The sequence below is a fragment of the Maribacter sedimenticola genome (assembly GCF_900188415.1).
Classification (GTDB): domain Bacteria; phylum Bacteroidota; class Bacteroidia; order Flavobacteriales; family Flavobacteriaceae; genus Maribacter; species Maribacter sedimenticola.
The window spans coordinates 1-50793 of record NZ_FZNV01000012.1; the positions used below are offsets into that span (position 1 = coordinate 1).

37 protein-coding genes, 2 tRNA genes and 1 rRNA gene are annotated in these 50793 nt (G+C 37.4%); 23 read left to right on the forward strand and 17 right to left on the reverse strand.

Annotated elements, in window-relative coordinates; all coding sequences use genetic code 11:
- Window positions 1-158 precede the first annotated feature (158 nt).
- Window positions 159-270: ribosomal RNA gene (rrf, locus tag CHB68_RS18000) — 5S ribosomal RNA — on the forward strand.
- A gap of 104 nt (window positions 271-374) precedes the next feature.
- Here the strand turns inward: rrf and CHB68_RS18005 are convergent.
- From CHB68_RS18005 to CHB68_RS18035, 7 genes are all read right to left on the reverse strand, one after another.
- Entirely contained in the window at window positions 375-809 is a 435-nt protein-coding gene (locus tag CHB68_RS18005) for a hypothetical protein (protein WP_089263261.1), read from the reverse strand.
- A 7-nt stretch (window positions 810-816) separates the two neighbouring features.
- A complete protein-coding gene (locus CHB68_RS18010) occupies window positions 817-1767 on the reverse strand; it encodes a hypothetical protein (protein ID WP_089263263.1) in 951 nt (316 codons plus the stop codon).
- A 260-nt stretch (window positions 1768-2027) separates the two neighbouring features.
- Complete coding sequence (locus tag CHB68_RS18015; protein WP_089263265.1) at window positions 2028-6017, reverse strand: hybrid sensor histidine kinase/response regulator transcription factor; 3990 nt, start codon at window positions 6015-6017, stop codon at window positions 2028-2030.
- 486 nt (window positions 6018-6503) lie between these two features.
- Window positions 6504-8672 (reverse strand): Ig-like domain-containing protein, encoded by a 2169-nt coding sequence (locus CHB68_RS18020; RefSeq protein WP_089263267.1) that lies wholly within the window; start codon window positions 8670-8672, stop codon window positions 6504-6506.
- A 140-nt stretch (window positions 8673-8812) separates the two neighbouring features.
- The gene (locus CHB68_RS18025; protein ID WP_089263269.1) at window positions 8813-10279 is read right to left on the reverse strand and encodes a glutamate synthase subunit beta; all 1467 of its coding nucleotides are present in this window, start codon (window positions 10277-10279) and stop codon (window positions 8813-8815) included.
- A 9-nt stretch (window positions 10280-10288) separates the two neighbouring features.
- Complete coding sequence (gene gltB, locus CHB68_RS18030) at window positions 10289-14797, reverse strand: glutamate synthase large subunit (RefSeq protein WP_089263271.1); 4509 nt, start codon at window positions 14795-14797, stop codon at window positions 10289-10291.
- Between the two features lie 319 nt (window positions 14798-15116).
- Entirely contained in the window at window positions 15117-16256 is a 1140-nt protein-coding gene (locus CHB68_RS18035) for an acyl-CoA dehydrogenase (RefSeq protein WP_089263273.1), read from the reverse strand.
- A 339-nt stretch (window positions 16257-16595) separates the two neighbouring features.
- Here CHB68_RS18035 and nhaD point away from each other — a divergent pair, with 339 nt between their 5' ends.
- The 9 genes from nhaD (at window position 16596) to CHB68_RS18080 (ending at window position 27071) form a co-directional block, all read left to right on the forward strand.
- A complete protein-coding gene (nhaD, locus tag CHB68_RS18040; protein ID WP_089263275.1) occupies window positions 16596-17930 on the forward strand; it encodes a sodium:proton antiporter NhaD in 1335 nt (444 codons plus the stop codon).
- Between the two features lie 52 nt (window positions 17931-17982).
- The gene (locus CHB68_RS18045) at window positions 17983-18672 is read left to right on the forward strand and encodes a MotA/TolQ/ExbB proton channel family protein (protein WP_089263277.1); all 690 of its coding nucleotides are present in this window, start codon (window positions 17983-17985) and stop codon (window positions 18670-18672) included.
- A 9-nt stretch (window positions 18673-18681) separates the two neighbouring features.
- The gene (locus tag CHB68_RS18050) at window positions 18682-19068 is read left to right on the forward strand and encodes an ExbD/TolR family protein (protein WP_089263279.1); all 387 of its coding nucleotides are present in this window, start codon (window positions 18682-18684) and stop codon (window positions 19066-19068) included.
- On the forward strand, window positions 19069-20007 hold the full coding sequence (locus CHB68_RS18055; protein ID WP_089263281.1) for an energy transducer TonB: 939 nt from the start codon (window positions 19069-19071) through the stop codon (window positions 20005-20007).
- On the forward strand, window positions 20004-21215 hold the full coding sequence (locus CHB68_RS18060) for a bifunctional folylpolyglutamate synthase/dihydrofolate synthase (protein WP_089263283.1): 1212 nt from the start codon (window positions 20004-20006) through the stop codon (window positions 21213-21215). The genes CHB68_RS18055 and CHB68_RS18060 overlap by 4 nt, the downstream gene beginning before the upstream one ends.
- Before the next feature lie 59 nt (window positions 21216-21274).
- Window positions 21275-21349, forward strand: a tRNA-Val gene (locus CHB68_RS18065).
- Between the two features lie 92 nt (window positions 21350-21441).
- Window positions 21442-21516, forward strand: a tRNA-Val gene (locus CHB68_RS18070).
- Between the two features lie 183 nt (window positions 21517-21699).
- Window positions 21700-25359: an efflux RND transporter permease subunit gene (locus tag CHB68_RS18075; protein ID WP_394339893.1), complete on the forward strand. Its 3660-nt coding sequence runs from the start codon at window positions 21700-21702 to the stop codon at window positions 25357-25359.
- Window positions 25359-27071 carry an efflux RND transporter periplasmic adaptor subunit gene (locus CHB68_RS18080; protein ID WP_089263287.1) on the forward strand — a complete coding sequence of 571 codons (1713 nt, stop codon included), beginning with the start codon at window positions 25359-25361 and terminating at the stop codon, window positions 27069-27071. The genes CHB68_RS18075 and CHB68_RS18080 overlap by 1 nt, the downstream gene beginning before the upstream one ends.
- Before the next feature lie 3 nt (window positions 27072-27074).
- Here CHB68_RS18080 and CHB68_RS18085 read toward each other — a convergent pair whose 3' ends face one another.
- Complete coding sequence (locus CHB68_RS18085; protein ID WP_089263289.1) at window positions 27075-28352, reverse strand: UDP-N-acetylmuramoyl-tripeptide--D-alanyl-D-alanine ligase; 1278 nt, start codon at window positions 28350-28352, stop codon at window positions 27075-27077.
- 67 nt (window positions 28353-28419) lie between these two features.
- Window positions 28420-30087: a gliding motility lipoprotein GldJ gene (gene gldJ, locus CHB68_RS18090; protein WP_089263292.1), complete on the reverse strand. Its 1668-nt coding sequence runs from the start codon at window positions 30085-30087 to the stop codon at window positions 28420-28422.
- A gap of 441 nt (window positions 30088-30528) precedes the next feature.
- Between gldJ and porV the strand changes: the two genes are divergently transcribed.
- From porV to CHB68_RS18135, 9 genes are all read left to right on the forward strand, one after another.
- Window positions 30529-31677 (forward strand): type IX secretion system outer membrane channel protein PorV, encoded by a 1149-nt coding sequence (porV, locus tag CHB68_RS18095; RefSeq protein ID WP_089263294.1) that lies wholly within the window; start codon window positions 30529-30531, stop codon window positions 31675-31677.
- 117 nt (window positions 31678-31794) lie between these two features.
- Complete coding sequence (cdd, locus tag CHB68_RS18100) at window positions 31795-32280, forward strand: cytidine deaminase (protein ID WP_089263296.1); 486 nt, start codon at window positions 31795-31797, stop codon at window positions 32278-32280.
- 192 nt (window positions 32281-32472) lie between these two features.
- A complete protein-coding gene (gene pdhA / locus CHB68_RS18105) occupies window positions 32473-33471 on the forward strand; it encodes a pyruvate dehydrogenase (acetyl-transferring) E1 component subunit alpha (RefSeq protein ID WP_089263298.1) in 999 nt (332 codons plus the stop codon).
- Window positions 33472-33475: 4 nt separating this feature from the next.
- Window positions 33476-35128, forward strand: coding sequence for a pyruvate dehydrogenase complex dihydrolipoamide acetyltransferase (locus CHB68_RS18110; RefSeq protein WP_089263300.1), 1653 nt, complete (start codon window positions 33476-33478; stop codon window positions 35126-35128).
- A gap of 81 nt (window positions 35129-35209) precedes the next feature.
- The gene (locus CHB68_RS18115) at window positions 35210-36256 is read left to right on the forward strand and encodes a M28 family metallopeptidase (protein ID WP_089263302.1); all 1047 of its coding nucleotides are present in this window, start codon (window positions 35210-35212) and stop codon (window positions 36254-36256) included.
- Window positions 36256-36936 carry an SDR family oxidoreductase gene (locus CHB68_RS18120; protein ID WP_089263304.1) on the forward strand — a complete coding sequence of 227 codons (681 nt, stop codon included), beginning with the start codon at window positions 36256-36258 and terminating at the stop codon, window positions 36934-36936. Before CHB68_RS18115 ends, CHB68_RS18120 begins: the two co-directional genes overlap by 1 nt.
- A gap of 2 nt (window positions 36937-36938) precedes the next feature.
- Complete coding sequence (locus CHB68_RS18125; RefSeq protein WP_089263306.1) at window positions 36939-37541, forward strand: SprT-like domain-containing protein; 603 nt, start codon at window positions 36939-36941, stop codon at window positions 37539-37541.
- A gap of 1 nt (window position 37542) precedes the next feature.
- Entirely contained in the window at window positions 37543-38622 is a 1080-nt protein-coding gene (locus CHB68_RS18130) for a mannose-1-phosphate guanylyltransferase (protein ID WP_089263308.1), read from the forward strand.
- Window positions 38623-38624: 2 nt separating this feature from the next.
- A complete protein-coding gene (locus CHB68_RS18135) occupies window positions 38625-40094 on the forward strand; it encodes a DUF389 domain-containing protein (protein ID WP_089263310.1) in 1470 nt (489 codons plus the stop codon).
- Here the strand turns inward: CHB68_RS18135 and CHB68_RS18140 are convergent.
- Window positions 40091-40858: an ABC transporter ATP-binding protein gene (locus CHB68_RS18140; RefSeq protein ID WP_089263312.1), complete on the reverse strand. Its 768-nt coding sequence runs from the start codon at window positions 40856-40858 to the stop codon at window positions 40091-40093. The two genes, CHB68_RS18135 and CHB68_RS18140, sit on opposite strands and share 4 nt — an antisense overlap.
- Window positions 40858-41595 (reverse strand): MlaE family ABC transporter permease, encoded by a 738-nt coding sequence (locus tag CHB68_RS18145; protein WP_089263314.1) that lies wholly within the window; start codon window positions 41593-41595, stop codon window positions 40858-40860. The genes CHB68_RS18140 and CHB68_RS18145 overlap by 1 nt, the downstream gene beginning before the upstream one ends.
- A 111-nt stretch (window positions 41596-41706) precedes the next feature.
- On the opposite strand from CHB68_RS18145, the gene pafA reads away from it, so the two are divergent.
- The gene (gene pafA / locus CHB68_RS18150) at window positions 41707-43380 is read left to right on the forward strand and encodes an alkaline phosphatase PafA (RefSeq protein WP_089263316.1); all 1674 of its coding nucleotides are present in this window, start codon (window positions 41707-41709) and stop codon (window positions 43378-43380) included.
- Between the two features lies 1 nt (window position 43381).
- Window positions 43382-44170, forward strand: a complete 789-nt coding sequence (gene murI / locus CHB68_RS18155) for a glutamate racemase (RefSeq protein ID WP_089263318.1) — start codon at window positions 43382-43384, stop codon at window positions 44168-44170.
- On the opposite strand, the gene CHB68_RS18160 is transcribed toward murI, so the two are convergent.
- Entirely contained in the window at window positions 44167-44679 is a 513-nt protein-coding gene (locus CHB68_RS18160; protein ID WP_089263320.1) for a dihydrofolate reductase, read from the reverse strand. The genes murI and CHB68_RS18160 overlap by 4 nt on opposite strands.
- The gene (locus tag CHB68_RS18165) at window positions 44676-45062 is read right to left on the reverse strand and encodes a 2TM domain-containing protein (RefSeq protein WP_089263322.1); all 387 of its coding nucleotides are present in this window, start codon (window positions 45060-45062) and stop codon (window positions 44676-44678) included. The genes CHB68_RS18160 and CHB68_RS18165 overlap by 4 nt, the downstream gene beginning before the upstream one ends.
- 55 nt (window positions 45063-45117) lie before the next feature.
- Between CHB68_RS18165 and CHB68_RS18170 the strand changes: the two genes are divergently transcribed.
- Both CHB68_RS18170 and CHB68_RS18175 read left to right on the forward strand, forming a co-directional pair.
- Window positions 45118-46203 carry an aminotransferase class V-fold PLP-dependent enzyme gene (locus tag CHB68_RS18170; RefSeq protein WP_089263324.1) on the forward strand — a complete coding sequence of 362 codons (1086 nt, stop codon included), beginning with the start codon at window positions 45118-45120 and terminating at the stop codon, window positions 46201-46203.
- Window positions 46204-46352: 149 nt separating this feature from the next.
- On the forward strand, window positions 46353-46649 hold the full coding sequence (locus CHB68_RS18175) for an isoamylase early set domain-containing protein (protein WP_089263326.1): 297 nt from the start codon (window positions 46353-46355) through the stop codon (window positions 46647-46649).
- 292 nt (window positions 46650-46941) lie between these two features.
- Here the strand turns inward: CHB68_RS18175 and CHB68_RS18180 are convergent, their stop codons facing one another.
- The 4 genes from CHB68_RS18180 to CHB68_RS18195 form a co-directional block, all read right to left on the reverse strand.
- Entirely contained in the window at window positions 46942-47913 is a 972-nt protein-coding gene (locus tag CHB68_RS18180) for an L-histidine N(alpha)-methyltransferase (RefSeq protein WP_089263328.1), read from the reverse strand.
- A 16-nt stretch (window positions 47914-47929) separates the two neighbouring features.
- Window positions 47930-49090, reverse strand: coding sequence for an ergothioneine biosynthesis protein EgtB (egtB, locus tag CHB68_RS18185; protein ID WP_089263330.1), 1161 nt, complete (start codon window positions 49088-49090; stop codon window positions 47930-47932).
- Between the two features lie 72 nt (window positions 49091-49162).
- Window positions 49163-49987 carry a thymidylate synthase gene (locus CHB68_RS18190; RefSeq protein WP_089263332.1) on the reverse strand — a complete coding sequence of 275 codons (825 nt, stop codon included), beginning with the start codon at window positions 49985-49987 and terminating at the stop codon, window positions 49163-49165.
- A gap of 119 nt (window positions 49988-50106) precedes the next feature.
- A partial coding sequence (locus tag CHB68_RS18195; RefSeq protein ID WP_179213233.1) for a T9SS type A sorting domain-containing protein occupies window positions 50107-50793 on the reverse strand: 687 nt, incomplete at its 5' end.

The window sequence follows — 50793 nt, forward strand, 5'->3', positions numbered from 1 at the left end:
CGTTCCTTGGAACGGGGCGGACGAGGGTCTTTACTTCTTTCTTTTTATGACGAAACATACTTTTTGATATAAGTGCCTCTTTCCTTTATAGTATCCTGTTCCATTCATGTCAACGATATTGCGGCGGAGGCCGCGATCGGGAATGCCCGATCCAAAACTTAGGTGGCCATGGCGACGGGGCCCACCCCTTACCATTCCGAACAGGGAAGTTAAGACCGTTTGCGCCGATGGTACTGCTATACCAAGTGGGAGAGTAGGTAGCCGCCTTTTTCGAAAGCCCCTTACAACTATGTAAGGGGCTTTTTTTATGACCTAATGTTATATTATAAACAAATAGTAAGTGTTCTTGACCATTTGTATATAATGCCAATGTTTTATTCTAACCTTATCCATTTTTGGTAATTTCCTGCACCGCTATGGTTCACATCAACTCGTAAGGTATCGTCTTCTTGAAAGAACAAAATTGATGGATAATAATTAGAGTCACTACCTAATTCTTTATATTCAAAATTCATTTCAGAAACTGCTCTTATATCAAGCCATTTAATATCGTTTTTTTCAAAGCCAGACTCCACGGGATTAATAATTATACCCTGATTTTCCAATACTTCAATGGTCATGCCATTGTTAATAGGATTATTTCCTCCTACTCTAATCCAATTTCCTTGTAGTTCTTCTAAGGTATATTCTTCCTCCTGTTGAGTTTCTTCAATTGTTTCGTCCTCTACCAATTCACAAGATGAAAAAGCGAATAGTAGCATTAGCAATATCATTACCGGTTCAATAGTAAATAATGTTTTATGTGTCATAATTAATTTATTTTATTGAAAATTTATAATACAGTTTTTTATCATCCGCCACAGGCACTTCAGAAACGAGTATATAATTGCCAGGGGTAAGGTTTGCCTCGAAGTATCCGGTGGTGCCACTTGGTAGGTTGTTCATGCCACCCAAAAAAATAAATCCTTTTGGGGCTGGACTTCTTAGTCCCTTTGGGTTCATCCAATTCAACCATTCCAATAAATCGGGTAATTCGGCAGAATCGTCATAGCGCACCAGATTGATGTCGTGACCCAAAAAGTGTTCATATACCGTCTGGTCCTCAAATTGCACTTGAAAGATTTGCTTTCCCGAAGAAACACTGTCTTTCAGTACGATACCTTTTGTACTGGATATGTTGATTTGGGCAGTTGCTTTTGGAGGTTGTAGTAACGTTTTGTCTTCCGTTACAATAATTTGCTTGAACATACCATGGCTGGTATGCCAAGATCCGTCCATCATTTTTACATAGCATTCCATAATATAGAGGCCAGGTTCAAGATAGACGGTGCTTTTTGCCGTATTTTCAGGGGAAATAAGTCCCGTACCCCCCATGTACCTTACTTTTTGAAACCATTCTGGTAACTTGCCAAAAGCCAATATGGCATTGTCCATATCACCGTCCATGATACGTTTCATGCCTTCTTCAAAGGGGGGAAGGATATCGTTTTTGGTATCCACTGCGGATTTGCCAGCAGGATATAGATCCAGTAATATAAAATGGACTTCCGCGGATTCATTTTTATAGGTCAACGTGTTCCAGCCGGAGTTTAGGGTATCTTTTGAGATAAACTCCATACCACGAGTAAGTATGTTGACCATACCGGAAGTTTTATCAATGGTTGCCGATTCAAGTTTTGACTTTTCACTTTTCGGGTTTTCCCTACATCCTAATAACCCTAGAAATAGACCGCTCCAAAGGAATATATGTTTGTTTATAGATTTCATACAATAGGTTTTATCTTTTACAGATGTTGAATGTTTTTATCACTTTATTGTCCTCCAATATTTTCAATTTGTAGGTGCCTTTTTCCAAATGATCAATAGGAACATAGATGCTACATCGATCTGTTTTGAACAATTTTAAATGCATGTTTCAATTTTAGAACAGCATAAAAGTAGCCTAGGAATTTGTATAGGGATTGTAGATATGTTCCAAAGACTAGAACATATGTTACAACAAACATAACTTGCTTATAAACATAATGTTAGGCCTTAAACGCCGAAGGTGTTTTGCCAAAAAATTCTTTAAAACAGCGGTTAAAGTATGACGGGGTGGTAAAACCTACTTGATAGGCAACCTCAGAAACAGATGCATCTGTATTGCGCAATAAATCACTTGCCAGTTTTAATCTTTGTGAACGTATGAATTCTGTGGTAGACATTCCTACGATAGCCGTAAGCTTACGGTGTAACTGTGTCCTGCTCATACCCATTTGCCTGCAAAAAAATTCGCTATTGAAATCGGGGTCCGAAATATGGGTATCCAAAACCTTTTTAAGTTGACTAAGGAACCTACTTTCTGTTGAAGTAATTGCAATATCTGGTGTGATGCTCAAATATTGACTGAAATGCTTTTGTAATTTGAGGCGTAGATCTATTAGTTTTTGAACAGTAATCACCAATTTTTCACGATTAAAGGGTTTGTTGATGTAGGCATCGGCCCCGGTTCTTAGACCTTCAATCTCATGTTGCTCCCCGCTTTTGGCAGTTAAGAGAATAATGGGGATATGGCTGGTTCTAGTGTCAAATTTTAAAGTATTGCACATTTTGATACCATCCATAACCGGCATCATAACATCACTGATAATCAAATCAGGATTCAATTCAAACGATTTTTGTAAACCCTCTTCTCCATTTGTGGCTACTTCAATCCTGTAATTGGTTTTAAATATGGATTTGATGTATTGTCTAATATCTATGTCGTCTTCTACCAGTAAGAGCAATGGCTTTTGGCTGCTTCGCTCTAATTCAGTAGAATTATTCAATGCATAATTCAAATTTGAATCAATCTTTTTCACCTCTTTTGACCTAGCAATTTCATTTGTTGCGAAGTATGAGGCTTCTGTAGGTATGTTAACGGTAAACTGCACTCTATTTGCTTGGTCTAATTGGGCTATTACACTTCCGTGTAAACGAGTCGTTAACTCCTTAACCAGAGACAAACCTATTCCCGCTCCATTATTATTTTTATCTGTTTGATAAAACCTGTCAAATATTCTGGAGAGGTCTTCTTGTGCAAGCGAATGCGAATCATTTATGACACTTACGATCAAGTGATGCTCTTGTTGTTGTGCATTAAAAGTTATTTTTCCTTTGGACGAAGTGTATTTAATGGCATTGGAAAGTAAATTTGAAATTATTTTTTCTAAAGCATCGCGATCAAACCAGGCTAATTTTTGGACTTTAATCTGCTGCTCAAAATCAAGCCCTTTTACTTTTGCTTGAAATTCAAAGGAACTCAAAACTTCATTAAGAAATATTTTTAGATTATCCTTACTTACATTCAATTCCAACTTTCCAGATTCCAATTTGGAAAGGTCAAGCATTTGATTGACAAGGTTCAACAACCGGTCTGCACTTCTTTTGACTAAATTCAGTTCTTTTTTGTCCTGCTCATGTAGCCCTTTTTTTGCAAGTTGGTTTTCTACAGGTCCGGAAATAAGTGTCAACGGAGTCCTGATTTCGTGCGAAATATTAGTATAGAGGCGGTTTTTTAATTCATCCAGTTTTTGCAGACGCTCTTTTTCATCTTGCTCTTGGGCAAGTTCCATTTTCATTTGCCAACGCCATCTTAAATAATGATAGATGCCAAATAATAGGAGTAACAGAGCCAAGATATAACCGGCTTTGGCCAAATTGGTCCAATACCAGGGTTTTAAGATAGTAAATGAATAAGTGGTGGGTTCGTTGTTCCAAATGCCATCATAATTACTCGACAGTACCTGAAATTCGTATTTATTGGGAGGCAGGTTGGTATAATGTGCCACATTATTATTGCCGGCACTTATCCAATCAGCATCGTTATTTACTAAGCGGTATTTATATAGGTTCAATTCTGGTTGCGCAAACTGTAGGGAAGAAAATGTGAACGATAGGGTGTTTTCTTTGTGCCCTAGTTTTAATTCATTTGAAAAAGGAATTTCTTTATTGAATACTTCCAGTTTGGTCAATGTAGTTTTTGGAGGGACAGGATTTGTTTTGAGGTCCTTTGGGTTAAACCAATTGAGCCCTTTTATTCCTCCAAAATATAAAATGCCATTAAGATCTTTATGAAAGGCCCCGGCATTAAATTCGTACGACTGTAACCCAAAGTAATTGCTGTAATTTTCTATAGCTGAAATGGAATCATTTTCAATTTTGAGTTTAGTAATTCCTTTGTTGGAACTTAACCATAGATTTCCAGCAGCGTCAGGTAAAATGCCATAAATGATGTCATTGGGCAGACCTTCTTTTCTGGTGTAGGTTTTTATAGTATTTTCTTTAATGTTGTATGATTTCAGACCATTGCCATTAGTGCCAATCCAAAGCACGGGGTTATCGTAGTGCAATGAAAAAATTCTATCAGATATACCTTCAACTTCCAGAAATTTATTCGCCATTATGTCAAGACGGTAGAGTCCATCAAACTCCGTACCTACCCAAAGGGTGTTTGTATCACCTTGCGTAATAGTATTAATATCCTGTTCAAGAGTACTTATATAATAATTTGAGGCCAAACTTGAATTTTCCGAGGTAAATTGTTTTGTTATTCCTTTGTTTTCATCAAACTGCAAGAGACCATGATTGGTGCAAAGCCACATATTCCCCGAAATATCTTTAAAAATTTTTAAAATAGTAAATTGTGTTGTTTCCTTATATACAGTCATTTTACCATTGGCATCCATCTTTTGAAGTCCGTTATTCAAATGCCCAATCCATAAGCTCCCTTCATCATAAAATAAGCTAACTATTCTATTTCCCAAAAGATCCGAATTCGTAGTTGAATAGGTGTTGTAATTTTGGGCAACCAAGTCTATTTTGGTCAACCCTTGGTCTTCAGTGCCAACCCAAATGGTGTTTTCGTCACTGGTGGTGATGGCTCTTATACCGTCTATGTTAACATTTTGGGATACCTGATCATCCGTCAGTACATTGAATTTTTTTAAGTAAGCATCATAGTAACATACCCCATTTCCTTGCGTTCCTATCCAAATGACTCCGGCATTGTCTTCAAGCATAAAAAACAAAGAATTGGAACTAAGCGCATAGGGGTCGTTCTTTTTATAAATAAAGTTTTGGACGGTTTGTAAACTGAAATCCACCAAAAACAGACCAAGCCTTTCAGTAGTAATCCAGAGTCGATCATGTTTGTCGACCAAAAGGTCTTTAACGATTAAATTATCGGGAAGGGGATAATTGTCAAATCCTGTAAATGATTTAAAGCCAGTATCGTTTTTAGACTTTAAGTAGAGCCCTTTCTCATAGCTCCCTAGAAATACGGTGCCTGTCTTAGATTTTGCGAACCGACTGAATATAGTTTCAGGAGTAAGTTCAATAAACCGGTAGTCGTCATCTTTAATTTCAATTATACCATCATCTGTGGTTGCAAGAATGGTCTTGTAATCTGTCTCCAAAAAACTGCATACTGCAAAATGTTTATCTTTTGGTTTTAAGATTTGAATAGTATCCTTGGTTTGATGGTCTATTTTGAAAAGCCCTTCCCCATAAGTGCCAATGTAATAATTTTGGTTGGTATCTTGATCAACTGTGATTACCTGTTCAAATTTAGGAACTTCATGAAAGCTGTCAGTTTCATGCTGGTAATAATTTAATTTGCCTGAGTTGGCCACGACCCATAATATTCCGGCCCTATCAACAAACAATTCACCGGAAATATACTTTACTTCCCGTTTGGTCTCACCGGAGGGAACATTGTAATGGGTAAATTCCCTACCATCATATTTGTTAAGCCCATCTTCGGTATTAAACCATATAAAACCGATTGTATCTTGGGCAATACTCAAAACACTATTTTGGGAAAGCCCTTCGTTCACCGTTAAATTACTGAAGGAAAATTGCTTGCGTATTGAGGATTCTTTTTGGCTGTGTACCACAGGACAATTGATCAAAAAAGATATAATCAATATTAAAATGTATGATGTGACCGAACGGTTGTTGAAAATGAGCTTTTTTTTTCTAGAAATAATTCGCAGCATCTCACAGCATTTTAAACAAAGGCAGGGTGGAACATTTAATTAATTTCACTACCTAAAAGATAAGCATTTATTAAATGTCACATCATAAATACAATTTTACACCCTCGGCAGATCGCCGTTTCATTTTAATGGCAATGCTGAATTGTCTATTAAATACTTGTCTACCTTCTGAAATCGCCCAATCAAATAAGGGATTGACCTTTTTTGATTAACACCAGCAAATACACCTGCAACATTAGTTTTATAATTATTTTGAGATGCTTTAATATTTGTTCTATCATCTATTTCTTTGCCCAAATGGCTAACGACAGTATTTTCAGAGTCAGTAAAACCTAAAGCTAATAATGATAATTTTTAATTTTCATTATTTTTTAGTTCACGGAATTTCTTATAGTTGTATGACGGGATTTTAATTCATTTAACTTTCGTCAAGAATATTAATTTTAACACTACAACTAAGTAAAGGCTTGATTATTAATTTTTCTGTCAATTATGTTTAAATCCCCAGTTTCCAGATATACCGAATATGTTTCCATCAATAATATTATCTGTAATTTTAGAAGTCTCGTAATGTTCTTTGTATGGTTGTATCACTTTTTGAATGTATTCATCATATGTGCTAATATTATCAAAAGAACTTAAATCTGAATAATCTACTTCGAACAACTCATTCTCAAATGAATTATATATGCTTAAACTAGACATTACTTCAGGTAATTGTGGGATATATAAAGAATTAGATTTAGAACTGTCGTAGATAACATTAAAACTTTGGTAGCCTACAGTATTTCCAAATGTAAGATATAACCTTCCTACCGTATGTCCATCACCTGCATTTTTTAAAATAATCTCACTTTTGTTTTGGGTATATCCAATTAACCAATTTGGAATCGTGTATTCCAATAAAGGTTTCCCCTCTCGTATTGTGTTGTATTGATTCAATCTAAAATGATGTTTGTATTTACTGAATATATCAGGATAATAATAGGTGACTTGATTGCCGAATTGTTGTTCTTGCCTATTGAGATTTGTAAAAAGTTCGTGATAAATATCATTATCAAAATCATCTTCCGATTCGTATCCCCAAATTTCTAGCGCTGAATTTGTATTCCCTATGATATTATTGAGACTAATAGATTCTGTTTTAACCAAGGTATTATGAAAATCGTTTTTGTTAATATTGAAATCTGCGTCCCAGGGATTTTCAATTTTAATATAACTATAGGGCATGTCTTTGAATAAATCAGTACCAATTAAATAAGCATTCTCAGGAAACTGTTGTTTATAACCTTGATATTGAACTATATTCATTATTTGGTCATAATAGATTTGAAAATTTCGGCCTTTTGCACTAACATTATCAGCTTCTTCAAAATCGATTGTATTTACACTTTTTAATGAATAGTTGGAACCATAAGGAGGCGTAAAATGGATGAATTCAAAATTTTCACGTGTCAAGTTTTGAACAACTGTCATGTCTGTGTCTATCCAACTACCACGATTTTCATCTGCGATAAATGAAACCATGTACTCCTTATTTGGCGGAAATTCATCAGGAGCATGCATTACTACTTGTTTGTCACCAACCTCAGCAGAATAATAGGTTATTGGACTTCCGTCCATTTCTGACACTAGAACCCAAAAGGAACGCCATGTATTTTCTAAAAAACCTTCATCCATTTGTACAGTAAATAACCTTCGTAATATTTTTGTATTGATTTCAATGGTAGTAGTATTGTTAAGTTTATCTGTTGCTGTCAATATAAAAATAGCATCGCCCACAGCAAAATCATCAGGGTTAATCTCCAAAGGTTTTGGTTGGTCGGGGTATGCCTCCATTATTATAACATCATTTAAGGAAATTTTAAAATCAACAATTTCAGAAAAATCATCCGATAAACTTGGTTCAAGTAATAACAATGTATCTAATATTTTCCCTTCAGATATTGATTCCAATTTAATCTCTGGTCCTGTATTATCTGAAATAAAATTTACTTCATATACGGCTATGTTTTCAGCTTCATCTAAAGCTTCAATCTTGAATATATTTTCTCCATCTTCTAGTGCTAAAGTGTTTAAGGCAACGGTATAATTATCATCTTTAATATCACTCAATAGATTGTTGTTCACAAATGTTTTTATAGAAGACAAACCTTCATTATCATATACAGAGAAAACAACAGTATTATCTTCTCCGCTAATTATGGTTCCAGTTTTTAAAGTAACTTCATTAATCACAGGGAGCTCATTGTCTATATTTATAGTTTGTTCTTGAGAAGCTATATTACCGGAGTTATCGGTAGCGGTTATTTTTAATTTGTAGTTTTTAAGTTTATTTGTGGCACCAATTTTTGATGTAAAGGATGAAATGTCAATTATGATTTGATAGGGGGCTGTTATGTCTTCTCCGACTTTTTCATTATTTATAAAAGCTTCAGTTTTTGCAATACCTCCAACATCTTTTACATCTATGTTGACTTCAATTTTATTGCTCACTACAATTGTTTCGGTTGGTTTGGTCTGTTGAAAACCTGCAATAGTAAATTCGACTTTAGGAGCGATGATATCAAATTCTGATTTATGAGAATCTTCAGTGTCATTCGAACATGAGATAAAAATAAAAATGATTAGTACGTAGAGAAGGTGCTTAACCATATCAGGAGTTATATTGTATGTATAACGAAACTAAGATATTAAGAATATTTTAATTAAATTTTTCTTTCAAGCGTTGATTTACACAGATAAAAAACCACCCATTTGGGTGGCTTAGATTTTTTAATTCAGATTACAATAAATTAGACCCTCGGTAAATCGCCATCTCCTTTTAAAGGTAATGCTGATTCTCCCATCAAATACTTGTCTACATGATGTGCTGCTTGTCTTCCTTCTGAAATAGCCCAAACTATTAACGATTGTCCCCTACGTTGATCGCCGGCCGCAAAAATACCGGGGATGTTGGTTTGATAATTATCTTCGGAAGCTTTGATATTGGTCCTTTGATCTAATTCTACACCAAATTGCTCTGCCAAAGTTGTCTCAGACCCTGTAAAACCCATGGCTAGTAAAGCCAATTCACACTTCCATTCTTTTTCTGTACCTTCTACTTCCTTTAATTGCGGTCTTTGGCCAGGAGTTTTAATCCATTCCACTTCAGAAGTTATCAATCCTTTTAAATTTCCATTTTCATCTCCAATAAATCGCTTGGTAGAAATGCTAAAGAAACGTTCAGCACCTTCTTTATGAGAAGAGCTCGTTCTTAATCTCATTGGCCAAAATGGCCAAGGTTGGTCCTTAGGTCTTTCTGGTGTGGACATTGGCATAATTTCAAAGTTTGATACGGAATTGGCTCCATGTCTTATGGAAGTGCCAATACAATCTGAACCTGTATCACCACCACCAATTACAACAACATCTTTATCCGTAGCCTTAATTTCCTCACCTAAATCTTGTATACCGTCTACACGTTTATTGTTCTGACTTAAAAAATCCATGGCTTGAACAACTCCTTTTAGATCTGCACCTTCTATAGGTAAATTTCTTCTAACGGTAGCTCCACCAGAGAGTATTACTGCATCAAACTCTTGTTTTAATTCATTTGCCATGATATCCTTGCCGACATGGACATTACATTTAAATGTAATACCTTCTTCCTTTAGAACTTCTAGCCTTCTATCAATTACACTCTTTTCCATCTTAAAATCTGGAATACCGTATCTAAGAAGACCACCTGGTTTAGCATCCCTTTCAAAAACAGTGACCAAATGACCAGCACGGTTTAATTGTTGTGCAGCCGCAAGACCAGATGGTCCCGAGCCTATAACCGCAATTTTTTTATCCGTTCTGTTAAGTGGGGGTTTTGCGGAAATCCACCCCTTTTCAAAAGCAGTCTCTACTATATTCTTTTCGATATTTTCTATAGTGACCGGATCTTCATTTATTCCTAAAACACACGCTTCTTCACAAGGTGCAGGACAGAGCCTACCTGTAAATTCAGGAAAATTATTGGTTGAGTGCAAGATTTCACTCGCTTTTTCCCATTTGCCACGATAGACTGCATCATTAAAATCTGGTATTAGGTTACCCAAAGGGCAGCCACTATGACAAAATGGTATACCACAATCCATGCAACGTGCGCCTTGGTCCTTTAGTTCGCTTTCCGGCATTTTAACCGTAAACTCCTTGTAATTTTTTATACGTTGTTTTACAGGAGCATATGCTTCTACTTTTCTATCGAATTCCAAAAATCCTGTTGTCTTCCCCATGTTTCGATTTTATATGGTTTGTAAATTTTCTTTTTCTAAGCGCAAAAGGGCTTGTCTATATTCTTCTGGCAGAACCTTCACGAATTTTGGTAAATATGATTCCCAATTTTCCAATATTCTTTGTGCCAATGGACTTGATGTGGAATTATAATGACTTGTAATTAAATCTTTTAATTGTTTAATGTCATTGTCTTCCGTTACATCCAATAGGTTTAGACCTTCTGTACTACACTGTTTTCTAAATGTTTTTTTCTGATCAAGGACATAAGCTATACCACCGCTCATACCAGCACCAAAGTTTCTACCTACTTCACCCAGTATAACTGCAATACCCCCTGTCATATATTCGCAACCATGATCGCCAATTCCTTCAACAACGGCTTTTGCTCCCGAGTTACGAACACAAAAACGTTCCCCGGCTTTACCGTTTATATAAGCCCTACCTGCGGTAGCACCATATAGCGTAACATTGCCTGTGATTACATTATCTTCTGGGACTATAGTAGATTTTTCAGGTACTTTTATAACAAGTTTAGCCCCTGAAAGCCCTTTTCCTAAGTAATCATTGGTGTTACCATTAACGACCATAGTAAGGCCTCTGGTTGCAAAAGCACCAAAACTTTGTCCTGCTGAGCCCGTAAAATTAAGTCGTAAGGTATTTATAGGCAATCCTTCTGCACCGTAAGTCTTAGAAATTTCATTACTGATTATTGCGCCTACTGCGCGATCGGTATTGCAAATAGGATAATCCAATATTAATTTCTCCTTTCTGAACAATGATGGATTAGCTTTTGCTATAATATCAAATTCAATAGACTTATCAATATCGTGTTTTTGTTTTTCGGTATTATAGAATTTAGTGCCCATTGGTACATCTACCTGATGCAATATAGGTGTAAGGTCAATACCTGCGGCCTTATAGTGTTCTATAGCTTTTTTACGATCCAATTTTTGAACTTGGCCAACCATTTCATTAATGGTTCTAAAACCTAATTGCGCCATAATTTCCCGTAATTCTTGTGCTACGAAATACATGTAATTGACTACATGTTCCGGTTTACCTGCAAATTTTTTCCTCAATTCAGGATTTTGTGTTGCAATACCTACTGGACATGTATTTAGATGACAAACCCTCATCATAATACAACCAGAAGCTACTAGCGGAGCGGTTGCAAACCCAAATTCCTCAGCGCCTAATAAACATGCTATGGCAACATCCCTTCCGGTTTTCAATTGTCCATCACATTCAAGAACGATCCTATTCCTTAAATCATTTAATACTAGGGTTTGTTGTGCTTCTGCAATACCAAGTTCCCAAGGTAATCCGGCATGCTTTAGGGAAGTTAATGGGGAAGCACCTGTACCTCCATCAAAACCACTTACAAGTACAACATCTGCTTTGGCCTTTGCAACCCCTGCGGCAACTGTACCCACACCCACTTCAGAAACCAATTTTACATTGATCCTTGCTTTTCTGTTCGCTGATTTTAAATCATAAATTAATTGGGACAAATCCTCAATTGAATAAATATCATGATGTGGCGGTGGTGAAATTAGACCCACATATGGGGTGGAATTTCGGGTTTTAGCTATTTGTGGATTTACTTTTGGTCCAGGTAATTGGCCACCTTCACCAGGTTTGGCACCTTGGGCCATTTTTATTTGAATTTCCTTTGCATTGGTCAAATAATTGGATGTAACGCCAAATCTTCCGGACGCTACTTGCTTTATGGCACTATTTTTCCAATCTCCCGTTGCATTCTTATAAAAACGGTTCTGGTCCTCACCACCTTCTCCAGAATTACTTTTACCACCAATACGGTTCATGGCGATGGCCAAATTTTCATGCGCTTCTTGACTAATGGAACCGTAGGACATTGCCCCGGTCTTAAAACGCTTGACAATTTCTGTCCAAGGTTCAACTTCTTCTAGCGGAATTGGGTCATAGTTGGAAAATTCAAAAAGTCCCCTAATGGTCATCAGGTTTTTGGACTGTTCATTAACCATACTGGAATATTCCTTATACGTGTCCGGCTCGTTATTACGAACGGATTTTTGAAGTTTAGCAATTGTAAGCGGATTGAACATATGTTTTTCTCCATCTCTTCTCCATCTGTACTCGCCTCCAATCTCTAAATCCAAAGAAGCTGCAATTTCACTTTTATGAAATGTTTTTCTATGTCTTAAAGCAATTTCCTTTTCTATTTGATAAAGTCCAATACCTTGAATACGGGTTGGTGTATTGGGGAAATATTTATCAACAACTTTGGTGTTGATACCGATACATTCAAAGAGCTGAGATCCACGGTAAGAATTCAAAGTAGATATCCCTATTTTGTTCATTACCTTCAGGATTCCTTTACCAATGGCCTTATTGTAATTTTTAATGGCCTCGTCAAAAGTTATTTCGGTGATATCATGTTCTTCTATTTGTTCTGCTATGATTTCATTAACCAAGTAAGGATTTATAGCACTGGCCCCAAAACCGAATAGGAGTGCAAAATGATGTACTTCCCTAGGTTCCGCAGATTCTATAATGATACTTAACTTGGAACGTTTTCCTAATTTTTGCAATCCGCTATTTACGAACGAACAGGCCAATAGTGCAGGTATGGGGGCAAATTCCTCGCTAACGCTTCGGTCAGAAAGTATAATTATATTGGTGCCTTGGTCAACTGCTTTAGAGGCTTGGTTCAATACAGACTGCAACGCATCTTCCAAACCATTGTGTCCTTTATTGATATCATAAAGAATGGGTATTGAAACCACTTTGTAATCAGGACTAACATCATAATTTTTTATTTTGTCCAAATCTTCCTTGGATATCACAGGGTTTTGAATTTTCAATTTTCTGCAGTGAAGTTCTGAAAATTCAAAAATATTGTGGTCGCTACCAAGAGTTAAACTAATATCTGTAATCAATTCCTCCCTTATTCCATCTAAAGGTGGATTGGTAACTTGAGCGAACAATTGTTTGAAATAATTGTATATAAGCTGTGGACGTTGAGACAATACCGCAATAGGGGTATCTGAACCCATAGATCCTATTGGCTCCTTACCGGCTTTTGCCATTGGTAGGACTATTGTATTGATATCTTCCAAGGTATATCCAAAGACAGACTTCCTTTTTTCAAGGGATTCCTCGCCCAAGAACAATGGGCAATCATTATATGGTATATCCTTTAAGTGAACCAAGTTATCCTTTAACCATTTGCTATATGGTTGCTGTTTGGCAATTTTCTCCTTTATTTCCTCATCATTTACAATTCTGCCCTCTTCCATATTTACCAAGAACATTTTTCCTGGTTCTAGTCTTCCATGAAATTCAACATTTTCAGGAGTAATTTCCACGACGCCAGTTTCTGATGACATAACAACATAATCATCTTTGGTAACGGTATATCTAGAAGGCCTTAAACCATTTCTGTCCAAAACCGCACCAATAAAGTTGCCATCTGTAAAGGGTATTGATGCAGGTCCGTCCCAAGGTTCCATCATACAGGAATGATATTCATAAAAGGCTCTTTTTGCCTCTGACATTTCCGTATTTTTCTCCCAAGCTTCAGGAACAAGAATCATCATTACTTCAGGTAATGATCTACCGGTCATTAATAATAATTCTACCACCATATCCATTGTGGCAGAATCTGATTTTCCAGGTAATATGATCGGTAAAATATTCTTTATTTCATCACCGAACATTTCACTCTTTAAAAGCTCTTCCCTAGAGTACATTCTAGATACATTACCTCTAAGGGTGTTTATTTCTCCATTATGGCACATATACCTGAACGGTTGCGCCAAATCCCATGTAGGGAAAGTATTGGTAGAAAAACGTTGGTGTACCAAGGCTAATCTAGTAACCACGCGCGAATCCATCAAATCTGAATAATATAGACTAATGTCCAAAGGCATTAACAGTCCTTTAAATATGATGATTTTAGTGGAAAGGCTTGGAACGTAGAAAAATTTATTTTCGGATAATTTGGATTTTATAATAGTATGCTCCGTTATTTTTCTAGCGATGAACAGTTTTAGGTTGAATTCAAAATATTCCTGTTCAGGATTTTCTTTGGCAACGAATATTTGTTTTACGAACGGTTCCGTTTCAGAAGCAATTCTACCGGGTACGGAACGATTAACGGGAACATTACGCCAACCTAATAATTTTAGGCCTTGTTTTTTAATGTTTTCCTCAAATACTGAAATACAGAAATCTCTCTGGTTTTCTTTTCTTGGAAAGAATATATTACCAACGGCATAATCTCCTGCATCCGGTAGGTCAAAGTCACAAACTGCCTGAAAAAAATCGTGGGGTATGTCAATAAGGATACCGGCTCCATCTCCTGTCTTTCCATCGGCGCTAACGGCACCTCTATGTTCCAATCTTTCCAGTATTTCTAATGCCTTATGGATGATGTCATTAGATTTTTTTCCTTTTAGGCTGCAAATAAAGCCAGCTCCACAGTTGTCGTGTTCAAATTCTGGTAGGTATAACCCTTGCTTCTTCAATGTCATATTTGTGGTATTTCTTCAAAAATATCAATTTATTTGAATTATATTCAATGTTTCAAACTAATTCAAGTAATAAATTCAACGATTCTAATTAAACCATAAAAAATCGACAATTATCAATTTTTGATTGGTTCAATTTATCAGATTGATAAATTTAAGTTAAAGCGAGTGAATAATGGAAGAAAACTGGGGGGTAAAATTCGCGAAGTAGTAGTTTGTAACAATTTCACCCAAGCTTATGTGGTGATCAACAATTTTTATTTGGCAAAAATATAATTGCACCCCCTAATAATTTAGGGGGTGCAATTATAAAACCTATTTTTTATTGTAAAATACTACGGGAAATAACAATTTTCTGAATTTCCGAAGTGCCTTCATAAATCTGTGTTATTTTGGCATCACGCATAAGTCTTTCTACATGATAATCCTTTACAAAGCCATTACCTCCATGTATCTGAACTGCCTCAACTGTAGTTTCCATAGCCACTTTAGAGGCATATAGTTTTGCCATTGCTCCTGAAAGGTCGTAATTGTTTCCGTTATCCTTGTCTCTTGCTGCTTGGTATACCAATAATCGTGCAGCTTGTATTTCAGTATGCATATCCGCCAATTTAAAGGCAATAGCTTGGTGATTACTGATTTCTGTTCCAAAAGCTTTTCGTTCTTTTGAATATTTTAAGGCAAGTTCATAGGCTCCTGCAGCAATACCTAATGCTTGGGCGGCAATACCTATTCTGCCACCTGCCAAGGTTTTCATGGCAAATTTAAATCCAAAACCATCTTCACCTATTCTATTGCTTTTTGGGACCTTTACATCATTGAATATAAGAGAATGAGTGTCGCTTCCGCGTATCCCCAATTTATTTTCTTTAGGGCCAATTTCAAAGCCTTCAGCTCCTTTTTCAACGATCAAGGCATTAATGCCCCTGTGCTTTTTTTCTTTGTCTGTCTGTGCAATAACAATATAAACACTGGCTGAACTGCCATTGGTTATCCAGTTTTTTGTGCCATTTAATATATAATGGTCACCATGATCTATGGCCGTGGTTCTTTGGGACGTTGCATCACTGCCGGCTTCCGGTTCGGAAAGACAGAACGCACCCAGAACTTCGCCAGTTGCAATTTTGGTAAGGTATTTTTCTTTTTGTTCTTCTGTGCCAAATGCTTCCAATCCCCAGCACACCAAAGAATTGTTGACCGACATTATTACAGAAGTAGAGGCATCAATTTTTGAAAGTTCTTCCATGGCCAATACATATGATAAAGTGTCCAGGCCGCTTCCCCCATATTTAGGGTCTACCATCATTCCTAAAAAACCTAATTCGCCAAGTTTTTTAACCTCTTGTTCAGGAAATCGTTGGGCATCGTCTCTTTCGATTACTTCCGGTAATAGTTCGGTTTGCGCAAAATCCTTTGCAGCTTGTTGAATTAGTTTTTGTTCTTCGGTTAAAGAAAAATCCATGTATTAGAGGTTAAAAGTTATGTTCTCAAAGATAAAGATATACGAAGAGAAAATCTAGAGCAATCTTGATCAGTAATGGCTCGCCGCTACTTTGAATTTGTTAATAACATATTAAATTTCAGGTGGTCTATGCTCTATATTCGTTAAAACGATGTCAATAAAAACTCGTTAATATTTAATTAGTGGCATTTAAGTATTTGGATGTCAGATATCTTGGCTATTATTGTCAATTCATTAGGAATTCACGTACAATTTTAAATATCTTTAGATAATTTAATTTTTTGGAATTTGAACTTATATTTGACAACTTACTAGAAGACATTAAAAAAACCAACAAGTATGGAGACCATTATTATCATAGTTTTTTTAGCAGGATATCTTGCTATTACCTTAGAGCATAATTTAAAAATAGATAAGCTGATACCGGCCTTGGCCATGATGGCGATTTTATGGGCTATTATTGCTTTGAGCCATCTAGATGTTTTTGAGGTAAATACGGTACTCCAAGAATTGGAACCAACACATTTAGATGAAATTTTATTGCATCATTTGGGTAAGACCGCAGAAATTCTGGTCTTTTTATTGGGTGCCATGACCATTGTGGAAATCATTGATTATTTTGATGGTTTTGCCACTATTAAGGGATATATAAGGACGCGAAGTAAGAAGAGATTATTGTGGTTGTTCGCCACATTGGCATTCGTGTTATCTGCAATAATCGATAACTTAACGGCAACTATTGTATTGATTACCATATTACAAAAGGTAATCAATGATAGAAATACGCGACTTTGGTTTGCAGGTATGATAATTATTACGGCAAATGCCGGTGGTGCATGGTCACCAATTGGGGATGTTACGACTACTATGCTTTGGATAGCCAATAAGGTATCTGCCGGTCAATTGGTTATTCATGTTTTAATACCATCTATAGTTTGTATGGTGGTGCCAACTTTTATAGCCAGTAACAATAAGGCATTTAAAGGAGTTATTGAAGGTGAGTTCGTGTCAGAGGAACCTAAATCCAAATATGGTTCTATAATGCTTTATTTAGGTTTGGGCGCAATTGTTTTTGTTCCTTTTTTCAAGACGGTTACCCATTTACCACCTTATGTAGGTATGATGTTGTCTTTGGCTGTAGTGGCAACCTTTGCGGAAATTTATAGTAATAAAAAGTTTAGCATTTCAAATGTAGATGGTGGAGATCATGAAGAAGGCGGTCACCATAGTCCGGTACATCATTCTTTATCCAAGATTGAATTGCCAAGTATTCTGTTCTTTCTAGGAATATTGTTAGCTGTTGCCGCACTTGAATCCCTAGGACTTTTATTTCATTATGCGCAAAGTTTGAACGAGGCCATTCCTAATACGGATATCGTGGTTATGTTGTTCGGTATTGGATCGGCTGTTATAGATAATGTGCCATTGGTTGCTGCAAGTATGGGGATGTTCAGTCAGGCGCTTGATAGTCCTTTATGGCACTTTATAGCATATTCTGCTGGTACAGGAGGAAGTATGCTGATCATTGGTTCGGCTGCGGGAGTCGTTGCCATGGGAATGGAGAAGATTGATTTTTTCTGGTATTTGAAAAAGATTACGTGGCTTGCATTAGTAGGTTTTGTTAGTGGTGCGGCAGTATTTATATTATTAAGAGATTTTGTACTTCACGGATAATTTAATTGACAATTCATCGTTATAAAGGCAAATTCAATACTTAAAGAACACTATGTTATTATTCCAGGATTTGGCTCAAGATGCGAGCGATGAATTAATGTCAGAAGAAAAAACTTTATCGGTTATAGATCTGATCTTTAACGGTGGTACGGGTAGCGTTATCATTATTACAGTTCTTTTTATAATGTTGGGTGTAGCCCTTTATATTTATTTTGAAAGGCTCTTAGCGGTCAACGCTGCTTCCAAAATAGATAAAAATTTCATGAACCAGATTAGGGATCACGTTACTACGGGTAAGCTTGAAGCTGCAAAAATATTATGTGCACAAACAGATTCTCCGGTTGCTAGATTGACGGAAAAAGGAATTTCAAGAATTGGAAAACCTTTGGATGACATCAATACGGCCATAGAAAATGCCGGAACTTTGGAAGTGTATAAGCTTGAAAAAAACGTAAGTATACTTGCTACAGTTGCGGGAGCTGCACCAATGATCGGTTTTTTGGGAACCGTTATTGGTATGATTCTTGCATTTCATGAAATGGCCAGTAGTGGTGGTCAAGCGGAAATGGGTTCATTGGCATCTGGTATTTATACGGCAATGACAACAACGGTAGCCGGTCTTATTGTAGGGATTATAGCGTATGTAGGTTATAATCATTTGGTAAATAGAACAGATAAGGTCGTTCATAAAATGGAGGCCAACGCCGTAGAATTCCTAGATCTATTAAACGAACCCCTTTAATTTTATCCTATGAAATTAAAAGGAAGAAATAAGGTCAGTCCAGACTTTAGTATGTCCTCAATGACGGACATAGTATTTTTGTTGCTGGTATTTTTTATGCTAACGGCCAACTCGCCAAATGCCCTGGATCTTTTGCTTCCAAAGGCAAAGGGTAAATCTACGAATACCCAAAATGTATCGGTTAGTATAGATAAAAACTTGCAATACTTCGTAAATAATGAGCGCATTAATGGGGAGTATATTGAGATAGAACTTAAAAAGGCACTTGCTGGGCAGGATAATCCTACTATTATTCTAAGGGCAGAGGAAAGTGTCGCAATAAAGGAGGCGGTAAACGTAATGGATATCGCCAATAGAAATAATTATAAGGTTATTTTGGCGGTACGCCCTAATTAAATGGCTTTTCTAGATACAAGACATAAAAAGAAATCGTTGACACTTACCACATTGTTGTTAAGTGCGCTGCTATTGGTTTTGTTTTATATAGGGTTAACTTATATGGATCCCCCCGAAGAAAATGGAATTTCCGTCAATTTTGGAACCATGGAATTTGGTAGCGGTAAAGTACAGCCCAAGGAAAAGATTCGGTCAGAACCATTGGATACTCCTCCTGTGGAACCTGTACAACAAGAAGTTGCTGAAACAGTTGAAGAGCCTGTAGAGGAAGTGGAGGAAACTGCAGCCGAAAAAGAATCACCTTCAGAAAAATTGTTAACTCAAGAGTCAGAGGAGGCCATAAAGATAAACCAGGCCAAAGAAGCCAAAAGAAAAGCAGATGAAGCTGCTGCCGATGCAAAGAAAAAAGCAGAGGCCATAGAGAATAAGAAAAAGGCAGAAGCAGCTAGAATTGCTCAGCAAAAAAAGGACGCGGAAGAAAAGGCCCGTCAAGAGCAGGAAGCAAAAATACGAGCCTTAGATGAGATGATGGGCGGCCTGAACAAGTCAGACGGTACAGCTTCCGGTAGTGAAGGAGACGATAATAAGGCTGGTGATAAAGGGCAGCCGGATGGTGATCCTTATGCAACCAGTTATTACGGTAGTCCGGGTAGCGGAAGCGGAACAGGCGGGTATGGTCTAAATGGAAGGTCTTTAGTGAACAAGGGGAAAGTGCAACAAGAGTGCAACCAGTCGGGTAGGGTTGTTGTTAAGATAGTTGTGGATAGAAACGGAAAAGTTGTTAGCGCAACTCCAGGTGTTAGGGGTACAACAAATAATGATCCTTGTTTATTGGAACCGGCAAGAAAAACCGCATTTATGCATAAATGGAATTTGGATAGTAACGCCCCAAGTCAACAAGTAGGTTTTGTTGTTGTTAACTTCAAATTGGGAGAGTGACCTATAAGAATACGTTAAGTTGGATGTTTGCTCAACTTCCAATGTATCAAAATAAAGGTAAGGATGCTTTTAATGCCAAGTTGGATGGTATAAGGAACCTGACCGGCTATTTAGGCAATCCACAAGTAAAATTTAAAAGTATCCATGTTGCCGGCACCAATGGTAAGGGTAGTAGTAGCCATATGCTGGCGTCGGTCTTACAGGAGGCCGGTTATAAGGTAGGGCTTTATACATCACCACATTTAAAGGATTTTAGGGAACGTATTAGAATCAACGGGCGTAAGATTAAAAAGACCGAAGTGGTTCGTTTTATTGAAGAGAACAAAGGATTTTTTAACGAAAATAAGTTTTCCTTTTTTGAGATGACGGTGGGTATGGCCTTTTCCCATTTTGCAAATAAAAAAGTAGATATTGCCATAATAGAAGTAGGATTAGGAGGCAGATTGGATTCTACAAATATTATTACGCCAGAAGTGAGCTTGATCACTAATATTGGTTTTGATCATACGGATATGTTAGGGGATACATTGGCCAAGATAGCTTTTGAGAAGGCTGGTATTATCAAGAATAATGTTCCTGTGGTTATTAGTGAATATAACAAAGAAACCGCTCCTGTATTTATTGAAAGGGCCAAAAAAATGAATGCGGAAATTACTTTTGCGGAGAAAGAGAGCTTTTCTTCTTATGAAGTTGGACTGTTGGGAAATTATCAGCAAAAAAATAGTAAAGGTGTTTTAGCTACGCTGGAAAAATTAAAAAAGTTTCCTGTTGACGAAAGTCATATTGTAAGTGGTTTAAAAAACGTAGTTGTAAATACCAAGCTTATGGGGAGGTGGCAGCAATTAGGGGAACATCCTACCATAATTTGTGATACTGCCCATAATAAAGAGGGGCTCGCGATAGTATTAAAACAAATTCAAAAACAGCAATATGAAAAACTGCATATAGTTTTGGGATTTGTAAAGGATAAGGATGTTAGGGGTATTATGGGTTTATTTCCAAAAGATGCACTATATTATTTCACTCGGCCAAAAATTGCAAGGGGCTTAGATGAAAATCAGTTGACCACACTATTTCTTGAAGCCGGATTTCATGGGAAGGCATATAAGACTGTAAATAAGGCGTTTAAAGCTGCTCAAAAACATGCAAAAAAATCCGATTTTATTTATGTTGGAGGAAGTAATTTTATCGTAGCGGAAGTTCTTTGATTTTTTATTGATTTTTCTTTTGTGAATTGTAAAACTATTATATATTTGCACTCCTTTTGGGGCTCTTAGCTCAGTTGGTTCAGAGCACCTGCCTTACAAGCAGGGGGTCACTGGTTCGAATCCAGTAGGGCCCACAGGTTAAAAGGCTTCCATTTTTTGGAAGCCTTTTTTAATGGTATATTGTAGTTAATTTGAGTAAGGATAAAAAAGCCTTACTACAACATTAGGGATATTAGCTCAGTTGGTTTAGAGCGCTGCCTTGACAGGGCAGAGGTCACCGGTTCGAATCCAGTATATCCCACAAATATTCCAACTGGCCGTTTTGATAGGATTATAATGGGTTCTTGCACGACAGTTTTATTATAATTAGTTATCTTTCTTCTACAATCTATACTTGTTTCGCACGTTAAATATCAGAGACTTATAGTTTTGATTTCGCAAATAAGTTTAAACCTTTATGCTTAAAAACCTAATTAAATTTTTAGTGCAAAATAAACTCGTGGCCTTTGTGCTTTTAGTAGTGTTTTTGCTTTGGGGTTTAATTAGTGCACCGATCTATACGGACAATTGGTTAATAGGCTCTAATGCCGTCGCAGTAGATGCAATACCCAACTTGGGAGATAACCAACAAATTATTTTTACCGAGTGGGAAGGACAGTCCCCACAAGATATAGAGGACCAGATTACCTATCCGCTTACTACGAATCTTTTGGGATTGCCGGGGGTAAAATCTGTAAGGAGTTCTTCTATGTTCGGTTTTTCGACCATTTATCTTATATATGAAGATAATGTAGATTTTTATTGGGGTAGAAGTCGCATACTGGAGAAATTAAGCAGTTTACCTTCCAATTTGCTGCCAAAGAATGTAGTGCCCAAATTAGGGCCTGATGCTACTGCCCTTGGTCAACTTTTTTGGTATACTGTAGAAGGCAGGGATGAACAGGGAAATGTTACGGGTGGTTGGGACTTGCACGAGTTGAGAAAAGTTCAGGACTTTTATATTAAAAATGCTTTGTCCTCTGCCGAAAATGTTGCAGAGGTAGCCTCCATTGGTGGGCATGTTCAAGAGTATCAAATAGAGCTCAATCCTTTGTTAATGCGCCAATATCAAATTTCCCTTCAAGAAGTGGTAAGGGCCGTTGGTGAATCAAATAAAAATGTAGGTGCAAAAACTTTGGAAATCAATAATGCGGAATATTTGATTAGAGGCCTAGGTCTTATTGAAAATATTGAGGATATTGAAAATGCGGTCATAACGACCAATGATTATGTGCCACTTTCCATAAAAGATATTGCAGTTGTTTCATTGGGTCCAAAAGAACGAAGAGGTATTCTTGACAAGGAGGGAGCCGAGGTTGTTGGGGGAGTTGTTGTAAGTAGGTATGGAGCTAACCCGCAAAAGGTTATTGAGTCCGTTAAGGACAAGATTTCACAAATAGCAAAAGGCTTGCCATCTAAAATGCTTGAAGATGGCAGGATATCACAATTGACCATAGTGCCATTTTATGATCGCACAGAGCTGATAAAAAATACATTGGGCACCCTTAATTCTGCTCTAGCCATGGAAATTTTGATTGCAATCTTGGTCATTTTGGTAATGTTGAGAAATTTAAGGATTTCCTTAGTAATTTCCGGTTTATTGCCTGTGGCTGTACTTATGGTTTTTATAGTGATGAAGTTGTACAATGTTGAGGCTAATATTGTGGCACTTTCAGGTATAGCAATAGCCATTGGTACAATGGTAGATTTGGGTATAATTCTGTCAGAGAACATTGTTCAGAAAATTGAGAATAATCAGCAGGGGGCTGCTATTGATGATTTGGTCATTGAAGGGGTCAACGAAGTTTCTGGCGCCATAATTACGGCAGGTTTGACCACGATATTAAGCTTTATCCCTGTGTTTGTATTGACCGGTGAAGAGGGGCGATTGTTTACACCATTGGCATTTACTAAAACGACCGCACTTTTGGCCGCTATGTTTTTAGCCTTGTTTATTATACCCCCTATTATATCAAAATGGTACAGCGTAACCCATAAAAAATATGATATTGGAAGTCTAGGTTCCATAGGTTTGGGGCTTGTGGGGTTAGTAATGTGTATTTGGGGTTTTTGGATCGGAATAGCATTAATTGGTCTTGCGGTGTTGAAGTTATTGCAGGATTACAACAAAATAGCGAATGTGAATAGTGGAAAGTTAAGGTTAATTTGGCTGGTCGCATCTATAGTCTTGATACTGACTTATTATTGGAAGCCTCTTGGTTTTCAGGCTTATTTTGCTACTAACTTAGTTTTCGTAATCCTCTTTAGTTCACTTGTATTAGGTGGGCTTTATATATTTCATAGGTATTATGAGGTTATATTGGTTTGGGCTATGGAACATAAGACAATATTTCTGATCATACCTTTATCCATTTTAATTTTAGGGGCACTGACGTATAGTACCATTGGGAAGGAATTTATGCCAAAATTAAACGAAGGTTCATTTTTATTGATGCCGACATCTACTGCGCATACCGGAATATCGGAAAATAAAAGAATTTTACAACAGTTGGATATGGCCGTGGCAAGCATCCCAGAAATAGAAACGGTAGTTGGTAAGGCCGGCAGGGTTGATTCTGCATTGGACCCTGCACCATTATCTATGTTCGAGAATGTAATTCTATATAAACCGGAATTTATTTTGGATGATAAGGGAAGGCCCATTTCATTTTTGACAACCAAAGAGGGATTGTTCCAAACAAAGACAATGGGTGAAGTGACTTCTGGTTCCGGGGTGTCTGTTGATGAATTGATTGTGGACAAAAACGGGGCGTATTATAGAAACTGGAGACCTCACATTAGAAATGCAGATGATATTTGGGAGGAAATTGCCGCAGTGACCACATTGCCAGGTGTGACTTCTGCGCCCAAATTACAGCCAATAGAAACAAGATTGGTCATGTTGCAGACCGGTATGAGATCACCAATGGGGATTAAAATATTTGGGCCCAGTTTGGATGTGATAGAATCATTTGGACAAGTATTGGAAAATGAGCTCAAAAATATTGAAGCTATAGAAAGTGCTTCCGTATTTTCGGATAGAATTGTAGCTAAGCCATACATTAATGTTTTATTTAATAGAACCAAAGCAGCAAGATTTGGTTTAAGTATTAGTGGACTGCAGGAAATATTGGAGACGGCAATGGGCGGCAAGGTGTTGACCCAGACCATTGAAGGAAGGGAGCGGTTTGATGTTACATTACGTTATCCTAGGGATTATAGGGATGAACCTGAAGACATTGGCAATATACTGGTTGCACTACCAAGTGGTGGGAGTATACCTTTGTATCAAGTGGCAGATGTTCAATTTGAAAAGGGCCCGCAGGTCATCAAAAGTGAAAATGGCTTTTTAATGGCTTACGTACTTTTTGATAAAAAAGAGGGTTTTGCGGAAATTTCTGCTGTTGAACAGGCAAAGGAACAAATAGAATTTAAAATCAATAATGGGGAAATAATTGTGCCCAAAGGTGTAAATTATAAGTTTTCAGGTACTTATGAAAACAATGTTCATGCCGAGAAAACATTGTCTTTGATCATACCGTTGGTGTTATTGGCAATTTTGTTATTACTTTATGTACAATTTAGGTCATTGACAATTTCATTCATGATTTTTTCCGGAATTGCGGTAGCTTTTGCAGGAGGATTTATATTGTTGTGGTTTTATGGTCAAGATTGGTTTTTGAACCTAAATTTTCTGGGCCATGACCTTAGGGAAATCTTTAATGTTAAGACAATTAATATGAGCGTTGCGGTCTGGGTAGGGTTTATAGCTCTTTTTGGTATTGCAACAGATGATGGCGTGGTAATTGCAACATATCTTAAACAGAATTTTGAGGCTAATAAACCCGGTACTGTCAATGATATTAGAAATGCGGTCCTGGAAGCAGGGAAAAAAAGGATTAGACCTTGTTTAATGACTACGGCCACAACATTATTGGCATTGTTGCCGATAATTACGGCAAAAGGACATGGTAAGGATATTTTGATACCCATGGCCATTCCTAGTTTTGGTGGTATGCTGGTAGCTTTGGTGACGTTATTGATTGTTCCGGTACTCTATTGTTTATGGCAGGAACAAAAATTAAAAAATAGTGAAATTAGGTAATGGAAAATTTCAATACATACAAGAAATATGTCGTTTACCTTATGGTATTATTAGGGGGACTTTTGTTGGGCTATCTATTCTTTGGCCAAGCTAAACCCGCGGCAAATGACCATGTGCAGCATAATGAACAAAACAACTATACGTGTTCTATGCATCCTTCTGTGGTAAATGAAGGCAAGGGTATGTGCCCAATTTGTGGAATGGAGCTTGTGCCTATGGGTAATATGGACCAGATTACTAATGAATACCGGTTTACAATGAGCGAGAGGGCTATTTCCTTGGCCAATGTCCAGACCCATAAAATAATTTCAAATACTATGGGCGGTGAAGTGGTGCTTGCCGGGGAAATAGCTCTAAACGAAAATACAAATGCAACCCAGACTACTTTATTTGATGGTCGTATAGATAAACTTCATATTAAGTATGTTGGTGAATATGTTAAAAAAGGTCAAGAAATAGGCACTATTTACAGTCCAGAATTGTATTTGGCCCAGGATAAACTATTGACTTCATCTTCTTATAAGGATACACATGAGAAATTATATGCTGCAGCTAGAAATACCTTGGGACTGTGGAAATTGACCGATAAGCAGATAGATGATTTATTGAAATCTGGAAAACCTATTGTGAACTTTCCTTTGGTGGCAGATGTTTCTGGAACCGTAGTGGAGATTTTAGGCTCTGAGGGGTCTTATTATAAACAAGGGGATCCATTGTTCAAGGTTTCAAACTTATATTCGGTCTGGGCGGTTTTTCAAGCCTATGAAGACCAATTGCCATTACTTAAGATGGGACAGGAAATATTAATTAGTTCCGAAGCTTTTCCTTCTGAGCCAGTAGTGGCTAAAATATCTTTTATTGAACCGGTTTTGGACAAGGGCAAACGAATTGTTGCCGTAAGGGCCAATGTAGCAAATGGAAAAGGGCAATGGAAACCCGGTATGTTCATAAAAGGAAAGGTTAAAATAGAACATACAGATAAGCAAATGGTTATGGTTCCTAAGAGTGCGGTCTTATGGGCGGGTGAGCATTCTGTGGTATATACCAAGCCTAAATCCTCCAAGCCCATATTTGAAATGAGGGAAGTAAAATTAGGAGAGGCCATTGGTGATAGTTATGTGGTTTTTAAGGGACTGGAAATAGGAGAGGAAGTGGTTACCAATGGTGCATTTACAATTGATGCTGCCGCTCAATTACAGGGTAAAAAATCCATGCTGTACGCAAAGGAGACTTCTATGGAGCAAATGCCGGTAACTAGTGACAAGGGTGCAATATTTCCCAATGAAGTAAATGACCAAATTAAGATTGCACTGGGCACTTATTTCGAATTAAAAAATAATTTGGTGTCATCTAAAAGTTTGGATGCCCATAATAGTGCCAAGAAATTAGATGAACTATTGTTGCAAATAGAGGTAAGTGAGGGTAATGCCGAATTTCAATCAAACATGAAATTGGCAAAAAAAATGGTTAAGGAAATATTATCAGAAGAGAGTTTGGATCAAAAGCGTTTAGGCTTTAAAAAATTATCTAGCGCATTCACTTATTTAGCTGACCATGTACAAGGTTTTGGCGAACCCATTTATGTGCAGCATTGTCCAATGGCGGATAACAATACGGGTGCAGATTGGTTGAGCCTTGAAAAGGCAATTAGAAATCCGTATTTTGGGGATAAAATGCTGACATGCGGTTCTGTGACCAAAGTTCTGGATTAAAAATTATATATGGTCTAAAACCCGCTCTAAAGCCATCCCTCTTGACCCTTTAATAAGGATTGTTGATTTTTTCGGTACGGAATGTTCCGTTAGATATTGCTTTAACTCATCAAAATTCTTAAATTTTTTCAATGCGGTCTTTGTACGATAGAAATTTTCACCAACAAACATCACTTGGTCAAAATTCATTTGTTCGGTTATCTGTGCTACTGTTTGATGCTCCTCTTCGGCAGAGTTTCCTAATTCAAACATATCTCCCAATATAGTTATTTTGTTTGCCCTGTCTAATGTGTTGAAATTTTCCAATGCCGCTTTCATGCTTGTGGGATTGGCGTTATAAGCATCTAAAATTATATAGTGGTCCAGGTTTTCGATTATTTGGGAACGGTTGTTCTTAGGGGTATAGTTTTCAATAGACTGCTTAATTTTAGGAACATCAACATTAAAATATTTACCCATGATGACGGCGGCACAGCAGTTGTGGAAATTATATGATCCTATGAGATTAGAGGTTACCTCCGTATCATCGAACTTAAGACGAACAAAAGGCTGTGCGCCCAAGAATTCAATTTTATAGTAGGAGGAATTTTCCGTGCTGAAGCCGTATTTGCGGGTGTATGATTTTAATTTATTGAGCTGTATTGGATCATCAGCATTTAGAAATATGGATTTATCTTGTTTTATCAAATATTCATATAATTCGCTTTTACCTTTTATAACGCCATCAACGCCTCCAAAACCTTCTAAATGGGCTTTTCCAAAATTGGTTATATATCCAAAATCCGGCTGTGCTATATGACATAAAAAAGCTATTTCTTCTAAATGGTTGGCACCCATTTCTACAATAGCAAATTCTGTATCTGGTGTAATGGACAACAAAGTTAATGGAACACCAATATGATTGTTAAGGTTGCCTTTCGTTGCAACGGTTTTGTACGTGGAAGATAAAACGGCATTAATGAGCTCTTTGGTGGTGGTTTTTCCATTGCTACCGGTAAGACTGATTATTTTGGCCGAGCAAAATTTTCTATGGTAGTTGGCCAATTGCTGTAAGGTGGTAAGGCAATCGTCTACCAAAATAGTCCTGTCGTTTTGAATAAATTCCTCTTCATCCACGATGGCATAGCTGGCACCTTGTTCCAAGGCTTTTTTTGCATAGGTATTGCCATTGAAATTTTCACCTTTCAATGCAAAAAATATATCCCCTTTGTTAATATTTCTAGTGTCCGTACTTACTGATGGATACTTCAAAAAAACCGTATGTAACTCTTGAATATTCATAAAATCGAAGATATAAAAAAAGCCCTTTGTGAAAAGGGCTTTTAATAGTTATGATATGAACAAAATGTTATTTGGCTTTTTTACCTCTAACCGTTTTGTTCTTAGTCTTTGATTTTGAACCAACTCTAGACATTGCACATCTAAACCCTATATAGTCCGTTGCCATATATTGTGGCAAATACCTTCTTTGTGCAGGGTCTAACCAATATGCCCTATCTCTCCAAGAACCGCCTTTGTATACTCTAACTTCATCATTGATAAGCGTTGTTCTGTTGTTTGATGAGTCGTAACCTTTTATAAGGTTTCCGGCAGAGTCCCTGGCCACGGAGTGCTTTGGTGAGTTGTACATCTTTTTCTTGTCGTCCTGTTCCTCATCATCGCTAAACCTGTCATAGAACCTAGAAGAACCTGGGTCACCATCTCTATAACCTCTGTTGTCGCTTGATGAGAAGTTGGTTCTTAAATAAGTCTCTTCTTCGTCTACAGGAACCATTTTTATTTCTCCCGGAAGGTTAACGGCAATAACTTTTCCATTGGGCAGGGTATCAAAGGCAATGGAATCTTTTAAGACCTTGACTTTGCCATCTTCCCCTATGGCGCTTTTCATATAAATATTACCTCTATAATAGTTAAAATCGCTCACCTCGTCATCAACAATAGGTCTATAGACATCCGCAACCCACTCGGCCACATTACCTGCCATATCGTAAAGGCCTAAATCATTTGGTTTGTAGGACATAACTTCCGCCGTAATATCGGCACCATCGTCAGACCATCCTGCAATTCCGCCATAATCACCTTTACCTTGTTTAAAGTTGGCCAATTGATCTCCACGTCCTACGCGTTGTCCGTTACGAGTATAATCCCCTTCCCAAGGATATTTTTTTCTACCTCTATAGTTGTTGTATTCCCTTTGTCCAACTTGTGCCTGTGCAGCATATTCCCATTCCGTTTCTGTAGGAAGTCTGTATTCTGGCATTATGATACCACTACTTCTTTTTGCAAAAGCAGAAGTACTATCTTTTTTCATTTTACCTTGAAGCGAATCTATTTGACCATTATAAACAGATTCTGGCCTGTTTAAATATGCTTCTGTGCTAAAAGTGCCCTGAACTTCTCCGGTTGCGGCTTGGTATTTGGCATCTTCGGATAAATAACCTTCACGTTCCAACATAACTTCGTTTACACGGTCAGTTCTCCATTCTGCAAACTGTGTCGCCTGTATCCAGTTAACGCCTACCACAGGATATTCTGCATATGCCGGGTGTCTTAAGTAGTTGTTGGTCATGGTTTCGTTAAATCCTAACCTGTTTCTCCAAACCAAGGTATCCGGCAAAGCTCCCACATAAATATTGGTATATTTAGGATTTTCCGGAGGGTATACGCTTTTTAAATAGTCAAGATACTCAAGATACATTACATTGGTCACCTCTGTCTCATCCATGTAAAATGATTGTACATGTTGGGATGTTGGTGTGTTGTTCCAATCATGCATAACATCATCCTGTACCTTACCCTTGGTAAATGTGCCACCTTCAACAAATACTAATCCAGGAGCGGTTTCTTGTTCCTTGAAGTCTGTATTATATTGAAAACCACCTTCCTTGGCATTTATTTTCCAACCTGTAGCTCTAGACGTATTTTTGGACGATGAAGATTTAGAACAGCTGTTAACCGTTAATCCCCCAACGATAACAATGCATGAGAGTACAACTTTTATTAAACGTTTTTTCATAATTAGGACTTGAGTTCAATTTTTTATAAGTTATAGTAGTTTGGCTTCTATTCCTTATAATACTAAGTTTTCTTTTAATTTGTTTGTCACTTTCGCTCAATAGAACGGTGTTTTTATAAGATTATTTTACAATTCAAAATAATTTAAATGATTCTATCACCGTCCCGTTTACGCAAAATGGGCTTACTTAGTTATCTTAACGGACAAATAAACTAAATAGTATGGTTTAGGGCATTTCTTTTAGAGCTGATCGCCGCGCCTGCGAATTTCTTATTTTAGAAGTGTTGGTGCTGCTTTGATTTAACCTATTCTTCATTTTTTCTAATAAAAAACTAGATAACAATACAAGATAACGGTAAAAAGTCCGTTTTCATGTAAAATATTAGGGGTGATTATATTTTATAAGGTATATTTCGCTCCTATTTTAAAGATGTAATTCCAATGAGAAAAATCTCAATAATTTTCTTTGTACTTGTAATCGGGAAAATTGCGGCCCAGAATGACCAACGTGTTATTACTACCGCTGTACCATTTCTTACTATAGCTGCCGATGCAAGGTCTGCCGGTATGGGTGATATGGGGGTTGCAACTTCTACCGATGCTTTTTCTCAGCAATGGAATCCTGCAAAATTTGCATTTGCCGAGCGTAAAATGGGTATTGGGGTAAGTTATACCCCGTATTTGGAGAGTATTATTACGGATATATCGTTATTGAATGCCAGTTATTTTAATAAGTTGAACGAACAAAGTGCGTTTGCGGTAAGTTTGCGCTACTTCACTTTGGGCGAGATAGAATTAAGGCAGTTTGCCAATGACCCCGGTACTATTGCCAAACCAAATGAGTTGGCTCTAGATGGTTCATATTCCTTAAAGTTAAGCCCTACGTTCTCTATGGCGGTGGCCGGTAGATATATCAGGTCAAATTTGAAATTACCACAAAACGGGTCTGAGGATTCGCAGGCGGCAGGTTCGTTTGCTGTAGACGTGGCCGGTTTTTATAGGTCTAGGGAAATAGCTTACAATAATTTTGATGGTCGATGGAGGGCAGGATTCAATCTTTCCAACATTGGAGGAAAAATTCAATATGATGCGGGTGGACAGGAAAATTTCTTGCCAAGTAACCTAAGGTTTGGAGGCGGATTTGATTTCATCTTGGATCAGGATAACGTTGTAGGGTTAACTGCGGAATTCAGCAAGCTTCTTGTGCCAACGCCCCAGGATTTTGATAATGATGGCGATGTGGATGCGGAAGACAATGATATCTACCAAAATGAAAGTGGCTTTAGTGGTATATTCAACTCTTTTACTGATGCCCCGGACGGATTCAGTGAGGAGCTAAAGGAATTTACATGGTCCTTAGGTGCAGAATATACCTATCAAGATTCATTTATGTTCAGAACGGGATATTTCAACGAAAGTGAGGATAAGGGTTCCCGAAAATTCTTTACATTGGGTGCGGGCTTTAAATTTAATTCTGCCCAAATAGATTTATCGTATCTTTTCTCTACCTCTCAGGTAAGGAATCCTTTGGAGAACACGTTAAGGTTTTCCTTGACCTTTAATTTAGGGGAGGAGTTTTACAATGATTAAAAGTTCTATTTTATAAAGAAAAAAAACCTGCCTTGTGCAGGTTTTTTTATTTGAGCCATTCGGGTTCAAAATATGTAAATTAGCCTATTGGTTACTAAATGACCCTAACAATTTAAGATGGCGGAACGTAAAAAAATAAATATCGAGGTAACGGTTCATGAAAATGTCGAGGAATTGAATGAATCGTTTAAGACCTTAATGTCCTCGGCTATAAATGCAAGAAAAAAGGCCTATGCACCTTATTCCAAATTTTCGGTAGGTGCTGCGGTATTAATGGAGAACAATGAAATTATTGAAGGGAACAATCAAGAAAATGCCTGCTATCCGGCCGGTTTATGTGCTGAGCGTGTAGCAATATTCTATGCTGGGGCCAAATATCCTGAAATGCGTATTAGGGCCATAGCAATATCTGCCGCGGCATTGGACCATGGTGTCAATGAGCCCGTTGCGCCTTGTGGTTGCTGCAGGCAGGCCATATCGGAATATGAGTTTAAACAATCGGAACCTATTAAACTGTTGTTTATGGGTGAGACGGGCAAGGTCATTATGTGTAATTCCGTAGCGGACCTTTTGCCACTGGGGTTCAATAGTAGCTATCTATAATACGTGCTGTAAAACACCTTCCATAAAATAACCACGTTCTTTATTGTTTTTGTTAAGCATATAATTTCGTAATTCATTTGCTTCTATTATTTTTATCGATTCATTTATATGTGTATTTTTGCCCCTCTGCGAGACATTGGTCAAGCTTACCATATGAATCTCAGGGAATTTTAAAACCTTTAGTTAAAATTGATGAAAAAAATCACCAAGGAAACGTATTTGAAATGGTATGAGGACATGCTATTTTGGAGGAAATTTGAGGATAAATTGGCCGCTGTTTATATTCAGCAGAAGGTAAGAGGATTTCTTCATTTGTATAATGGTCAAGAAGCTGTTTTGGCTGGCGCCCTACATGCAATGGACCTTACCAAGGATCGTATGATCACTGCATATAGAAACCATGTGCAGCCAATTGGTATGGGTGTGGATCCCAAACGTGTAATGGCGGAATTATATGGTAAAGTAACAGGGACATCCAAAGGTATGGGTGGTTCTATGCACATATTTTCAAAAGAACATCGTTTTCACGGAGGGCATGGTATCGTAGGAGGTCAGATTCCTTTAGGTGCCGGTATGGCCTTTGGCGACAAGTATGCCGGTAGGGATAATGTTACCTTGTGTTATATGGGAGACGGCGCCGTAAGGCAAGGTTCTTTACATGAAACGTTCAATTTAGCTATGTTATGGCAATTGCCAGTGGTATTCGTTTGTGAGAACAATGGTTATGCCATGGGTACATCAGTTGAACGTACATCGTTCTCTACGGAAATTTGGAAACTTGGTTTGGGCTATGAAATGCCATGTGGCCCTGTGGATGGTATGAATCCTGTAACGGTTGCCCAAGAAATGAGCAAGGCAATAGAAAGAGCAAGAAGTGGTGGCGGTCCAACATTTTTGGAAATGAAGACTTACCGTTATAGAGGTCATTCCATGTCAGATGCCCAACATTATAGAACTAAGGATGAGGTTGCGGAATACAAGAAAATAGACCCAATTACCCAGGTATTGGATATTATAAAGGAAAACGAATACGCAACAGATAAGGAAATCAAGGAAATTGACAAAAGGGTCAAGGATTTGGTTAAGGAATGCGAAAAGTTTGCAGAAGAGTCAGATTATCCACCAGTAAACCAATTGTATGATATGGTTTACGAACAAGAGGATTTTCCATTTGTTCAACATAAAATATAATTAAATGGCTATAGTAGTAAATATGCCCCGTTTAAGCGATACCATGGAAGAGGGTACCGTAGCTAAATGGTTAAAAAGCGTAGGAGATAAAGTTGAAGAAGGCGATATATTGGCAGAAATCGAAACCGATAAGGCTACGATGGAATTTGAATCCTTCAATGAAGGTACTTTGTTGCATATTGGGATTCCGGAAGGCGACACTGCACCTGTGGACAGTCTTTTGGCCATCATAGGTGATGAAGGTGAGGATATTTCTTCTTTGTTGAACGGTAGTGGCACATCTGCACCGGCCTCTGAAACTACTGGTGATACTGCATCTGAAGATGAAGATCAAATGGAGGTTTCCGAAGATACGGAGCAAGGCGGTGGTGAAATTCCGGAAGGAGTGGAAATTGTAAAGATGCCCCGTTTAAGTGATACCATGGAGGAAGGTACCGTGGCAAGTTGGTTAAAGCAGGTAGGTGATGATGTAGAAGAAGGTGATATTCTTGCAGAGATAGAAACGGATAAAGCTACTATGGAGTTTGAGTCATTTTATAGTGGTAAGTTGCTATATATAGGTATTCAAGAAGGTGAATCTTCCCCTGTAGATGCTGTTTTGGCTATTATAGGTCCTGAAGGTACGGATGTAGATGCCGTTTTGAACAATAAGTCCAGTGCAGGGAAGAAAAGTACCGCGACGAGTTCGGTTAAAGAAGAAAGTAAGCCGGCCCAAGCGGATACCAAAAAAGAGGATACAAAATCGGTTGCTGATGGGGAACGAATTTTTGCATCTCCCTTGGCAAAAAAGATTGCTGCCGATAAAGGTATAGATTTGGCCAAAGTTACCGGATCCGGTGATAATGGAAGGATTATTAAAAAAGATATAGAGAATTATACTCCAAGTACTGCTGCTGCACCTGTAGCGGCATCTACTGGAAAAGCGGAAACCGCTGTTGCATCTCAACCAGTCTCCATGGCATTGCCATCTGGGGAAGAAGGTACGGAAGAGGTTAAGAATTCCAATATGCGTAAGGCGATTGCCAAGGCCTTGGGTAATTCAAAGTTCAGTGCCCCACACTTTTACCTTACAATTGAGGTTGATATGGACAATGCCAAAGCGTCCAGGGCACAGATCAATAGTCTGCCAGATACCAAGGTGTCTTTCAATGATATGGTTTTAAAGGCCTGTGCTATGGCGCTGAAGAAACATCCTCAAGTAAACACTACTTGGAACGGTGACACTACAACGTATAATAAGCATATTCATATGGGTGTAGCGGTTGCAGTGGATGAAGGCTTAGTAGTACCCGTGGTAAAACACTGTGATCTTTTGGGACTTACCCAAATTGGTGCGGCCGTTAAGGATTTAGCAGGAAAAGCACGTAGTAAGAAAATAGCTCCCGCAGAAATGCAGGGAAGTACGTTTACAGTATCTAACTTGGGAATGTTCGGTATTCTAGAATTTACAAGTATCATTAATCAACCTAACTCGGCAATATTGTCGGTAGGAGCAATTGTTGAAAAACCAGTAGTAAAAAATGGTGAGATTGTAGTGGGCAGTACCATGAAATTGACCCTTGCTTGTGATCATAGAACTGTTGATGGTGCTGTAGGGGCACAATTCCTTCAGACATTAAAGTCATATGTTGAGAATCCGGTGACAATGCTTGCCTAGGAATCTTCAATAAATAGAATTATGAAAGCATCCTTTTAACGGGATGCTTTTTTTTATCTTTAGAATCTAAATGATAGTAATATGAAATATATAATTGTGGTACTTATTGGTTTAACGGTCTTAAGTTGTGGAAACGCCAAGATAGACCAGTCCACGGTACTTAATCCTACCAATAATCCTAAAGGGGTACAGGGATCCGTGTCTCAAGGTGCGGAGAATGTTCCTACTGCGGTAAATACTATACAATCCAAGACCGGTGTCGCTACAAGTTCTGATGATATAGAAAAAACAATGGTTTTTTTAACTTCTGATGAATTACAGGGTAGAGATACCGGTAGCGAAGGTATAGGGAAAGCGGCCAGTTTTATTGAGGATGTTTTTGAGGAGAACAATGTTGCGCCATATTATTCTACCTATAAGGATACTTTAAGTAATTATAGTGACGGTATAGCCTATAATATAGTTGGGGTTGTGCCGGGCACTGATCCTGCACTCAAGAACGAATATGTAATTATAGGTGCGCACTATGATCATATAGGTTTGATCAATGCCGTTGCTGCCGACAATATCGCCAATGGGGCCAATGATAACGCATCAGGTACAACTGCAGTCATTGAGTTTGCTAAATATTTTGGTGGAATAAATAATAATAAGCGGAGTATACTATTTGCATTATTTTCTGCGGAAGAGAAAGGGTTGCTGGGTTCCAAGCATTTGGCACAAAAATTAAAGCAGGAAAATTTAAATGTATATGTAATGTTGAATTTTGAAATGATTGGGGTGCCCATGCTCAATAAAGATCACGATTTATATCTTACAGGTTATGAGCAGTCCAATTTAGCGGAAATCAGCAATGTTCATGCCGGTAAGAATTTTGTAGGTTTTCTACCAAAGGCCAAAGAGTTTAATTTGTTTAGAAGGTCGGATAATGCACCGTTCCATGATGAGTTCAATGTGCCTTCGCAAACGTATAGTTCATTTGACTTTACTAATTTTGGGGAATATCATAAAGTTGGGGATGAAGCACATTTAATGGATTTTGAACATATGTCATCGATAATCAATGATGCAAAACCTATGTTAGAGGGCATTATCAATGCACCTATAAAAGAAGTAAAATACGAGTAATGGACTACATTATTGTAACAGGTACCAGCAGGGGCATTGGCTATGAGTTATGCAAGTTATTGGCCGCTAAAGGTAATATGGTATTGGCCCTTTCAAGAAATGAACGGCCAATTAAGGAACTTGGGAATAAGAATATAGAAACATTCCCTTTTGATGTTTCCTCTGCAACGGACAGGGAACATTTATATTCCTTCTTAAAAGAAAGGAATGCCAATGTCATTGCCCTTGTCAATAATGCGGGAAAATTGGTCAATAAACCTTTTTTGGAAACTACGGAAGCAGAATTTAAATCGGTCTATGAGGTCAATGTCTTTGGAGTGGCGGAAATGATAAAGTTGGTCTTGCCCTTCATGGATAATAGAGGCCATGTGGTTACCATTAGTTCAATGGGCGGTATTCAAGGTAGTGCCAAGTTTGCAGGGTTGGCGGCATATAGTTCAAGTAAAGGTGCGGTTTTGACTTTGACGGAATTACTTGCGGAAGAATTTAAGGAAACGGGGCCTTCTTTCAATGCGCTGGCATTGGGAGCGGTACAGACCGAGATGTTGGAAGAAGCTTTTCCAGGATATAAAGCACCGGTAACAGCGGTAGAAATGGCCGAGTATGTTATGAATTTTACTTTGACTGATCATAAACTATATAATGGAAAAATTTTACAGGTAAGTAGTAGTACACCTTAAATATGCATCAAACTTTAGCCAAATATCTGCCGGAATCTGCAGTAATTCCATGTTTTGAGCTTATAAAGGTAACGCACGTACATTTAAAGATCGTAAATGAACGGGTAACACGGCATGGGGATTATAGAAGAAGGAAAGATGGGCATCATCAAATAACAGTAAACGCATCATTAAATAAATATAGGTTCTTAATAACGCTCATTCATGAAATTGCGCACTTGGTCGCATTTGAAAAATATGGTCGATCAATAAAGCCACATGGTGTGGAATGGAAAAAAACTTTTCAACATTTAATGTTGCCGTTTATAAGGCCCGAAGTGTTTCCTGCACAGGTGTTACCGTTGATTGCAAGACATTTTAAGAACCCAAAAGCAAGTAGTAGTACAGACGCCCACTTGTCTATTGCATTAAAGCAATATGACGAGCAACAATCAGATAAAAATTACGTTTACGAATTACCAATAGGTAGCGTTTTTAGAATTTATAACGGAAAAATTTTTAAAAAGGGAAACAAACGTACCAAGCGCTATGAATGTATAGAAATGGCTTCTGGCAGAATGTTTTTATTTCAGCCCAATGCCGAAGTGGAATTAATAAAAAGTTAATATGAACAAAGATTATTATGCCGTATTGATGGCAGGTGGAGTGGGGTCAAGGTTTTGGCCAATAAGTACGAGTGATAACCCAAAACAATTTCATGATATGCTGGGTACGGGCAGTACCTTGATCCAGAAAACATTTCAACGTTTAAACAAGTTTGTACCTACGGAGAATATTTTAATTCTGACCAACGAGCGTTATAATGATTTGGTATTGGAGCAGTTGCCAATGGTAAAGCAAGACCAGGTAGTATTGGAGCCTGCAATGAGAAATACGGCCCCCTGTATTTTGTATGCGGCAATGAAAATCCAAAAAATGAATGAAAATGCGGTAATGATCGTAGCGCCAAGTGATCACTGGATAGAAGATGAGGAAGCATTTGCAAAAGATGTTACAGCATGTTTTGAAAAATGCAAGACAGAGAATGTATTATGTACGTTAGGAATAAAACCATCTTTTCCTAATACAGGGTTTGGATATATTGAATTTGATAAATCTGATCAGTCCCAAATTAAAAAAGTAGATCAGTTTAGGGAAAAACCGGACTATGAAACTGCAAAGGAATTTTTGGCCCAAGGAAACTTTTTGTGGAATGCCGGGATATTTATGTGGAGTGTAAAGACCATAGTACAAGCTTTTCAGAACTATCAGCCCAAACAGCACCAATTGTTTCTCGATGGTTTTTCGACATATAATACAAGTGGTGAGCGTGAATTTATTGCCAATACTTATCCAAGTGCCGAAAATATTTCCATTGACTACGCTATTTTGGAAAATTCAGATGCCATCTTCGTTTTGGAAGCCACATTTGATTGGAACGATTTAGGAACATGGGGTTCGTTATATGATAAGCTTGATAAGAACCAAGACAATAATGCTGTTGTCAACGCTAAAGTGTTGACGCAAGACGCCAATGGCAATATGATTAGGTCTAAAGCAGGAAAAGTGGTTGTAGTAGATGGACTAGATGATTATATTATAGTGGATAAGGATGAAGTTTTGTTAATTTATCCAAAAGCCAAGGAACAGGATATTAAACAAGTGCTCAATAAGGTCAAGGAAACCTTTGGAGAAGAATATGCTTAATTATGGAAAACAATCTTAATCAAGATAACATTACCCCAACAAGTAATGAAGGTAGTGGGGGTGAAGAGGTAAAAAAGGATTTTCAAGGGCTTTTAGGTAGCATCAAGAAATTTTTGTCCGAGTTGTTGGATATACGTACCAACACGGATCAGCAAGCGACCAAGGAAGCCATAATAGCGGATATTCCTTTTAAGGGCCATACCTCATGGATTTTGATTTGTTCCATTTTTATAGCCTCAATTGGTCTTAATGCCAATTCTACTGCAGTGGTCATTGGTGCAATGTTAATTTCGCCGCTAATGGGTCCAATTTTAGGAATTGGCATGTCCGTGGCGATCAATGATATAGACACGTTAAAAAGATCATTGAAAAATTTTGCCGTTATGGTGGTCTTGAGTGTCATTACGGCCTATTTGTTTTTCAGGTTCTTTCCGCTTAGGGATGAGTCTTCTGAGTTATTGGCAAGAACGGCACCGGATATTAGAGATGTATTAATTGCATTTTTTGGTGGTTTGGCTCTGGTAATTGCACGTGCAAAAAAGGGAACCATAGCTAGTGTTATTTTTGGGGTTGCGATCGCAACTGCGTTGATGCCACCATTATGTACGGTTGGTTTTGGTTTGGCAATAGGAAATTGGTCCTACGCCACCGGTGCACTTTATCTTTTCACCATTAACACCATTTTTATAGCATTGGCAACGTTTTTGGTGATCAAGCTTTTGCGTTTTCCCATGGTACGCTATGTAAATTCGCAACGAAGAAGGTTGATAAGTAGGTTGGCTTCATTGCTAGCTATTCTTGTAATGATCCCGGCAGGAATTACCTTTTATAGCGTATTTCAAAAATCTCTGTTTATGCGAGACGCCGGAAGTTTTATCGATGAAAAAATAGTGCCTTATCAGTTTACGGGAGAAGGAAAATTCTTGAAGGATTTTAGCGAGATCGTATATAGTGATAAGGACAACTCCAAGATAGAGTTGGTTTTTATGGGCAATGAAACAATACCCGATAATGTAATTGCCACATGGGAAAATCAAATGCAAGAGTACCAACAGCTCAAGGGAATAGATTTGGTGGTCGTGCAGGGTTCAAAGAGTGATGAGGCCAATGAGCTCAAATATGTAAATGAGCTATATGAATCTCAAAAAAGTATTCTTTCCAATAAGGATGAGCGCATTAAGTTTCTTGAAACGGAATTGCTGAGGTTAAATCAAATCTCCTCCAATCAGATTCCATTTAATGAAATTAGCTTGGAGGCTAAAACCAATTATGAAAATCTGGAGCGCATGGGATATGCATATTTGATTTCGACGGATTTTAATAAGACTGATAGTATTCCATTATTTGAGGTTACCTGGAAGAAAGATGCCAACAGGTCTGAAACCGTTAAGGATATGACCAAGTTGCAAGAGTGGTTGCGCCTTAGATTGAATAACAAGAATATTCAGATTAAGGAAATGCCTAAAGATTAATTACGTTCTTCAATGTACATTTGACGTACTTTTTTAAATAAATCAGAGGAATAGACGAAGTTGGTAACGGCCTCATTATCTGTTTTAAAGATTTCATTCTTAGTGCCTTCCCATTCCTTGTACCCATCTTTAAGGAAAATGATTTTTTCCCCAATTTGCATTACCGAGTTCATGTCATGGGTATTGATTACGGTGGTGATATTATATTCTTCTGTAATTTCCTTGATCAAATTATCAATTAAGATAGCGGTTTTGGGGTCAAGTCCAGAATTTGGTTCATCGCAGAACAAATATTTAGGATTCATGACTATGGCCCTGGCTATGGCAACTCTTTTTTGCATACCCCCGGAAATTTCGGATGGAAACTTATGATGGGCATCAATAAGGTTTACCCTTTTCAGTACTGCATTGACACGGTCTTGCATTTCTGTTTTGGACTGTTTGGTAAACATTTCCAACGGAAACATTACATTGCCTTCTACGGTCATACTGTCAAAAAGAGCGCTTCCTTGAAAAACCATGCCCATTTCCTGTCGCAATTCTCGCTTTTCATTATCGGATAGGTCAGCGTATTTTTTACCATCGTAAACAATATTACCTTCTTCAGGGGAAAAAAGACCTAATAGACATTTAAGAAATACTGTTTTTCCAGATCCACTTTGTCCAATGATCAAGTTGGTTTTACCTTTTTCCAATTTGGTAGAAATACCTTTAAGGATATGGGCGTCGCCAAAAGATTTGTGTATGTCTTGTACGTCTATCATTATCCTAGTAAAAGTTGCGTTAAAATATAGTTCAAAATAATAATGACAACACTGGTCCAAACAAAAGCGGTCGTACTTGCCTTGCCAACTTCCAAAGCACCACCCTTCATATAAAAACCATGAAATGATGGAATAGTAGCTATAATGAAAGCGAATAATAATGTTTTGATAAATGCATAGGCAATATGAAATGGCACAAAATCTGTCTGTAGTCCGGTTACGAAGTCGGTACTGGTTAAAAATCCGCCAAGAACACCTGCCATCCATCCGCCAAAAATACCTACGTACATAGAAATGGCTATTGCAAACGGATAAAATAGCATAGCAATAATTTTAGGGAATACCAGGTAATTCAATGAATTTACGCCCATGACCTCTAAAGCATCTATTTGCTCTGTAACGCGCATTGTTCCAATGCTGGATGTAATATAGGATCCAACTTTTCCTGCCATAATAATGGAAACGAACGTTGGGGCAAATTCCAAGATAACAGATTGTCTAGTGGCAAATCCTATAAGATTTCTTGGTATGAGCGGGTTGGTAAGGTTCAATGCGGTTTGTATGGCAACCACAGCACCAATAAAGAAGGAAATAAAAATTATGATACCTAATGAACTAAAGATTAATTCGTCTATTTCCTTTAAAATCAGCGTTTTCATTATTCTCCATTTGGTAGGTTTTTTAAATACCTCACGGATCATAATTGCATAGCTTCCTACAGATGCCAAATAGTTCATTGAATAAAAATAGAATTCTTATTGTAAAAATAACAATAATGGACTTCATTTAACCTCGGTTTAATCTTTAAAGGTGTAATTTATTTACTTTTGTGCTACAATTGGATCAGTATGAAAATCAGAAGTTATTTTGTAGTCGCGTTTGTTTTGGGACTATTTTTCTTAAGCGCAAATGTCGTTGCACAAAACCGGGGTAAATCTACCACCGGGGAGGATATTATAAGAACCAAGCCAAAGTTAGTGGTAGGTATTGTGGTGGATCAAATGCGTTATGATTATTTAACACGCTTTTACGACCATTATGGTAAGGATGGTTTTAAGAGATTGGTGGAGCAAGGGTTTAATTGTAAGAACAATCATTATAATTACGCACCTACTAGCACAGGTCCTGGGCATACTTCTGTTTATACGGGAACGACTCCTTCCGTTCATGGGGTGATAGGTAATAATTGGTATGATAAGGAAATAGAACAAGATGTATATTGTGCGGGTGATGAAACATATTCATCAATAGGCACTGCATCCAATGCTGGTAAAATGTCTCCGCATAGAATGACCGTTACCACGGTTACCGATGAATTACGGCTTCATAACCAATTACGAAGTAAGACCATTGCCATAGCATTAAAGGATAGGGGCGCTGTATTGCCGGGCGGCCATACGGCCAATGCTGCATATTGGTTTCATGGAGAGGATGAAGGGAAATGGATAACAAGTTCATATTATATGGATGTGTTGCCAAAATGGGTGCAGGATTTTAATGCATCTGGAAAAGCACAATCGTACAAGAAAGCATGGAATACATTAAAGGATATTAAGGAGTATAAAGAAAGTGGTACTGACAATAACGCCTATGAAGGGCTTTTTAATGGTGAAAAAGCACCAACCTTTCCTCATAGTACTACATCTTTATTGGATAAGGACAAGGATTTTGACATTATCAAGGCAACACCATTTGGTAATTCCCTGACAACGGACTTTGCTATAGAAGCTTTAAAGCAGGAAGCATTGGGGCAAGATGACATAACGGATTTTTTAGCGGTAAGCTATAGCAGCACGGATTATGTTGGTCATAAGTACGGTGTAAATTCCAAGGAAGTTCAAGATACCTATTTGCGTTTAGATGAGGATTTGGCAAGATTGTTCAAAGCATTGGACAAAACCGTGGGCGAAGGTGAGTATACCTTGTTTCTTTCTGCGGACCATGCAGCAATTGAAGTGCCTGCATATTTAAGAGATCAAAAAATTCCATCAGGTTATGTTGATAATGCTGCTAATTCCAAAAAGTTAGCCGAGTTTTTAAGGTATACCTATGGTACAGAGGATATTGTGAAAAACTATTCTAATTATCAGCTGTTCCTGGACCATAAAATCATAAAAAATCTTGATTTGACCCTTGCTGAAGTCCAAGCGGAAATTGCACAGGAATTTTTAAGTTATGATGCTGTTGATAGGGTGTACACTGCGGATCAAATGTGGAATAATGAGTATACCCATGGTATTCCTTACATTTTACAGAACGGATATAATCAAAAGCGCTCTGGTGATATTTTGGTGGTGCTAAAACCCGGTTTCATTTCTTATTCGGAAACGGGTTCAACCCATGGGTCTCCCCAAATTTACGATACCCATACACCATTACTTTTTTATGGTAAGGGGATTAAACCGGGAGCGACTTTTGAACGAACGGAAATTCCTGATATAGCGCCTACCATTTCCGCCCTTTTGGGTATTTCATTTCCTAACGGTACAACAGGTAAGCCAATAATACAGGTATTGGAATAATATGGATAACAGGCCAATAGGCATTTTTGACTCTGGTATAGGTGGCACTTCTATTTGGAGTGAAATTCAGGAATTGCTGCCCAATGAGGATTGCATATACCTGGCAGATAGTAAAAATGCTCCATATGGGGAACAATCTAATGAGCGCATTATAGCGCTAAGTACTAAGAATGTTGAACATTTGTTGGCACAGGATTGTAAAATGGTGGTAGTGGCATGCAACACGGCGACCACAAATGCTATTGAGTATTTACGAGACCATTACTCCATACCTTTTATAGGAATAGAGCCCGCTATTAAACCGGCCGCATTACGATCGCAATCAAAAATTGTGGGTGTATTGGCTACAAAAGGAACTTTGTCCAGTAGTCTCTTTCATAGTACTTCTAAAAATCATGCTGCCGGTATAACCATATTGGAACAACAGGGAACCGGTTTGGTAGAGTTGATTGAAGCTGGGCAGTTGCAAAGTCCGGAATTGTTTGGACTTTTGGAAAGTTATATGACCCCAATGTTGGAGCAAGGAATGGATCATTTGGTACTGGGCTGTACCCACTATCCATACCTAATTCCCGTATTGCGGAAAATATTACCGAAAAATGTAACGATAATAGATTCTGGGCGGGCTGTAGCAAAACAGACCAAGAATGTATTGGAGAAATTTAATTTGCTTGCAGACCTTAACAAAAGGGGTAAGCATCAATTTTATACAAACATTAATAAGAAGGTGCTAGCCGGTATTTTAACTCCTTTCAATATGGAATCAAATGTTAATTTTTTAGATTTTTAAACATTGAAAGAAGGATTTCTTCTGGTATAGGTAAGATAAGTGAATGCAAATTTATGGCGCTCGTCTGCGGGGTGAAATTCTTGTACGGATAGCATCCAAAGAGACTCATCTATTTCTGGGAAAAAGGTATCCGCTTCATCAAAATTTGCATGAACTCTTGTTAGTTCTATTTTATCTGCAAATTTTTCCGCCAATGCGTATATTTCGCCACCACCAATGATAAAGGCAATTTCGTTAGCTACCAAATCAATGGCCTGTTCTATCGTATGTACAATTATGCAATCTTTAAAATCCGTAGTGTAATTTTTATCTCTAGTTATAATAATATGGGTCCTGTTGGGTAAAGGTTTTGGAAAACTCTCAAAAGTTTTTCTTCCCATAATTATTTTATGGCCAGTTGTTAATCTCTTAAACCGCTTAAAGTCATCCGGCAAATGCCACAATAGGTCGTTATCCTTGCCCAATGCATCGTTTTCGGCGGCGGCGGCAATCATTATTAGAGTTTTCAATACAGTTTTTTTTTAGGTTCAATTTCTAAAGGTTGCTGGGTATCCAATTCTTTCTGCATTTCATTAATTCGTTCCTGTTGTTTACGAATTAGTTTTTCCCGTTGGGAACGTTCCCATTCCTTGCCCATAAATCTATTGGTAATAAATACATTGAATATGTGCAGTGCAAATAAAAATGCCCAAAATGTTATGGCCCATATAAACCAATCATATTCTTGACCGTATTTTAAAATTTTGTTTATAAGGATTAGGAAAACACTACCTATCAAAAACACTACAAAGTGAGTATATAGCTTTTTTTTCTGAGCTATTCTCTTTTGTGCGTTTTCTACGAGCTCATGTTGCTCTACATCTATTTTGGTGTTTTTTTTCTTGGAAAACATTGCTCTTCCTATCTTTAACTCAAAGATACAGGAAATGTATATTACCCAATAAAATATGGAAAAATTAAGAAAGGAATTTCCGGTACTACGAAATGGTATTTATGCCAATACTGCAGTTTATGGTCCAATGTATGAATCGTTATTGGACTGGCGTCAAGAACATGATCTTGATTTTTTGATACATGGAAGTGATATGCGTTCAAAGGCTCTACAAGTGATTTCCGAAACACGGGATACCGTAAGCCGTTTTTTTAACTGCGATAGGGAGCGTGTTGCATTGGTGAACAATTTTTCCATTGCCCTAAATATGTTGCTTGAGGGGTTGAACCCTAAGAAAAAGGTGTTGTTGTTAAAAGGGGATTACCCTTCATTGAACTGGGCTTTTGAAAATAGGGATTTTGATATTGAATATGTGCAAATGACGTATGATTTGGAAGATGTTATCTATGATTTAATTGCAAAGAAAGGAATTGATGTTTTGGCGTTAAGTTTGGTGCAATGGGTAGATGGCTTTTCTATAGACCGCGCTTTTTTAAAAAGACTAAAAATAGATTTTCCCAATTTATTGATAGTTGCAGATGGCACGCAGTTTTGTGGAAGTGCAAGTTTTGATTTTGATGCTTCGGGCATTGATGTATTGGGAGCAAGTGCTTACAAATGGCTGTTGGCAGGATATGGAAATGGTTTTATGTTGTTTTCTGATGAGGTAAGTAAAAACGTTAATTTACGAACTATTGGTTTCAATGCTGCAAATGGTGATTTTGAAAAGAAGAATAAAATTAGATTTGCCAAGTTATTTGAACCTGGACATTTATCTTCCTTAAATTTTGGCAGTTTAAAATTTTCAATGGATTATTTTGTCAAGATTGGGATGGATGCCATAACATTCCATAATCAACAATTGGCGGAAAAGGCAAAGTCGGCATTTCTACAATTAGGACTGTTGGATGAAAAATTTAGTCGTAGGATGGGTCATAGCACTATTTTTAATATTAAGGTAGACAACGAGGTTTACAGGAAACTGGAAAGTAATAATGTCCAATGTGCCCAGAGGGGAAATGGAGTGCGTTTAAGTTTTCATTTTTATAATAATGAAAAGGATATAGATGACATTGTAAAAATCTTAAAGACAACGAGATAGCTATTCATTAAAGATAATTTTTGTAGGATAAAATTCTATTGGAGGGTTAAAAAGACTTTAATTTTTATCATATTCATAAAAATGGTCTTACGTATTGGTAATGAGTGTTTTATTATAGTAGTTTTGTCCTAAATTCTAAAATTAATATCATGGCAATTGCAAAGAAATATCTAAAATCAAAGCCGGTATGTAAGGTGACGTTTACCGTACCTGCAGAAGAGGCAAAAAGTGTAGCTGTAGTAGGAGACTTTAATAATTGGAGTCCAAAAGCTAGTACTTTAAAAAAATTGAAAAACGGTACCTTTAAAGGAACTTTTGATCTTCCAAAAGAAAATTCTTTTGAGTTTAAATACTTGGTAGACGGAAATTATATCAATGAAACTGAAGCTGATCGTTACCAATGGAATGATTACGCTGGGTCTGAAAATGCAGTATTGGAACTGTAAAAAGGAAAAAATAGTTTTATGAAAGGCATGGTGTACGCTATGCCTTTTTTTGTTGCTGTTTTTTTAGCATTTTTGTCAATCTGCGCCAAAAAGCAATTATGTTTTTATGACTTTAGGTAATTTGCGCGTTTTAGGATAATACCATGTCGCATCAGTTATTGTTTTCTCGTTAACTTACAAGGGAATGGCATATACTGTCACTTTTTATGAAATATTGTTTTTTATACAAGTACTATGGTAGTATTTCTTTCCGCTATTAAGGTTTTGTTCCAAATTACATTTATAGTATTTATTAGGATTTTTTAAAGAGATAATTTTTGTAAAATTGTTTAGGGTCGCTATACTCATCTATAACGGTTAAATTGGATTGTTCCGCTAACCATTGAACAGTTCTATCATCATATTTTTGGGAAATCTCTGTATGTATGGTTTCCCAAGCCTTAAATGAAATATGTAGGTCTAAGGCTTGTATAAATACTTTTTGGGGAGATTTTGCTACCAAATAGCTTTTTGCCGTTCCAGTTTCCGGATCGTAAACTTCCCAATGTTTAAAACAATCTATATTAAAATTGGCATCCAGTTCTTTATTAATTCTTACAAGCAGGTTTTTATTAAATTTAGCGGTTATTCCGGTCTCGTCATTGTAGGCATTCAGGATTGTTTCAGGATTTTTCTTCTGATCAAACCCAATGAACAACAAATCTTCTTGCTGCATATATTCTTGAATTTGTGATAAAAAATCTATTGCTTCTTCATGGCAAAGATTTCCAATGTTAGAGCCTAAAAACAAAATAACCTTACGTTCTTCCGTATTAAAATTCAATTTACGTAACGTTTCAAAATAATTACCTTGCAAAGGTTCTGTCCTTAATCGTGGAATTTCTCTTTTTAAATTTATCTGAAGTTGATTTAATGCATTTTGACTTATATCTATGGGTCTAAATGTGAAATCTAAATTTTGTTCAGTAAAATGACGCAATAGAATTTTAGTTTTTTTACCGTCACCGGCTCCCATTTCTATTAAATGAAATGGTTGGTTGCCACGACTGAACATGTGGGCTAGTTGAATCTTATGTTGCTCTATTATGGCATATTCCGTATTGGTCAAATAATATTCCGGCATATTCATAATATCTTGAAAGAGCTTGTCACCAGCTTTGTCATAAATATACTTGGAGGATAAAAACTTTGGGTATGAGGTTAAGCCTTCAAATACTTCTTGTTTAAAAGGGGTGTCTAGGGAGATGGCTAATTGTTTGTGCATATCTTTTTTGTCGTAATTATTTGGCCAGCCTTATACCGGTATATTGCCACCTTAAGTCGGTCTGAAAAAAGTTTCGGTACGTTGGTCTAGAATGGTTAACTGGGGTAGCAACAGAGCTTCCGCGCAATACTTTTTGGTTGACCATAAATTTGCCATTGTATTCCCCTAAAGCACCATCTGGTTTTTTATAGTTGGGGTACGGTAAATATGCACTTTCCGTCCATTCCCAGCGTTGTCCCCATTTAAATTGATGTTGTGCGGATTCCCATTCAAATTCCGTAGGCAGTCTGCAATTTTTATATTGGGCAAATGCAAAAGCTTCGTAATATGAAATATGGGCAACCGGGGCTTTAGGGTCAATTTTTGTCAGTCCATTTAGTCCGTAATAGTACCATTCATCTTGTATGTTGTGCCAATAGAGTGGGGCGTTGATTTTATTTTGTTGAACCCAATCCCAACCTTCGGCATGCCATAGATCAAAACGTTTATACCCGTCTGACGCTATGAAATCGGCATATTCTGCATTGGTAACCAATTTGTTACGTATTTGATATTCATGTAAATATACTTTGTGTCTACCTAATTCATTATCAAAACAAAACTCGTTGGAATTGTGCCCTATTTCATAAATGCCTTCATGAATCGTAATCCATTGCGGAGGTTCATTATCAATATTATATTCTTCAAAAGAGTTGGAGTAGATAGGTAAAAGGGGATTATTTCCCAAAATATATTTAATATCTGTAAGTAGTAATTCTTGATGTTGCTTTTCGTGATGAATACCAATTTCAAGAACTTCTAAAAGTGTTTTGTCGTTGTTATACTCAAGCAGGTTGGTCATTGCCTGAGTGACATAATCCCTGTATTCAAAAACTTTTTTTACGGACGGTCTAGATAGATTACCACGGTCCGCGCGCACAACTCGTTTTCCTACCGTTTCATAATAACTGTTGAATACAAATGAGAAATCATCGTCAAAAATTTGATAATTATTGTTATATGTTTTTAGGATGAATTCTTCAAAAAACCATGTGGTATGTCCTAAATGCCATTTAGGTGGAGAAACATCTATGATAGGTTGAACTACATAATCTTCTATTTCAAGAGGTTTACAAATAGCCTCTGTGTGCCTTCTGGTTTCAATAAAGAAATCTAAAAGCGTATCAGTACTTACCATGAAAACAATTTTTATGGTAAGTTAGAGAAAAATGGTTTATTCGGTTTAGCCTAAAACATTAAGAAATTGATCCTAAACAGCTACCTTGCCTTTTATATGGGGGTGAGGGTTGTAGTCTACCAATGTAAAATCTTCAAACTTAAACCCGAATATGTCTTTTACATCAGGGTTTATTTTCATTTTTGGCAAAGGTCTAGTCTCTCTACTTAGTTGAAGTTCAACTTGCTCCATATGGTTATTGTATATATGGGCATCGCCAAAAGTATGTATGAAGTCACCAGCTTCGTAACCGCAAACCTGTGCCATCATCATGGTAAAGAGTGCGTATGATGCTATATTGAAGGGTACGCCTAAAAATATATCTGCACTTCGTTGGTACAATTGGCAGGATAATTTGCCATCCGCAACATAAAATTGAAAAAATGCATGACATGGCGGTAGCGCAGCTTTACCATTGGCAACATTTTCCGAAAAGGATTTTGAGGTGTCCGGCAATACACTTGGGTTCCATGCAGAAACCAACATTCTTCTGCTATTGGGATTGGTCTTTAAAGAGTGGATAACTTCTTTGATTTGGTCAATTTCATCATTATTCCAATTACGCCATTGATGTCCGTATACCGGTCCTAAATCTCCGTTCTCATCTGCCCATTCGTTCCAGATTCTAACACCGTTTTCCTGTAAATATTTAATATTGGTATCCCCGTTCAAAAACCAAAGTAATTCGTAGACAATTGATTTTAAGTGTAATTTTTTAGTGGTGACCATAGGAAAACCTTCGCTTAGGTTAAAACGCATTTGATAGCCAAAAACACTCTTAGTCCCGGTCCCTGTACGGTCACCCTTTTGGTTACCTTCTTTGAGAACATGTTTTAAAAGGTCATGGTATTGTTTCATGATAAATAGTTTAAGTATGGTCCTGAATCAGGTTTTAAGACCGTTGCAAAAATACCATTAAGGGACAGGAATTATAAAAAGGGTTATTAGAATTTATTAACTAAAGTTTAAACGTGATTTTATAGTTTAATGATTTTATGAGTGCTTATGATTTGATTGTCATCATCAATTTCTACATAATAGATGCCAGATGCCAATGTGGAGATGTTTATAGAAATTACCTTTTGATTTTTGAAAGTTTTAAATAGAACGAGTTGTTTGGATGAATTTACCAACGTTAGTTTAGTAGTAGAAATAATTTTGCCAAGGTCGATATCAACTATATCTGTTGTTGGGTTAGGGTATATAATTATATTATCTTGGATGGAATATGGTATAAGTGTATTGTACGTATAGCCTTTTCCTGGACTTATACAGGATGTTATCATTTCTTCATTGTCGGCTACGCCATCTTCATTGATGTCTAAGCGCCATACGGTTTCAGGATTAAGTTCTATATTTTCATCATTACAATCAATAAATGTTGAAGGGATTTGGGTATAGCCTATTCCAGGACTGTTACAACTATCGATGCTTTCTAAAGTGGTATATCCATCTCCATCGACATCAAGGTACCACGTGGAAACTTCGAATACGTTCGGGTCATTGTCGTCACAATCGGTTAGTGGAAGTATGGTTTGCGTATATCCTGTTCCGGGTGAACTGCAACTTTCTACTGTTGGACCAACGGCGTAATTATCGCCATCGGCATCCAAGTACCACGTGGAAACCTCGAATACGTTCGGGTCATTGTCGTCACAATCGGT

Coding starts and splice junctions, on each gene's coding strand:
- CHB68_RS18080 (WP_089263287.1), top strand. CDS start 25,359: ATGGAAAATTTCAATACATACAAGAAATATGTCGTTTACCTTATGGTA.
- CHB68_RS18020 (WP_089263267.1), bottom strand. CDS start 8,672: ATGGTTAAGCACCTTCTCTACGTACTAATCATTTTTATTTTTATCTCA.
- CHB68_RS18045 (WP_089263277.1), top strand. CDS start 17,983: ATGTTATTATTCCAGGATTTGGCTCAAGATGCGAGCGATGAATTAATG.
- CHB68_RS18115 (WP_089263302.1), top strand. CDS start 35,210: ATGAAATATATAATTGTGGTACTTATTGGTTTAACGGTCTTAAGTTGT.
- CHB68_RS18145 (WP_089263314.1), bottom strand. CDS start 41,595: ATGAACTATTTGGCATCTGTAGGAAGCTATGCAATTATGATCCGTGAG.
- porV (WP_089263294.1), top strand. CDS start 30,529: ATGAGAAAAATCTCAATAATTTTCTTTGTACTTGTAATCGGGAAAATT.
- CHB68_RS18125 (WP_089263306.1), top strand. CDS start 36,939: ATGCATCAAACTTTAGCCAAATATCTGCCGGAATCTGCAGTAATTCCA.
- CHB68_RS18170 (WP_089263324.1), top strand. CDS start 45,118: ATGGAAAAATTAAGAAAGGAATTTCCGGTACTACGAAATGGTATTTAT.
- CHB68_RS18135 (WP_089263310.1), top strand. CDS start 38,625: ATGGAAAACAATCTTAATCAAGATAACATTACCCCAACAAGTAATGAA.
- egtB (WP_089263330.1), bottom strand. CDS start 49,090: ATGGTAAGTACTGATACGCTTTTAGATTTCTTTATTGAAACCAGAAGG.
- murI (WP_089263318.1), top strand. CDS start 43,382: ATGGATAACAGGCCAATAGGCATTTTTGACTCTGGTATAGGTGGCACT.
- pdhA (WP_089263298.1), top strand. CDS start 32,473: ATGAAAAAAATCACCAAGGAAACGTATTTGAAATGGTATGAGGACATG.
- CHB68_RS18050 (WP_089263279.1), top strand. CDS start 18,682: ATGAAATTAAAAGGAAGAAATAAGGTCAGTCCAGACTTTAGTATGTCC.
- CHB68_RS18010 (WP_089263263.1), bottom strand. CDS start 1,767: ATGAAATCTATAAACAAACATATATTCCTTTGGAGCGGTCTATTTCTA.
- nhaD (WP_089263275.1), top strand. CDS start 16,596: ATGGAGACCATTATTATCATAGTTTTTTTAGCAGGATATCTTGCTATT.
- CHB68_RS18035 (WP_089263273.1), bottom strand. CDS start 16,256: ATGGATTTTTCTTTAACCGAAGAACAAAAACTAATTCAACAAGCTGCA.
- gldJ (WP_089263292.1), bottom strand. CDS start 30,087: ATGAAAAAACGTTTAATAAAAGTTGTACTCTCATGCATTGTTATCGTT.
- CHB68_RS18175 (WP_089263326.1), top strand. CDS start 46,353: ATGGCAATTGCAAAGAAATATCTAAAATCAAAGCCGGTATGTAAGGTG.
- CHB68_RS18015 (WP_089263265.1), bottom strand. CDS start 6,017: ATGCTGCGAATTATTTCTAGAAAAAAAAAGCTCATTTTCAACAACCGT.
- CHB68_RS18190 (WP_089263332.1), bottom strand. CDS start 49,987: ATGAAACAATACCATGACCTTTTAAAACATGTTCTCAAAGAAGGTAAC.
- CHB68_RS18110 (WP_089263300.1), top strand. CDS start 33,476: ATGGCTATAGTAGTAAATATGCCCCGTTTAAGCGATACCATGGAAGAG.
- pafA (WP_089263316.1), top strand. CDS start 41,707: ATGAAAATCAGAAGTTATTTTGTAGTCGCGTTTGTTTTGGGACTATTT.
- cdd (WP_089263296.1), top strand. CDS start 31,795: ATGGCGGAACGTAAAAAAATAAATATCGAGGTAACGGTTCATGAAAAT.
- CHB68_RS18120 (WP_089263304.1), top strand. CDS start 36,256: ATGGACTACATTATTGTAACAGGTACCAGCAGGGGCATTGGCTATGAG.
- CHB68_RS18140 (WP_089263312.1), bottom strand. CDS start 40,858: ATGATAGACGTACAAGACATACACAAATCTTTTGGCGACGCCCATATC.
- CHB68_RS18025 (WP_089263269.1), bottom strand. CDS start 10,279: ATGGGGAAGACAACAGGATTTTTGGAATTCGATAGAAAAGTAGAAGCA.
- gltB (WP_089263271.1), bottom strand. CDS start 14,797: ATGACATTGAAGAAGCAAGGGTTATACCTACCAGAATTTGAACACGAC.
- CHB68_RS18180 (WP_089263328.1), bottom strand. CDS start 47,913: ATGCACAAACAATTAGCCATCTCCCTAGACACCCCTTTTAAACAAGAA.
- CHB68_RS18130 (WP_089263308.1), top strand. CDS start 37,543: ATGAACAAAGATTATTATGCCGTATTGATGGCAGGTGGAGTGGGGTCA.
- CHB68_RS18055 (WP_089263281.1), top strand. CDS start 19,069: ATGGCTTTTCTAGATACAAGACATAAAAAGAAATCGTTGACACTTACC.
- CHB68_RS18165 (WP_089263322.1), bottom strand. CDS start 45,062: ATGTTTTCCAAGAAAAAAAACACCAAAATAGATGTAGAGCAACATGAG.
- CHB68_RS18085 (WP_089263289.1), bottom strand. CDS start 28,352: ATGAATATTCAAGAGTTACATACGGTTTTTTTGAAGTATCCATCAGTA.
- CHB68_RS18005 (WP_089263261.1), bottom strand. CDS start 809: ATGACACATAAAACATTATTTACTATTGAACCGGTAATGATATTGCTA.